Origin of the sequence: Lysinibacillus sp. NPDC093210, assembly GCF_044753985.1 — a bacterium.
Taxonomy (GTDB): domain Bacteria; phylum Bacillota; class Bacilli; order Bacillales_A; family Planococcaceae; genus Lysinibacillus.
On record NZ_JBIVOE010000001.1, the window covers coordinates 89937 to 147607 of the forward strand.

Consider the following 57671-nt stretch of genomic DNA (forward strand, 5'->3'; position numbering starts at 1 on the left):
TGTTGGGGGGGCACATCCTGGTGGTATGGCACTAACAAAGGAACTATTAAGGGCTGAGAATATTAGCAACACTTGTAAAATATTAGATGTAGGCTGTGGTACAGGCCAAACAGCTGCCTTTTTAGCTTCCCAATATAAAGCTGCTGTTACTGGTATTGATCGCAATTCAATCATGGTAGCTAAAGCCCAAAAGCGAATGAAAAAGCATCGCTTACCAGTCACAATCATAGAAGCTTCAATCGAAGAAATTCCTTTACGCAATGAGCAATTTGATTTGATTATTTCTGAATCTGTTCTTTCCTTTGTCAACAAGTCTAAAGCTCTCGATGAAATTTATCGTTTATTGAAATACGGGGGTCGTTTTATTGCAATAGAATTCACTATTAATCAATTGTTAGACGAAAAGAGTAAGAAGGAAATTGAACAATTTTATGGCTTCGATACATTATTAATGAAAAAAGATTGGGTTGCTCTATTTAACAATGCTGGATTTCAAACAATTCATATACGCAAAAATCAATCGCTTTCTTCACCACCTGAATTTCAGCATTCACCAAATATCGAATCTAAATTTTATGAGGTCATGGATCAACACATTGAAATGAATTTAAAATATGATGGAATTCTAGATTATAGAATTTATAGTTGTACGAAATAAAGAATAGCGTATGATTTTCACACTGCATACTTAAATGCCAACTGTGAAAATCATACGCTTCTTTTTAATGATTGTGTAAGCAGCTATTTTGCAGTATTGCTTTTTCATCAGGCTTTGTGCAAATAAATCGTAGTTGGTTTAAACTGTTATTTAATTATTGCTATAAAATGTTTTAAAATTCTAGCAGTTAAACCCCAAATGGTATATTGCTCATAATCATAAAACCATTCTTCCATAGATCGAGTCCTCCAGTTATACTGTGCCCCGTTAACAATTTTATCAAAAGGAAAGTCTAAAGAAGGCACTGGTTCAATAGATACTAAATGCATATAGGGTTCATGATGTAATAACCAATTGATTGGAACTGTAAACACTTCTTCAACCTCATCTTTGTTATAAGCATGAATGATTTGATTGAAATCAACAATTGCCACGAATGGATAGGTAACAAACGAAGAAGATGCGATATATGGACTTAATTGCCCTATTACTTGAACCGTTTTCGGATCGATTCCTAATTCCTCGTACGTTTCTCGTAAAGCGGCTGCCAATGGTGATGCATCTGTGGCGTCAATTCTACCACCTGGAAAACTAATATCGCCAGGCTGTTTTCTCATCGTAAATGAACGCACTTCAAAAAGAATATGCCATTCGCCATTCACTTGGACTAATGGTATTAAAACGGCTGAACGAAAGGCTGTCTCTTCTCCAATAAATAATTGCTGATTTTGCTGTAATTGATGCTTCAATTTATCTAGAAACATGAGATTCTGCTCACCTCAATAATTTATATTCTATTTTATCGTATCATTAATAGGTAGTTGGATAAAGATTATTAGACTAAATCATCCTATTCGAACTAGCAAAAGATTTGGCATAATAAAAATGCAGAGGAGGTGGGCTATCCTCCATCTGCATTGCTTATGGTTGTAATAAAATTTTCCCTACACTTTTACGACTTTCCAACAAAGCATGTGCCTTTGCACCATCTTTAAGGGCAAAAATAGACGGCTCGTGAATTTTTATCATTCCATCTGTAATCCATTCAAATAGTTGTTGTGAACGTATTTTTCTTTCCTCAAAAGAGGTTAAGACATTCCAAAGGTCTCCTCCGGTTAATGTTTTCGAAGTATCCATTAGCATACGTGGATCCACCGCCACCGGATCTCCTCCTGACATACCAAAAAACACGACAGTTCCACCAATTTTTGTTGCCTCTAAACTATCTAGCAAGGTAGAACCTACTGATTCGTACACGACATGAACCCCTTGACCTCCAGTATTCTCCTTCACTTTTTGCACCCACTGCTCTTCATATAAAAAGACATGGTCCGCACCGATGGCAAATGCTACTTCTGCTTTTTCTTTCGAAGATGTGAGACCGATTACGTTAGCCCCTTTTAACTTAGCCATCTGGATTAAGTTCTGACCAACACCCCCTGCTGCTGCGTGAATTAGAACCGTATCACCTGGTTGAATAGCATAGCTATCTGTCACTAAATATTGAGCTGTTAAACCTTGTAATAAAATCGCAGCCGCTGTTTCAAAAGAAATTTCATCTGGTAATAAAATTACCTTATCTAGTGGAGCTGCCACTAACTCTGCATTCGCAAATGGAACATCCGCAAATGCGATACGGTCACCTACTTGGATATTGTGAATATTTGCACCGACCTTTTCTACGATACCTGCACCCTCATACCCTAAAATAAATGGAGGCTGACCGGCTAAATGGTAATTGCCTTTTCTTCGATAAATATCAGCAAAATTTAATCCAACCGCCTTTGTTCTTACTAATATTTCGTTATCTGTAATAATAGGATCTGCTATCTCTTTATATTGTAATACCTCTGGACCGCCAAATGTTTCAAATACCAATGCTTTCATTATCTCTAACCCCTTGCTAAGTGTTTGTAGAACTATCTTACGTTAAAGAAAAAGGTTAATACAACTCTTTAAGCTTAAAATAAACCATCAAAAAAGCCAGTAGCGAGCGAAACGATTCACTACTGGCTTCTCAACTTTTTACTTCGCTGTTAAAGTTACATTATCGGCAGTTGCCCAATTGTTAATTGGTAATACTTTATAAGTACCACCTGACTTTAATGTTGCGTCTTTTACATCAAAAATACCGACAGCCCCTTTACGAGATGAATAACGATATTGTGCTTGTAATTTTGAGCCATCTTCAGCCTGTAATTCTACACTGCGGCCTGCAAATAATTCCATCCCTGGGTCTTTGTCGAGCGTAACCTCGAATGAAGTTGCATCGATTGGTTCGAGCGACTTAATCGTTAAGGGTGCTATTTCAGTTGCCGAAAATGTTGGATTTTTAAGGATTGCCCAGTCAGCTGTTACCGTATATTTCGTTCCTGACTTTAATGCCTTTCCTTCAGGAAGGCGGAATTTTGGTGCCTGTCTTCCATCTGCCGCTTGTGTAAACAGTACATAATTTGCCTGTATTTTCTCACCATTATCCGCCGTCAGTGTAACGACACGATCACGTAAGGAGGAAATGACCTGATACTGCTTGCCTTTTTCGTCCTTATTTTCATCATTCACTTGGAACGAAAGGTCACCTCTAGCCTCTTTATATGCCTCAATAATATTTGAATAATCTGTTACACCTTCATCTTTAAATGATTCAATTTCAAACGTATCATTTGTAACTTGTTTCGCTTGGCTAATATTTATTAATTCATCGCTGGCATCAAAGGCTGTCGTTTCTCCATCTTTGTATCTTAATGTGTAAGTAGTTCCTGCCTTTTGAATAGTGACTGGCACTATATACGTACTTTTAGCCCCTATTTTTAATCGAGGAACATTGACGATACTTAATTCATGATTGAATGAAAAGTCTTTTTTTATTGCTTCTAAATTTTCAACTTTCACATCTTCTTCGGATAATGGTTCAGCAAACGTTACTTGTAATGTCATTATGTTTAATGGCTTTATTTCTGTAATTTGAACTGCTTCTTTCGTATCTTTTTTAGTTTCTTGTTGTGTTTGCCCTTCCTTTTGTTCCGTTTGTTTATTTAGGAAATTACACCCTGATAGCGTTAAAGTGACTGTTAAAAGAATGGGCGCGATAATACTTAATCTTTTCGTCATAATTTTGACTCTCCTTCAAGTGTTTTTTCTCGCTCTTTGTTCTTTTGCGAAATTTGCAAACTTTATCCTTCCTCAATTACCATTCTTGCCCACGCGACACTATTGTTATACGTGCAAACCCTTTTCAAATATTTCATGAGCTACGCAACAATTTCGTCTTAATTTTTTATTTAAAAGATAAAATGCTTAACAAATAAAAAAATAGTATGCTAGGAATAATCCAAGCATACTATCTATCATTTGAGTTTTAGTTCCTATCATTTACTACTGTTTGATTTTTACGCTTTATTTTCATTACTAGTTCAAGCAACACAACAATGATTAAAGAAATGCCAAATAACGGCATAATGACACCTAAAATAATCATAATGACGATAAAAGGAATCGATATTTTTTGAGATAATTGAGGTGGTGCTGACAGTAAACCTTTTTTCTTGCGCAGCAACCACGTACGGAATCCCCAGAAAATAACACCTAAAAATGCTATACAAACAACTAAGTTTAATAACTTATTTGGCCAACCAAATAAGTGACCTTCATGCAACGGAATGCCCCAAGTAAACCATTTAGCCAAAATACCGTAATCATCATAGCTAACCTTAGAAATAAATTCTCCACTGTATTGGTCAAAGTAGATTGTCGTTTCCTCATAAGGACTAACATCGAGTCCTGTTACACCTGTATTACTTGATTTTGCTACTGTAAATACACCATCATCACTTGTCGGATAAATAATAGAATATGGCTTTGTAATACCATTTGCCTCTATTTGTTGTTGTAAACTAGCGACATTAATTTGATTTGGATTTCGACTTACATTTACTGCTCCCATTCCATGATGCGCATGTTTAGAAGAAGTTGGTGCCTCTTCCTTACGTGTTGCCCACGGAATTTCACTCATATCTGAAGTAGGCGGTTGTTGTTGTAATAATGGCGTTCCAATTGACGGGTTTGCTTGTGAAGCTGAATAAATAAAATTCCCCATAAATGCCGACCAAGGTAAGCCTGTAAAAATAAGAACAATCATCGGAATTGTAATAATTGTACCGATAAGAGCATGCCATCTTCTATTGTTTTGTCGTTTATTCTCCTGTTTCGCTTTCTTTAACACTTTACCTTTAAAAGTCATATACAGACCAGATAGTAGTAAAAAGATTGCCCAACATGCAGCCAATTCGACTAAATAATTGACTACAGTTCCACCTAAAAATAAAGAGCTGTGCAAGCTTCTTAACACATTCGAAAATGTGTATGTCGGATCTTGATGACCAACGATTTGATTATTTTCATCTAAAAATAAATATCTTTGATCACCCTTGGCATTTGTCATCGTTAAACGTGTATTGTAAGGTTCTTCTAATTCAATAATTTTAGTCGTCGTATAGCTTGAAAATGCCGCTTCTGCCTGTTGAACACCTTCATCAATTGTTAATGCTTCTGTTTTTTTACTACTACCAAAGAAGTAATCGTCATATAATTGATTTTCTACATCGGTATAAAACAAATAGCCAATGCCACTTAGTGTGAGTGTGATTAGAAGTGGTGTAATAAATAATGCAGCATAAAAATGCATTCGCCAAAAACGTGAATAAGTTGCATTTTTCATCTCTTGTTCCCCAATCTATTATAATAAAAGCAAATTTATTATATAAAATAAAAGTGAAATAAGAATGAAGTCCTAAAGAAATATTGAAAAAGTCTATGTATGACTATCTGGAAATATAAAAAAGGCTACTTAACATCCCAGAAATCAGGTTGCGTTAAGTAGCCATCTGTTATTTTATCCGATTAATTCTTTTCTTACATTGCAATAAGCTGTATATATGTCTGAATGGTGCGCTTCGTCTTGCCCAAAAAAATATTCGACAAGCTCTACTAACGTTTTTCTTGCTCCATCAAACTGTTTTTGCATAATTTCATATTTAAAAAGATTTTCATAATACTCGATAACTTGTGGATTCATGTGGTACACTCCTTCATTTTTAGCATAAAAAAACATCTTTCCCTCTTTAGAAAGATGCCTACTATGACAAATACACGACATAATACGTCGATTGCCATGACGGAAAAAGCTTGCTATTACGCATAGAAGCTACCCTCTTGACGATCGTCGTACTATGAGCATGCAGAAGAAATTCTCTAGTCACACTCAACACCCCCTATCCTCGTAGGTTTTTTGGTTGTACTAGATAAAGGCAGGTCTCCTGGCTTATGTTCATCACACTTTTCACCTTCCCATTACACTAGCGTAACAGTGGTTTTTCTGAAATGTACTCCCATTTACAGTTGCGGGACAGCGTCGGAATTTCACCGATCTTCCCTTTTAAACAAATCGGTATTCCGATTTGTACCTCTATCTTATTATTCCGTTTTTATTATTATACCATAAAGATTTGTGTACATTGACACTATCCTAATAGATTACTAATATTTAAAGTAATGGCGCTATTTTTCCAATAAATCCATTTAAATGAAATATATTCACATTTCCTTTTTTCAAAAAAAAAGAGAGTGATGTCATCCTATCTTTAAATGTTAACGCTTCATTAGGTTGTATCCAGAATGCTTGCTTGCTAATTCAGCTTGAGCACCTTGAATTTCAGGTACATCATTTTTCACGTTTTTTGAAGATGGGAAGACGCTACCTTTCATTGACTGAATCAATTTGTAACAAAATCTATTTTTTTTGCAACAAAACGAAAAATTATCGTAAGTACGGAGAAGTGTTGCTACGATAAAAACAGGAAGGAGAACATATGAAATTCAACTATATTTGGAAAAACAAACAATCAACTTCTGAAATTGACATTATTAGTAATCCATCGAATAAAGAATTACTTTTGACATTTGAACAGCATTTTTCACAACCTATTAAATTAAGCGCAACAGATTTCAAGACAAATCGCCAGGTTATGATTGACCTCAATAATATCGAAGCAATTGAAGCATCTGGTCATTTTACTAAAATCTTTTTAGTAGATGGTACAGAGCTATTGCTAAATAAAATTTTAAAAGAATTAGCTTACTTGGAATCATTCAGATTGGTTAGAATCAACAATTCGATGATTTTAAATTTGAATCAAATACACTCGTTTGCTTCTGGAAGTCATGCAAGATTGGAAGTTATTACAAAACAACAACATAAATATATTGTCAGCAGACATTATGCAAAATCTATTAAGGAGAAATTGATATGATAAAAGACTTAAAAAACAGCTTTTTGTCCACTTCATTTTTGGGGTTAATTTTGATTGTCTTATTAATGACAATTTTTAATCTTCATGAAGAATTGGTCAACTTCCTTTATATGTGGAATTTAATTGGTATTAGCGTGTTAATGGGTATTGTTTTTGGTATTGCGTATCCTTACTTGTGGAACTATTCTACATTAAAAGTAACCTCAAAAATTACAATTAGTACTCTTTTAAATTTTTTCAGTGGCGTAGGAAGTGTATATCTATTTTCGGCGGAAGTAGTTGGATTTATCAAACCTTATTTGTTGCTCATTTTAGCAATAACGTTAATTGGTCATATTATCGGATTTTATTTTTTCTCAAAATATGAAAACAAAAAAATAGCGGATAGTTTAAATAGCTCGCTAGAAAATTAAGGAGACGGAAAATGAACCTCGACACTAGCTTACAAGAACTATTAAATGATATTGCACAGAAACAAAAGAAGGGTCTTCCTTTTATCATGGCCTCCCTATTTATTTGGGGCGTTATTACAACAATCACATTGCTGCCTTTAGATTTAATGATCAAAAACATTGGCATTTTATCTTGCGGTGCCTTGCTATTTCCTGTTTCAATTGTTTGTGCAAAAATATTAAAAGTTGATTTATTTTATAAAGAAAACCCTTTAATTAATGGACTTTTGATAGCAACAAACAATCAAATTTTATATTTAATTATTTGTATTCTTCTATTAATGAAAGCACCGATGTGGGTGTTACCTGTTTATGCAATTATTTACGGTGCTCATTTGTTACCATATTCATTCTTTTATCAATCAAAAAATTATCGATATAGTTCAATTTTTATTTGTCTAGCTATTTTAATAAGTATACTTTTCTTTCATTTGAATATGATTTTTGTCCCGCTCATTGTAGAAATCGGAGTGCTCTTCTTATTTTTCAAGCTGCATAAGGAAATTAAAAAGCTAGTCTAAAAAAATTAGACTAGCTTTTAATTCGAAATATACCTACAATAAATAATTATGTAATTTATCTATTAGGTGAATTCTTATCTGCTCTGGATTCACAAATAATTGTAATTAAACCAATTATAAAAAACATCTTTTTTTCGTGGTTTTTTAGAAGTTGTGCTATATTCAAAGTGTTAGGAGTGAGTTGATGAAAAAGTTTTTAACAATTACCGCAATAATTCTTGTTTTACTCGGAGCAGCTGGCTATGCTGTATGGCATTTTGGGACAAATATCGCTTCCGAAAAAATAATTGAAAAAGTAGAATCTACTTTAGATGACAAAAATCTAGAAGAAGTTAAATCTTATATCGAGAACGATTCGAAGGTTCAAGAAATTGTAAGCGAGGCAGCAACGACAAATCCGGATACTCTTCCCTTTCAAACTAAGGAAGAAGCGACACGCGTGTTAATAAAAAAAGTGGGCGTTAATCGTTTACTTGAAATTCAGGAACAAGCGCAAAACGGTTCAATTAATAAGGATGAAGTATTATCCGAAATTGAAGGTAAACTGTCTGAAGATGAAATTTCTGCTTTAAAATACGTTTTATATAAAGAATTAAATAAATAAAACTAACCATTTAAAGTTTTAAATGAAAATAGCAAAGAGGCTGAGATTCGTATATGGATTTTTAACTACGCGCCAGTCTCTCTATGTGTGGAGTGTATGTGGCACCTATGGGTTTAAATATAAAGGCTCGATTCCTATTTAATGGAATCGAGTCCTTTTTCTTATCATTCTTCTACCGTTAATTATTAAACTACAGCGCACAATAGTTGAAGACTATTATTAAAGAAGAAGCATCTAGTTGCCTTCAAAAGTTAAAACACAAAACATCAACTGTAGGAAGCATACTATTTATTACGTTTTATGTGTTCCCGTGCCGTATTAAAGGAAAATTAGAGGAACATCACTGATTTCGAGGGAGTTTTTTTGTCACATACTTAAGATTACAAGTCTAACGGCTTGCCACCAGTCACCCCATAAATCTGACCAGTGATATAACTTCCTTCATCGGAGGCCAGAAGAACATACACCGGCGCAAGCTCTACTGGCTGTCCCGCACGGCCGAGAGGCGTATTTTGGCCAAAAACAGGAATTTCACCTTCCAACTTTCCATTATCCAACTGCAATGGCGTCCAAATCGGGCCTGGCGCGACACCATTGACACGTACTCCCTTAGAAGCAAAGTACGAAGACAGGGATACCATAAAGTTGCTTATCGCACCTTTTGTAGCGGCATAATCCATTAAGGATGAGGACGGATCGAAAGATTGAACCGATGTAGTGGTGATAATCGCACTTCCTGGTTCCAGGTGTTTTTCGGCAGCTTTTACGGTCTCAAACATGCTAATGACGTTTACTTTGAAAGTGTCATGCACTTGTTTGATTGTTAAGTCACTTAAGGATGGCTGGGCGATTTGTTGCGCAGCATTCAATACTAGCAGGTCCAATCCGCCAAAAGCTTCCACTGTTTTTGTAACAATCTCTGTCGCTGTGCAATCTTTCCGCAAGTCATACGGTAACAGTAATGCTTTTCTGCCGGCTTTTTCAATTAATTCTTTGACCTCGTTGGCATCTTCCTCTTCACCAGGGAAGAATTGGATGGCCACATTTGCTCCTTCGCGTGCATAAGCAATGGCGACGGCACGGCCAATCCCGGAATCGCCTCCGGTAATCAAGGCATTGCGCCCTTCCAGGCGATTGTATCCTTTATATGATTCTTCTCCACAGTCAGGTTTGGGGCTCATTTCATTCTGTAGTGCTGGAGTGTCCTGTTCTTGATCAGGGAATTTTTCCGTATGAAATTTCTTACGTGGATCGGTTAGATGTGGGTTTCCCATCAAAAATCATCTCCTATTTTGATTAATTATTAAATCGTAAAGATAAAAAAGTATCGCAAGGCTTTTTCGAGCTTGCACTATCTATATCCTGTTACATGTTTATGAATACCCTATGATTATTTACTTTAAACAGCTTCAGACCTATTACCTACATCTAACTCACCTATTAATAAGAGCTACTTGTGATTCACGCTATTCCCAAACTCTATAAATATCTCCATTACTATACAATTAATCATAAATATCCAATGTTTTTTTAAGAACTTATTCGACTTTATGACCCTTTAATGAAAACGAGCGCTGATCTTTGTAATCGCGCTCGTTGTTGAATATCAAGTTTGTGATTTCTACCTATAGCTTGCTAACCTGTCTCCATTTAAATATAAAACAACTGTTCCATGACTTAAAAGAAAGCACTTAGTTATTAATTATATTAATAATTTTCTGTTGAGCATCTTTTGCTTCAGGGATTGGCATAACAACAAACACATGAATCATTTGAGGATAAACAAAGGTATTGATTTCAATTCCTTGTTCTGTTAGTTTTTCATCAAGTTTCATAGCATCTGGATATAAAGCTTCGTGTGTTCCAATAAAATGAGTAATCTTCCCAAGTCCTTTAAAGTCACCATAAATTGGACTAATCAATGGGTCAGTTACACTTTTATCAGCTGCCCATATCTTTGTAATTTCTTCCATTCCTTCACGAGCTAACAGAGGATCCTTTTCATCATATTCAGGTATAAGAGGATTGCTCAAACTCATATCAACACATGCAGATAATAAAATAATATCTTTCGGTTGAGGCAGATCTTCCATCTTTAAAAGATGGGCCAGACCAAGTGAGATATTTCCGCCAGCCGAATCTCCCATGATAGTCAATTGATTGATACTTTCAACAGTTCCAAGAATTTCTTTATATAGGTTTAGGATTTTCGGATAGGTATCCTTATAGTTAAAATAAGGGACTTTAGGATAAATAGGAGCAATAATTTTCGCATCTAAAGATTGCGCCATATTATCCATAAACAACCAGTGTAAATCTAAAGGTTGACTCGTCCAAGCACCACCATGTATATAAAGAATAACTTTTTGTTTCGACGACTTTTGGTCATTTATTGTGAAGACTTGCATGCCCTCGAAAGTCAACTCCTGAATATCACTTAAAAATTTAACATCTTCCCCAATAACATAGGGCTTAGTATTTTCAGTTCCCCTTTGCTTAAGGAAGCTTTTGGTGTTTTCAATACTAGCAAAACTCTTTTTATTACCTTGGGAAGTGATCCATTTTTCAAATTGAATACTTTCTTCAGAACGTTCTCCATTATAAATTTCTACACTCATTTTAATTTCTCTCCTTTAAACTTTTTATTGTGTTCATCCTATTTCATCGAAATGATTTGAGATAACCATGTATTTCTTTAGCTGAAGTCTTTGTTGGATCGAAGGTCTTGTGTAGATGGTATTCAATTAAACGGCCTATTAGTTGAAATGTCATTGCCCATCTAGTCAAAGCAATTGTATCACACCTTTTTTTCTAATTATTGGACTTTATTACAAATTATCAGACTTTATTACATTTGATTAATCTTTATTTAAAATCTACAGAAATACCTATAAAAAATAACGTTCCCAATGAAAATTTTGACGCATATGAAAAGCCACGAATGTTGTACCATCAACGTTTCGTGGCTTTCCTTGGGAACATTAATTATACATGTTTTTATGCACATTCTTCAAATGTCAGTCATAGCATTGCTTTATTTGTACTTGAAACATTGTTGCACTATCGACGGTTATGCATATTTCTTAATGTTGTAAGACCGCATTTTTTGACGATACCCCTACTAAAAGTTTTAGTATATAGACTAAACTTAAACCCTTTTCCATAAAGGCTTTAAGTGCCATTTAGTATATATAACCTATAATAAATTAAGTCTCCCTATGTTTTCATTTCTATTATTTTTCTGTTTGTTCTTGCTTCTTTTTCAAATACTCCGCACGTATTTTTTCAATTTGCTGCTTTTTATCAAATTTGGCAGGTTTGTTTTTTTCATGATACTTTGTCACAGCTACCTTACCTTTAGTATCCAATTGATATTTCCCCACTTTGTTCACCTACTTTTCTAATCCTTAAAGAAGAATCTATTCAACAAATATACTATACCTTATTTTACTGACATAAACCTTATTAAGTACCGATAACCTTGCATATATAAAGAAATATTTTATTTTCAATCATAATACTAATAAATTCAGAAAAAATAAAATAACATTTTTTTACTTGATTTTAGCGAAAATATCAAAAATAATTATCAAAAATTTTAATTTCACCTTAATCAATTTCCAAAATATTATTATTTTTTTAATTCCGAAATACTAGGTTTCATAATACTTTTCATTAAATATTTCACATTAAATTCATTGTTTTAAATAAAACAACTATTTTAGTTTTTGATATAAACATGTAACAAGACTATCTTGTCCTAAATACAGACAAAATCCCCTAAGAATTTTCGCCTCTCAGGGGATGTTATTTTTTAGCTTACGCTTGTAATGAAAAGAGCGTTTTCTCTTATTCTAGATAATCAATATGTTGATTGCTGTACTTGTTGTCGTAATGTTTTGGCAGCAGCAACCATATGAGCGAGCGCTGCAACTGTTTCAGGTTCTTTTCTCGTTTTTAGACCACAATCTGGGTTGATCCAAAATTGATTTGTCGATAATACTTGTAGGCTATCCTGCATGATACTTAACATCTCTTTTTCGCTCGGCACCCGAGGACTATGAATATCGTAAACACCTAATCCAATCCCTTTTTCATATGGGTTTATTAGCAGTGATGCAATTAGCTCTCCATGACTGCGTGACGTCTCTATAGAAATAACGTCAGCATCCAATGCACTAATTGGTTCAATAAAATCATTGAACTCACAGTAACACATATGTGTATGAATTTGTGTTTCATCCTTTACACTAGCCGTAGCGAGCTTAAAAGCATTCACTGTCCAATCCAAATATGCGCCCCAATTTTCTTTACGTAGAGGCAAGCCTTCACGTAATGCAGGTTCATCGACTTGAATAATAGCAATGCCAGCCGCTTCTAGTGCCTCAACCTCTTTCCTTAGTGCAAGTGCAATTTGATAGGTTACATCTTTTCTTGCGATATCGTCACGTACAAATGACCAGTTTAAAATCGTAACTGGACCTGTTAACATTCCTTTCACATATCGATTTGTTAAACTTTGTGCATAGGCAGTTTCTTTCACTGTCATCGGTGCTTCCCATGCAACATCACCGTAAATAATCGGTGGTTTCACACAACGAGAGCCGTACGAAACGACCCAAGCTTTTTCTGTAAATGCGAAGCCTGATAGTTTTTCACCAAAGTATTCCACCATATCCGTACGCTCGAATTCACCATGCACTAGTACATCAATATCTAAATCTTCTTGTATCGCAATCCACCGTTTCGTTTCTTGTGCGACAAAGTCAGCATATGCTTCATCTGCAAGCTGTTTTTTACGCCATGCGTTACGTGTGCGCTTCACTTCATCAGATTGAGGGAAACTACCAATCGTAGTCGTTGGGAATAATGGTAGCTGCAGTGACTGTTGTTGAATAATCTGACGCGCATTAAAATCATTTTGACGTTCAAAATCCTCTGTCGACACCGTTTGTACTTCTTGTTGAACTGCCTGATTATTTCGTACGGGATGTTTTTTTAATGCTTCAATTGCTTTCATGCTCTCAGAGATAGTATGGTTTGACGTATGATTTTTTTCTTTTAAATATTTAGCCACCTCTGATATTTCTGCTAATTTTTCATCAGCAAATGCAAGCGCATTTTTTAAGACAGGCTCTAATTTTGTTTCAAGTGCGGTCGAAATCGGCACATGCTGTAAGCTACATGACGATTGAACCCACAGCTCCTGTGCACTAGTCAGCTGTTCAATTGCCCTAACTGTTGTACTTACCTCTGCTAAATTTGCCCTCCAAATATCTCGCCCATTAACAATACCTACTGCCAATACTTTATCATGTGGAAAGCCGAATTGACGTAGCGCCTCCATATTTTTCGTATAGCCATGAACAAAATCCAAGCCAAATCCTTGTACAGGGAGTTCAATTAGTGTGTTATAAGCGGATAACGATTCAAAATAGGTTTGTAACATAATATTAGCCTCTGGTATAGCGGCTGCTAATTGTGTATATATTTCTTGCACAAGTTTGACCTCTGCCTCATCTAATGATGTGACTAATGCAGGCTCCTCTAATTGAACCCAGTCAGCACCGGCTGATACGAGTTCTTGGATAACCTGCGCATACAGTGGTAGTATTGCTAAAATAAACGCAACTTGTGATACTTTATCGTAACCTTTTGTTAGCTTGCAAAATGTATATGGCCCGATTAGCGTTGGCTTCGCAGTAATGCCATATACTTCTTTAATCTCAAGGAAATCTGCAAGTATTTTATTGTCTGTTAGTTGCAGAACTTGTCCTTCATATTCAGGTACAATGTAATGATAATTTGTATTAAACCATTTTGTCATTTCACTAGCAACAGCTTCTTTATTTCCACGCGCTACCGCGTAATACGTTTGTAAATCTACCTTTCCACCCTGCCAGCCGAAGCGCTTTGGCACTAAGCCAAACATCATCGCTGTATCAAGCATTCTGTCATACAGTGTGAAATCCCCAACAGTGACAATATCTATACCGCTACGAAGCTGCTTGTCGATGCGTGCAAGACGAATTTCTTTCATTTTTTGTAAGAAATCTTCTTCTGTAAGTTCATTTCTCCAAAATGCCTCTAATGCCTTTTTCCATTCACGGTCATCCCCTATGTATGGGTAGCCAATTACAGTCGTTGTATACGTCATATTACTTCTCTCCTCTGATTTAAAATAAAAAAAACCATTTTCCTTTTCAGGAAAATGGTAGTTATTGTATATCTAAATTAGCTATGACGAGGCGATACGATAATATATTAATTATCGTATATATTCGTTAGTCGCACAGTGCCGATTCGGTCACATCTCACCACCTATTTCCACGTAGGTTATTTGGTGTGTACTAGACATTGGCAGGTCTCCTGGCTTCTCATCAACACGCCTCACAGCCTTCCCAGTTCCCCAGTGGCATATGTGATTTGCTCCGATTTACAGTTGCGGGACAGCGTCGGATTTACACCGACTTCCCTTTTAAGCCAAACTTTCATTTGGCACCAACTCTTACACAATATTCAATTATGTTTCTTACTATAACATACATTTTTCTGAAAAGTATAACTTTTGTGAAGATATGTATATTATTTCGGTACATAATTCTTTTAATCATTCTAAATTGTACTGATTGCCGACATAATAATTAAACAATCTATCAAAAGGTATTTCAAGGAATTTGTAGAAATATATAGTTATAACAAGAAATAATGAGGAGGATTACTATGATTGTCGGATTACATCACGTACAATTAACAATTCCAAAAGGTACCGAGAAGCAAGGGAAAGCGTTTTATTGCCATGTGTTAGGGCTCAAAGAAATAGAGAAACCAGAATCCCTTAAAGGGCGTGGTGGATTTTGGTTACGAGTTGGTCATCAAGAAGTACATGTTGGCACAGAAGACGGCTTTGATCGACTAACAACGAAAGCGCATATTGCCTATCAAGTAGAGGATGTAGCATATTGGAAAAAAATATTAACAGAGCATCATATCGAAATCCTTGATTCTGTTCCAATTCCTAATTTTGAGCGCTTTGAATTTAGAGACCCTTTTGGTAATCGAGTAGAAATTATTCAGCCCATTTAAATTTTTAAAAAAAGCAGCCATCGATGGCTGCTTTTTTATTTACAGTTTAAAGTGCTGAACCTCTTTGTTTAAATTCTCTGCCATCGATGCTAAATAATCTGTATTCTTAGAGATTTCATCCATTGTTGCAACTGTTTGATCAATTGTTGCAGTCGTTTGCTCTACACCAGCGGCAGACTGCTCTGATATAGCTGCAATTTCATCGATAGAACGATTGATTTGCACAGTTGTTGTTGAAATGCCCTGCAAGTTTTCTGTTATCCCTTGAATACTACTACCCATACTATTTACAGCAGAGGCAATTTGTTCAAAGGTAGTATTAGTATTCGTAATTTGCTCTGTGCCCCTTTTCACTTCTTCATAGCCCGTTTGAAGTGAAGCTGTTACCCCAACTGTTTCGTTTTGAATGCGTGCTACTATAGATGAAATATCCGTCACTGAATATGATACTTGTTCTGCAAGCTTGCGCACTTCATCGGCCACAACAGCAAAACCTTTGCCTTGCTCCCCTGCACGTGCTGCTTCGATTGCAGCATTCAATGCTAATAAGTTGGTTTGATTGGCAATATCATCAATGACAGAAACTAATTTAGATATTTCCTGTGATTGCCTATTTAAGCCTTCTACTTTTGCAACAGCCTCTTGGACAATTTTATCAATAGTAAACATTTGCTGTGTTGAGTCATTCATTAAATGTTGGCCACTTGCAGTAAGTTGCAACACTTCACTCGAATAGCCTTGTAAATCTATGCCTTGTTCATTGGCTTGCTGGACATTTATTTTAAATGTGTCAATCATCTGCGCTAAATCCCCTGCATTTTGTGCTTGTGATTCAGAGCCACCCGCTAGTTCAAGCATTGTTAATGCAATTTGTTCTGCACCCGTTTTCACTTCTAAAGAAGATTGTGCAAGTTGTTCACTGTTGGCAGCAACATTGCCTGAAACAACATTTATAGAACCAATAATTTCATGAAGCTTACTATTCAATGTATTTGTCGATTGCACGAGTAAGCCGATTTCATCCTTCATTCTTCCAGGCAAAGAGGGCTGACTAATATCTCCGTCTGCCATTTGCGATATTTTTTCAATTACTGCTTTTATCGGATTAGCAATCATAAACGCCGATATGTAAGCGATTACAATCGCAACTACAGTTGTGAGTACTCCTATCATTAAACCGACATTCATTGTTTGCTTCGATTGAGCGATCATTTCCTGCCCAAGCTTATTAATAGATGCTTCTCTTGCACTTGCAAGGTCCTCGTATCCTTCTCTAATTTCCACTTCGAGACGATCAACAGAATTAAGGTTTTGAACAGCCAATTCTATATTTCCTTTATCATATTCATCAAATACTTTCGTTTGTACAAAGCTTCTCCATTTTCTTGCTTTTTCAACTGTTTCCGTTAAGCTTTTATCTGTCGACAATTCATTTAATATTGTATTATTTTCTTCTGCAATTTTTATATAATCATCAAATTCCTGTTTATATTTTTGATTTCCTGTTAGGACGTAGCTTTTAGCAGCAGTTGTTCGAACACTAATTGTCGATGATAACTTTTCACTTGCTGTTAACAACTGTAATTCTTTATTAACAATTTCTTCTCCAGCAGCAATAACACGTTTATTGGCGAAAAAGCTATAGGTGTTAAAACAGGCGATGAAAAATACAAAAATGAAAAATGCACTTAAAATTTTAGCTCTAATTGTTTTGAACCTCAGTTTTTGCAACATACCATTTTCCCCTTTCGTTCGTGAAATTATATAAATTACTACTATTGAACAACTAATTTCGCCAATATTTGCGGGCAATGCTTCAATCTATTTCTACCTAAATATAACATATATTACCTTTAATACCCATAACTCGAACTATGTATTTCACACTTAATGATCAACAAAAAAATTCCTATAATACGTGCTTTTATAAGTACTCTTTGACTAATAAAGTTATTTTTATATCATTCCTTACCCTTATTTTGATTTCTCTATTAGCACATTGCCTAGCATTGTTTCTATATGTAACAATGCATAGTTGCTAGGGTTTTTGTATGCACTATTTATCAAACTGAAACATTTGTAATGAAACTGTAAATTCAAGCGATAAAGCCTTATACATCAAGGTTTTTACATAAAGCGATGCTCCCTGTGGAAACATTTACCTCGCAGAACCCTTACTTTTTCATGCTACGATTATTGCAACAGCAAGCAAACAGATATGAATTTACTGCTCGCTTACAGGAGGTAAAAACAGCATGAAAAAACAATTCTTAAAAACTACACTAGCATTATCGATTGGATTTAGCTCATTCGGAATCGTTCAAGCATCCATTGAACCAATCAAAGTTGAGGCTGCAACGACAAATGCACAACATAATGACAAAGCTGTCGCAGCGAAGGCTGAGCAACTTATTCAAACAGGAAAAAGTTTAATTGGTAAGGCTACATATAGTAATTCAGTTTACAAGTCTACATATCCTTACAAGTTTTCTTGTGCTTCATTTATTATGTATATTTTTGAACAGAATGGAGTAGATATTGGGACTTATAATGAAAATTATATGATCCAGCAAGGGACATTTGTTCCTAAAAGCCAATTGCAAAAAGGCGACTTAGTATTCTTTAAAAGTAAAAAAACGGGCACAGATCCCGATCATGTAGGCATGTACATTGGAAATAACAAAATTATTCATATGGCTGATTCCAAGCAAAATATTGTCATTTCGGATATGAGTAGTAAGCCTTATTATACTGATAACTACGTTTCTGCACGAAGAGTATTGCCTACATTACTATCAGCTAACCCTGCAACGAAAGGCGATACAGTTGTTGAAAATGCATTAACTTATAAAAATAAAGTAACAATAAGCTCATTAAATAAAGAGCAAAGCTTACATTTTACAGCCCCTGGTTTCGTAGAATATGTCTATCGTAAGAGCGGTGTAAAACTTGGCACAACAACCTTAAAAGAACAAATGGCTAAAGGAACTACGGTATCACGTGCCAATTTAAAAAAGGGCGACTTAGTGTTCTTTAATAGTGTGAAAGGGTCAAAAAACCCTTCCCTTGTAGGTATCTATGCTGGAGATCAGCGTATCATCATTCCAACTTCAAGTGGTGTTACTACTAGAGTACTCTTTGTTGATTACTATAAAGAGCATTATTTAACAGCAAAACGTGTATTTTAAGTAAATCAGCTGCTATTTGACAGCATGACGTGTTATCTTAACGCTATAAAATGAATAAAACATAGCATACAAGCAGTGTCATTACCACGCTTCGTATGCTATGTTTTTGATATAATCAGCGGAACCTTACATTATCGTAAAGTGGATTTTATCTATGCACATACAGGATTCTTTCGCATAAAGGTAGCTCCTGATGAGTGTTCCAAGGATTGCCTTACAAAAGGCTATTTTTCCTTTAATTGATTAGCGAATTCAATCATGGATCTACTAGACATAGGACCCTTTATTAATACAATTGTATCTTTATCAAGTTTTGGTTTAAGTATTTCTAGTATACCTGTGACATCTTTAAATATATGAACCTCCGCAGTTGTTCCATCTTTTTTTGCTTGAGCTGCTATATCTTCAGCTCTTTTTCCAATCGTAATAAGCATTTGAATATCTCTCTGTGCCACCATAGAACCAATCTCACGATGATACTTTTCTTCGAAAAGACCCAATCGCTTTATATCACCTAATATAAGGATTATTTTTTTATCTTTTCCTATCGTATCTAAAACCTTTAAAGCAGCTTCAACCGATGTTGGATTATTCGTCCATGTATCATCTATAATGGTACTTTCACCGATACCAGTTGAAAATTCCAGGTGCCTTGCCATCGGTTTAAATGTTTTTAAACGCGAGATTGCAGTTTGGATAGACACTCCCATTTCCTTTATAGCTGCGATAGCCGCTAGCGCATTATACACTTGATGTTCTCCGTAACCAGGTACAAAGATAGTATACTTTTCATTAGATACTTGCAGGATAAATTTCATGCCGTTGTTCGTAAATTCAATGTTAGACGCTTTGTAATCTGCATGTTGCTGAACGCCAATAGTGATAATTTTCCCTTTAAACTTATGCAAGGGTACTTTTTTTGTGTTTTCATCATCAACATTGATGATTAACGTGCCATCCTCTGACAACCCTTCTAAAATTTCAGATTTTGCTTTTATATAGCCCTCAAGATTTTTACAGCCATCTAAATGATGCACACCAATATTTGTAATAATTCCAATTGTCGGTTTGTAGATCATACATTGATGTTTAATGTTACCTGTATTCCCTAGACCTAGCTCAAATACAGCTGCTTTCGTTGTTTTATCGATGCCCGTTAAATAGGGTAAAGATTGGCGAGGCTCATTTTTGCTACTAACTGATGCCTGCACATTCCAATCTTTACTTGCAATATGCTTTATCATTTCTTTTGTTGTTGTTTTCCCACATGTTCCGGTTAATGCGACAACTGGTATTTCAAAAAGGCCTCTATAGTATTCAATAAACTTCCAGTATGCCTGCAAAGTACTTTTTACTTGAATAACGGTTGTATTATCGAGTGCGTTTTTAAGTTCACTTAAAGGTTTATCTGAAATGACGAGGGATGGCCCCTTATGATCGATTTCCTTCCAATTAATAGATTCACTTTTATTGATGAACATTAGTGTATTTTTCTGTGTCAAATCATGGCGGTTATAATAAATAGCATGTTTGACAAACCATTGCTCAGAACCGCTTACTAAAACCCCTTGTAGTAACTTTTTAATCACAGTTACACTTATATTTTGCACGTTAACTCCGTCCCCCCTCTCATTATAGTATGAAAAATGATAGCTAGAAGTTTGGGTAAAGGAGCGTATCCTTCCCTATTTCTAGCAACGACTATTATTTGTTGGAATATTTTATGTTTTATTCAGAGCGCTCCTTTCTAGTAGATTACTATACAATATTATTTAATGACCTCATGTGACACAGTATTTATCCTGTTGTCATTGCATCCATCATTACTTTGTATCTCTAAATGATTTTTTTATTTTTAAATCTGCTGCCAAATTGGAAATTTGTTTACTATACATATCTCCTTTTATCAGAACGATTGTATTTTCATCTACTATTTCATGTAATAAATTATAGACGAGTATACTATTTTTAAAAGTATACACAGGGTTTCTAAACCCTAGTTTCACTGCCTGATCAGCCATAATTCGGGCATGCTCTCCTATTGTGATTAGTACATCTACACCAATGCGATTGATTAACTCTCCTGCTTGCTCATGGATGACATAACCCCACGACCCTAAATCGGTGATCGTTCCAATAACGGCTATTTTTTTCCTGCCCTCTCCTATTGAATTTAAGACCTTTAAAGCTGCTTCTAATGAAGTCGTTGTTAAACTCCAAGTATCGTCTATTAACAGTGAATTATTAATGCCTTCAAAAAGTTGTAGCTGCTTTTTCATTTTCTTGAATGACGCTAATTGTTTAATTGCTAAAGCAATCGGTACATTTAATTCATTAATAGCAGCAATCGCGGCTAATGCATTATATACTTGATGCTCTCCAAATCCAGGGACAAAAACGTCATATTTTTTCATATTGTGATGCATTGTAAACTGCATGCCGTTTTCAACATATTGAATATGACTTGCTTTAAAATCACATGATGCATGCTGCCCGATTTTAATAATATCTCCCTTGAATTTCGACAAATCGATTTTTTTAATATTAGCATCTTCCGCATTGAGAATTAATGACCCTGCTGGATTCACAATTTCAACCATTTCACCTTTTGCCTGTATATAACCATCTAACGTTTTACAATAGTTTAAATGGTGTGCTCCAATATTGGTAATAATGCCGATAGTCGGCTTGAAATACTTCCCTGCATTCCTTACATCTCCAGGTGATCCAACCGCTGTTTCAAAAACAGCAACTTCTGTTTCATCATCGATGCTAAGTAAATATTGCAATGAAGCTGTTCTAGAATTACTACTTAAAGTAGTTGCAGCAACTTCTTTTTCGGCAGAAAGAATATGCTTAATCATCTCCTTCGTTGTAGTTTTCCCAGAGGTACCGGTAATTGCAATAACAGGGATTTCAAATTGACTACGATAATAATGTACAAACTTCCAGTATGCCTCATCTGCATTCTCTACTTGAATGATGATTATGTTTTGAGGTATTTCATGCTGACTATACAAACGATCTGTTACAAGTACTAGTGGGGAAAGCGACGCTAGACTTTTCCAGTTGATAATGCGTTTGTTTGTAAAAAGTGCAGTATACGGTTTTTTAACTTGTTTTAGTCGATATGCGCCATACTGGATCAGCACCTCATCCGACCCTTGCAACAATTTACCTGCAGTAATCGCTGTTAAATTCTTCACCGATAGAGGCTTCATATCAATTCACACTCCTTTCATTTCTATTATATGAATGGACACAAAAGTTGCTTGGATGTAAACATGATACATAACTAGAAGAAAACTATTTCACAGCATATATATAAAATGTATATTAATAATCCAAGTGCCAACTGAAGGAGTGATTATACTGAAGGCAATTATATTTATAGGTACAAACAAATCTGGATCTAGTCGTGAAGCGATAAAAGCAGCAGAAAAGTTGGGTTACTTTACGGTACTCTTCACAAACAATACAAAACAATTACAACAGAGAAAAGCCTATCCAGACATTCATAAAATGGTTCTTATCGACACCTCCAATATAGAAGATATGATAGAAGAAATTCACAATTTGTTTGATACCGGATTAGAGATAAAATCAATTGTTAGTTTTGTAGACCCATTTGTTCATATTGCCTCTATTTTATGTGATGAATTTTGTCAAAACTATACGTCATCATCTGCTATTGAAATGATGGAGGATAAAGAAAAAACAAGGAATATCTTAAAGGATCAACCTTATTCCCCTAAGTTTGTTCTAAAAAAACCACACGAATCATTTACAAATAATATGGTATTCCCACTAATCATTAAATCACCTAAATCAACAGGCTCTAAAGACGTACTGTTTGCAACAAATAAAGACCAACTCGATACACATCTCACATTTCTCCAAAACAAAAATCCTGGGGAAACTATCATGATTGAAGAATATATTGATGGCCCTCAATATCTAGTTGAAGCTCTGGTTTATAAGAGCCAAGTTCATACGATTGGCATTATTGAACAAGAGATTACACAAGGAAAGCGATTTATTATTACAGGCTATGGTGTACTTGCAGAAGTACCTCCCCATATTCAAAAAGGAATTGAAGAGGTGCTCCATTCTATCGTTGATGTATTTGATATTGAAAATGGAACATTGCATTTAGAACTTCGTTTAACAGATAACGGTTGGAAGCTCATTGAAATTAATCCTAGAATTTCAGGGGGCGCTATGAATAACATGCTACATGCTGCATTCGGATTTAGTTATGTGGAAGAAACACTTAAGTTATTTTTAGGTGAACAACCTAATGTAAACCCACGTCATAATAAGTTCATTTTCACAAAATATGTGATTGTAGAAAGTAAAGGTGTGTTAGAAAGAGTAATTGGAAGAACAAGGGCTTCAAAATCAACAGGTGTTGTAGATGTCTATGTAAAACCTAGAAAAGGAACAATTTTAACCCCTCCATTATCTATGGGGCATCGCTATGCCTACGTCATTGCTGAGGGCAAATCGTTAGCTCAAGCTAAAAATAATGCCATAACAGCCGCTAAGGAAATCAAATTTCTAATAAAAGCCTTATAAATGTTCCAATACACTTGTTAGGATTACAAATTAAGTAGATTTTGCGGATGTGGCTTCTTCCTGCTACATCCGCTCTAAAATTACACATCCAAGGACAGCATTCAATTAGTACATAGCATTTCAAATACAGCACAAACATAAACAACCCGAGTAGTTGACCTATCAATTTGGCAACTGCTCGGGTTATGTTATTTATGCTTTAAATGTTTTGTCTAAAAATTTAACCGTTTCAAACATATTAGTTTTACTTGCGCCTTTCACGAGAATCGTGTCATCAGGCTTAATAAGTTCCTCCAGCAAGGCATGCAAATGATCTTTGTTCGTGTAATGATATATGTTCTCTTGTTTCATCCCTTTAGCTTTTGCTGCTGCACCAATTTCTTCGGTTCTGAACCCATAAGTAATTAATAGATCAATACTTTGGTCAGCAATATATTCACCCAATTTACGATATTCTTCTTCTCTTAAATCTCCTAGTTCCCGCATCTGACCAATAATTGCAATCCGCCTCTTCTTGCCGACATTTGTCAGTACTTCAAGAGCAGCCCTTACACCTTGAGGATGGGAATGCACAGTGTCATCTATAACCGTTATATTATCACGACAGTTATAGACAGTCAGCCTTCTTGGCGGTTTTTTGAAATGTAAACCAGCTTTTATTTCCTGCGGCGTAAACCCTAAATAATCGGCAACTGCGATTGCATTTAGCGCATTATATACATGATGTTCTCCTAATATTGGAATAAACAATTGGATTTCCTGCCCTTGGAGTTTCATTTTAAAGGACATGCCATTTTCTTTATATTGAATATCGTAAGCTCGATAGTCTGCTTCCGTCTTCACTCCAGTTGTCAGTATCTTCCCTTTAAATTGATCAGTCAATAAATATTTCGAGTTTTCATCATCTTTATTTAAGATAAGTAACCCTTGTTGGTCCATACCTTGAATCAATTCCGATTTAGCTTTTGCAACTAGTCTCACATCACCATCAAAGTTACCCACATGTGCAAGACCAATATTCGTTACGATACTAATATTCGGTTGAATAATGCTACAGTGATTCGTAATAATCCCTGGATAGGCCATTCCGTATTCAAGAACGACGGCTTGGTGGGATTCATTAATTTCTTCAGCATGTTTTTTAGTATGCTCCGTCGTATTCCAATAATCTTTCGATTCGAATACATTCCATTTTTTTGATAATATAGACCCTAAAAATGCCTTCGATGTTGTCTTCCCTGCACTACCAGTAATTGCAATAATCGGTTTATCGGTTTTTGCATCTATATAATTTGGCTTTGGCTCTACCAGCTGAGGCTTTGACTCTACAACCTGAGGCTTTGGCTCTACTGGTTTAGGTTTAGAATCTACGAGTTTTGGTTTTTGTTTAACCCTCGCTTTTTTTGCAGGTTGGTGGTTTTCTGCTAAGTATTTTGCATAGCGAATTGAATGAATCACGACATCTAATTCTAAATAAAATGCGGGTGGACAGCCTGGACGCCAGTTTACTTCATAGACCCAAATTCTTTGTTGCGCATCTAGCCCAACATCAATCCCAATTTCATCAATGACTTCTCCAAACTTCGTCATCTGAATATCATCTAAATGGCGTGCCAAAGATAATGAAAAATGCTCTAACATTCGTCGTATATTATAAGCTTCTTCCTGAAATTCCTGCTCCAAAAATGGATCTAAATAATTTGTATATCCTCCGTTATTTATATTTGGAATAATCGAGCCATGTGGCGCTATTCGTGGATAAACTGTCGTCACTACCCATTTTCCCTCACCATTTTTTTGCACATGTAGACGAAAGTCATATACTTGACCCGATTTCATTTTTGATTGAATATAAGGTTGCATAATAAATGTTCCCGTAGCAAGTAGTTCATTTACTAATGCGTTTAGCTGGGGTTTTGAATACATACGGTTATCGCTATTTTGCCGTACCTCGAAAGTATCCCCTATTTTTATAATGAAATAAATTCCTTTACCTTTCCGACCATCAATCGGTTTAAATACTATTTTTTTATGATGGGCAATATAACTATGAAATACATCGATGTTTTTTACTATTTCTGTAGGAATAATATATTTATCAAATTCTTTGGCTTCTTTTAATCGCTCCATGACATTCCATTTATTCCCAATGGAATGTGTAGTAAACGGTATTTCCTTTTTCAATCTCTCTATAATATCTTTTGACACCGATAATTTTTCTGGACTTCCAGCATTATAAATGACATCTGGAAAGGGCATCACTCTTTCATGCCATTGCCCATCTTCTAATACCTTCCCATCGATAGTACGGTTGTCAAAGTTTACCTTTCTAGGTGTAAAGTAAAAAAAATCTACCCCTTCTGCTTTTGCAACTGCTGCATATGCATATGACTTGAGAACAGTTTTAGGATCTAGACGATGATGCAACATCCCTATAATTGTCATGCGTTAATCTTCCTTTCTATAGATTCTTTCTATTAAATTCAGATTACGCAGCTTGCATATGGACAGATGCTCTAGTTTTTCAATTATTTTAGTAGTTTTACCATTGAACGTTTCTTACCACTTAGGCTCAATGATGAATTTCTTTTTTAATAAATCAGGATTTAATAGCTGTATAGCTGAAATACTTCCTAATTCAATAGACTTTTCTGTAGTTGTTCTTTCTAGTCTTACAACATCAGCAATTGAGTTCGTTTCATTGCCTTCATAATCATAACCACGTAACAGTGAAATGGTTCCTCGGCAACGCTCCTTATCAATTTCTTCTATACGGAAATACTCTGTTTCAAATTGTTTGACAGTATCTATTAATCGTAAATGTGCTCCATTGTGCGTTATTAAAAAAAAGGGAATGGTATCACTACCAACTATTTTCACAAGAAGCTGACCATAATATTTCGAATGAAAATCTGTGATTATATCCTGAAGTGCTTTTATATCGAATAGCGCTTCACTTACAAAGTGGTTTCTTCCTTTTTCAACACCCAATTTCCCCAGCCCCTTCCTATTCCATTTTCGCAATGTATCATTACTCGAACAGTAGCAAAAATTTTATTTGTCCTTTCTCGTTATAATATGTACGTTATCGAAATATGACGACATAATTTATAAGGTGACACTAAAAAATAACGGCATTTTACATAAAAAAAAGAATGCTAGGAGTTTACCTAGCATCCTTCACACTATTGAGATGAAATTTCCACGAAGTATTGCATTAATGCCGCAGTTCAGTGCGGGTTTTCCGCGATGCTTTATTTCCGCGGTTCGCTACGGGTTTTCCGCGAAACTAATGTGCAGGATGTTGATTCCCTTGATTGAGCAGTATTACACCACCGATGATTAATGAAATGCCCAATGCTGTATAGAGATTAAAAATATCTCCCCAAATGACAATGCCTAGAACGACTGTTAGAGCTGTCCCAACCCCTGACCAAATTGCGTAGGCTAAACTTAAAGGTAAAGTTTTTAAACATAAAGACAAGCAGTAAAAAGAAATGCCATAACCAAATGCAACTGCGATTGATGGACCAAGTACTGTAAATCCTTCAGATAGCTTGAGCATTGTTGTCGCAAACACTTCACAGACAATAGATATCGTTAAATATATATATCCTTTCATTTTCAAATCCCCCTAATGGCTTCCGCCGGCGAGGTTTAAAATTACCACACCGATTATAATCAATAAAATGCCCGCAAGCTTTTTGACATTAAAATACTCTTTATAAAAAACAACGCCAACAACAGCCGTTAACGCTGTGCCTAATCCCGCCCATATTGCGTAGGCAGTGCCAATCGGTAAAGATTGCAATGTTAATGATAAAAAATAAAAGGCAGCCCCATACCCTATGGCAACGCCTAGCGAAGGTAATAACCGCTTAAATCCTGCAGTTAGTTTTAACATTGAACTGGCGAAAACCTCCGAAACTATTGCAATGAATAAAAAACCTAATGCACTCATGTTTTATCGCCCTTTCTCGTCATTTGCAATAATTGATCAAATACAGTTTCAGTTACTTGCTTAGATACTGGTGCAATATTTAATAACTTGGAATAATACAAACCATCAATCGTTAAGCGAATCATATGAACGATTGATGAATCAAGGCCATCGTGTAAAAGACTTTCGAGTAATTGCTCATAGGCAATGGAAATCGAATTATCATCATTATAGAGAATTTGAATGGCGATATTAATCCAAGCTCCGTCTTCATAATCTTTTTGTGAAGCTAAGATGAACCCCCTTGTTCTTTTACCAGTACCATGCTCCAGCTTAGTTAGTGCTTCAAAAGAGTCGACAAATTCAGTCATAATGGTTTGTGCAATAGCCGAATAAAGCTCATCCTTGGATTTGAAATGATACAGAAGACCACCCTTACTGATATTTGCCTTTTGGGCAATTTTGTCCAACGTTAAAGTATGTAAATCATGTTCATGTAAATATTGAATCGCCGTTTGGATAATATGGGTACGTTTTAAATCTGCCTTCGATGACATCGTATCCTCCTTAAAAACTTCTAATAAAACCGTCTGGACGGTCTTTTTTTATTATATAATGTCAAATAAAGTATCGTCAACAAATGAAGTCCCAAATAGTATGCGCTATTCGGGACTTCTTCTACATATTCAAATTTACAGCAATCCTGCATTTTCTAAAAATGTCCGTGCTACATCTTCAATATTTTTTCCTTCAACGTTTACTTGATAATTCATTTCACGCATTTCGTCATCCGTTATTTGATTGGCAAGCTTGCCTAATACCTTTTCAAGCTCGGGATACTTTTCGAGTGTCTCCTTTCTTAACAATGGTGCTCCTTGATATGGTGGGAATAGCTGTTGATCATCTATTAAAACAGTCAAATCATATTGTCGTAACTCACTATCAGTTGAATATGCATCTAATAAATCGATACTGCCTGATTGTATAGCTTGATATCGAAGCTTTGGTTCCATCGTTGTAATAGAAGCAATATTAATACCATAGCGCTTTTGAATGCCTAAATAGCCATCTTCACGATCATTAAATTCTAATGTAAAGCCTGCTTTGATTGTGTCTTGAATAGCTTTAATATCTGATATCGTTTGTAATTGATAGGTTTCAGCCATTTGTTTTGAAACGGCCAATGCATATGTGTTGTTATACTGCATTGGATTGAGCATGACCATATCGAATTTTTCCAGCATGCCTTCTTTTGCTTGTTTATAAACATCCTTTTGGTCATTATTTACCGCTTGCTCTTTTAAAAACTCTGCTATTGCTGTACCCGTAAATTCAGGATAAATATCGATGCTTCCTGATTTAAGTGCATTAAAGACAAAGGAGGTTTTACCAAGTCCAGGTTTTAATTGCACATGTAAATCTGTGTCATTTTCAATTAATAATTTGTACATATTAATCAGTATTTCTGGCTCAGATCCAAGTTTCCCCGCAATTACAATGTCCTCTTTGTCATTGAAGTTTAAGAATGGCAACACAATTAACACGATTGCCGCCACACAAATCGCACTTAATGCTGTAACTGTTCTTTTAAAGGACAGTGATTCTAGCTTTTTCAAAAGATAATCAAATACTAATGCTAAAATAGCAGCTGGTACAGCACCTAAGATGATAAGCGAAGTATTATTGCGGTCAATACCAAGTAAAATAATATCTCCTAACCCACCGGCACCAATTAATGCTGCTAGTGTGGCTGTTCCGACTATTAAGACCATCGCTGTCCGTATGCCTGCCATTATGACAGGCATCGCAAGTGGCAGTTCTACCTTCACTAATCTTCTTGTCGTATTCATCCCCATCGCCATTGCCGCTTCCTTTAAGGACGGGTCTACTTCATTTATGCCTGTAAATGTATTGCGTAAAATGGGAAGAAGTGCATAGACAACAAGGGCAATAATAGCAGGTGTTTTCCCAATACCAAGCAACGGAATTAACAAACCTAATAGAGCTAATGAAGGAATTGTTTGTAAAGCTGCACTAATCCCAATAACGCTTTCTGCTATTTTCTTTTTATTCGTTAAATAGATTCCAAGAGGTATAGCAATAATTACTGCAAAAAATAGGGCAATGAAAGAAATTTGGACATGCTCTATTAATGAAGCAATTAGCTGGCCTTTGCGTTCATTCAAAACGTCAAAAAAATTAGTCATTTGCATCACCTCGTTCTGAGGCTAAAAACTGCAACATGGATTGCCTTGTAATGATTCCAATTATTTCAGTATCATCTTTCACTACAACACATTCTTGTAGAGCCAATAGCTGAAGAATGCTCTGTAAGGAATCTTCTACGGCAACACTATATTTATTATAATTTTGATGTTCCTCTTCAACAAATGGGTCCATAACTTGTTGAATGGTAAATACACTGAACGGATCATCCTTTATCCCAATAAATTCTTGTACAAAATCATTAACTGGATTTTGTATAATGTCTTGTGGCGTACCGATTTGGACAATTTCCCCATCCTTCATCACACATATTCGATCCCCTAGCTTCAACGCTTCTTGCATATCATGTGAAACGAATACGATTGTTTTTTGGATCGCTCGTTGAAGCTCTAGAAGATCATCTTGTAATTTTGTACGACTTATTGGGTCTAGTGCACTAAATGGCTCATCCATTAATATAATTTCAGGATCTGCGGCCAATGCACGAATAACACCAACCCGTTGCTGTTCACCACCCGACAGCTCCTTCGGCTTGCGTTCACTATATTTGTCTGGTTCAAGCCCTACCATTTCTAATAATTCACGAACTCGCTGCTGGATTTCTGTCGTTTTCCATTTTTTCATTTCAGGGACAACAGCAATATTTTCTTCTATTGTCATATGCGGAAAAAGAGCAATTTGTTGGAGCACATAACCAATATTCCATCGTAGTTCATGTATGTTATAATCGCTAATTCTTTTACCGTTAATTCGTATTGTTCCTTCAGTTAAATGAATTAATCGATTGATCATTTTTAGTAGTGTCGTTTTTCCACAACCACTAGGGCCTATAATGACAAAAAATTCTCCTTTTTGTATTTCAAGATTGATGGAATTCACTGCAACTTGGTTGTTTTCATATGTTTTCGTAACATTCTCAAATGCGATCATGATCTAAGCTCCTTGTTTATGAAAAGTTCTCACCTTTTTGATAAATCGACTAGCACCGCTCGTCTCTCCAGTATATCTTTCCACATTCTCAAGAAGATAAACTGCAAAAAACGCCGTCCTTCTATCATACATCCTAACCACTCAATTCTCTCTACCTTATTTTACATAATTTTATATTAATACCACAAAAGGGAATATCAACTTTTTATATAATAACAATTACATTTTCTTATATATTTCTTAGATACAAACGCTAACATAACGAAACTTTTTCTTGTTAAAGTTCGTTCTATTAATTATGAATTCTAATGAAAAAACAATGCTTTTTATTATCTAATTGTTTTACAATAATAAGAGAATAATCTATTTTTCGAAAAGAAAGGAGGAAGGTGTTGCAAATATTCAACATCTATAAACTACATGAGATTATTAAAAAAACTATTAATCGGTATGGTTGTTATAGCATCCGTAATCAGTATTTCCACTTATATGTTGATCCAGTTATTCAAGCCTGCAAATAATCCCGTACAAGAATATGTAGATGAAGGTCCGAGTGTTGAAGAATTCATTGGTTCCATTGCAGAAACCGCAAGACAGCTTGGAGCAGAAAATGACCTCTATGCATCTGTGATGATTGCACAAGCCATTTTAGAGAGCAAGCAAGGAGAAAGTGGTCTTGGTTCAGCTCCTAATAACAATTTATTTGGCATGAAAGGCAAATATCGAAACGATTCCGTGACCCTTGAAACATTTGAGGATGATGGCTCTGGAAATCTAACAACTGTGATGGCTGAATTCCGCAAATATCCTTCCTATGAAGAATCCATGAAGGATTATGTCCAATTACTTCGCAACGGTGTATCCTGGAACAAAAATTTTTATACTGGTGTCTTTAAAAGTAATACAAAGTCCTATACAGATGCGACAAAGTTTTTAACTGGCTCCTACGCAACGGATTCAACATACAACGAGAAGCTAAATAACCTAATTGCCAAGTACGACTTACAACAATATGACAGCCCCGTAAAAATTAAAAAAACAATTACAGTTGCAGATGGTGACTCTCTGATGCATATTGCACAGGCTCATAATGTCAAGGTCACATCTCTTAAGCAATGGAACCAGCTTCGCACAGATACTATTGAAGCTGGGCAACAATTAAATATTTATCAATATTAGAAAAAAAGCCAGCTAAAAATCTAGCAACCTATGAGGTATTCAACGTCCCGACCGTTGAATACCTCTTTTTTCTTCCAACATTCATAGTTCTTAATAAAATAAGCTCCCAACTGCTGTAATAGTCGTTGCTAAATCTTTACGATATAACACATGCTGTTCATCTAGACTATTAATATTAACCTCATTGCCACCGAGCGATGAATGTACATAAAGTGTCTGACCAATATACATCGCAACATGGCCAGGGAAAAATAATAAATCCCCTTTTTGCATGCGTTCAAATGTTATTTCTTTAATTGGAAAACCCTCAACAATTTTAGCATCTCGGAAAATCGTCACACCATTTAGCATATAGGCTATCGAACACAGTCCTGAGCAATCAATGCCAAGCGGTGACTTTCCACCCCAGCGATACGGGGTTGCTATATAGCTAAGTGCCGTTTGCACGACATTTTCTCGGAATACAGGCTCCGCAAGGCTATTTTCTGCAACTTTTTGATGCAGCCATTGTTGACGTAAATAAGCTATTTCTCCTGTCGCCAATTGAATTGCTGCCCATTCCTTACTTAACGTCTCATCTGAAACGACATGCACAATTGACCCTTTTACTAAAGTCATTATTATCGAGCTTTGAATTTTCGGTGCTTGTAAAACATCTGCAAAACGCTGGTTTATAACATGTTGGGCTTTTAAAAGCCATGTACTTGTTTTCTTATCATCTATTAGCAAATTCCTTTTCTCACAATAGCCTCCGTAGCGGTAGGCAGTTTGAATACGGACCCAATCGTTCTCTAGCTCCTCTATAACTTGAACAGGCATACCATAAAGGACTTCATCCGTCAGCTCCGAAGCACTATCTGGTTTAGCATGTAAATTCGCAATCATAGCAATGACAATTGCATTCATGTCGCCTCTCCTTTCAGTCCAATCAGATTGTCATAAACGGCCTTTGATAGATGACCTATTATTTGCCGAGCGATATCATTTTCAGTAACTTCTGTAATAAAGACGCCAATACAATAATCTTGAACGTCACTGTAAACAATTCCTACATCGTGGTCAACACTATCAAGACCACCTGTTTTATGGGCTATTTCCACATCATCGGCTATATACCGTCTTAAAGATTCATGAAAACGCTGGCGGCACAAAATATCAATTACAAGCTGACTAAACACAGGATTTAGAAGTTCTTTTGTATAAATTTTGCTAAAAAGATGTGCCATATCACGCGCAGAGGTAATATTGTCAACACCTTTTGCTAGTCGCTCAAAGTCCATCATTTTTCGTTGCACTTGTGTATGTGTTAGGCTAATTTTACGAAAGAACTTATTAAGAGCATCCATACCGATAAAATCAATTAATACATTTGTCGCTGTATTGTCACTTGTCGTAATCATCCATACTAACAGTTCATAGATCGAACTTGTCGTTAATTTTTGTTCGCTAATTACACTATAATCGACCCAGTCCTCACGGCTTATCGTCATAACTTGATCTAATGACACATTGTGTTTTTCTAAATAATCCAATACGGCAATGAGTATTGGCACTTTAATTAAGCTTGCACTAGAGAATGGTTCATCTATGCGTTCTTTAATCATGAACTGATTCGTTTTCAACTCTTTCACAAACATATGCACTTTGTACGGAGCATCATCTATAATATGTTGAATCGTCTGTTGCATAGTTCACCTACCCTATAACTTTAATTTTTTGCGTTTCTGCATGTACGGTAATTGTCCGCCCTAAAGGAAGTGACATCGTCGGTAAACAGTGACCACAGGCAAGGTCCATTAAGATTGGTTTCTTTAACGGTTTTAAAATCTCCTCAAAAATAGTGTTTAGCGATAAGCTACGCTCTGGGTGCTTCGGATTTTCAGGACCACAATTCGTCCATGCACCTAGTAACAACCCTTGCGCTTCATCGAGCTTACCAGCTAATTTTAACTGTGTAAGCATGCGATCTACACGTTGCTCGCTCTCATCTATATCTTCTAAAAATAAAATCTTACCCTTTGTATCAATTTCATACGGCGTGCCTAGTGATGCGGTTATCAATGTTAAATTGCCACCAACAAGTTGACCTGTCGCTTTACCCGTAACAAGTGTTGTCATTGGTTGTTGTGGTGGATTTAGCAGCAAGCAGTTGTTATCTGTTGCCATCACCTGCTTAATAAATGAATCCCACGTAAATTGATCCATGTTTTGTACAATAAATTCCGTCGATGGCATGGGTGTATGATAAGTAACAAAACCACATTTTTGATTAAAGGCGATATGTAATGCAGTCACATCGCTATAACCTGCAAATACCTTTGGATTTTCTTTAATCATGTCGAAATCAAGTCTAGGTAAAATTTTCGTTGCCCCGTACCCTCCTCGTATACAGAAAATCCCATCCACATGGGGATTACGGAACATTTCATTTACATCATGCGCACGAAGTTCATCTGAACCTGCTAAATAACCATGTCTTGCTCGACATGTTTCCCCCACTATTACGTTAAAACCGAGTTTCTCAATACTATCGATTGCGGGGTATAGCTTTTCTGGTGGCGTAGCACCTGAAGCACTGATAAGTCCGATTGTATCCCCTTTTGTCAAAGCTTTAGGTCGAATCATTCGCTTACCTCCACTTTTTTTAATGTACGGTAATTTTCGATTTCCTCTTCGTTTGCTAAAACAAAATGCCCTTGCTCAATTTCCACAAATGAAGGTGGCGTCATATCATATCGATGCTGTAATGGATTATAAACTTCTACTACTTTCGCCCGCTCCTTATATGGATTTGGCTCAGGTACTGCTGATAGCAATGCCCGCGTATATGGATGAATTGGGTTAGTAAATAACTTTTCTGTCTCTGCTAACTCGACAATATTCCCTTTGTAAATGACGGCAGTACGATCTGTAATAAATCGTACGATTGATAGATCGTGGGCAATGAATAAGTATGTTAAGTTATTTTCTTCTTGAATGTTCGATAGCAAATTAAGCACTTGCGCTCGAATGGACACGTCTAGTGCGGAAATAGGCTCATCCGCAATAATAAATTCAGGCTCCATCACTAGTGCACGTGCAATCCCAATGCGTTGACGCTGCCCACCAGAAAATTCATGAGGAAAACGACTAGCGAATTCAGGCAATAGGCCAACATTTAATAACGCATTTTGTACTTTTTGCTGACGGTCATCCTCATCTTTAAAATTTTTCGTATTCATCAGACCTTCAGAAATAATATAGTCCACCTTTGCCCGTTCATTGAGTGATGCCATCGGGTCTTGGAAAATCATTTGAATTTTTTGCGTAATTTCCCGGTCCCAATCTTTTGTGATTTTGCCGTTTATTTTCTTACCATGATACAAAATTTGACCACCCGTTACTTCATTGATTCGCATAATGGCACGGCCAATGGTCGTTTTTCCTGAGCCCGATTCACCTACTAAGCCGAATGTTTCGCCTTTATAAATATCAAAACTAACATTGTCAATTGCCACGAACTTATTTTTCCCTTTACCAAACACAATGTTCAAGTTTTTCACTTCGACTAATACTTCTTTATTGCCCATTGGCATACAGTCTCCCTTCTTCAAAAAATGCTTGTAGCGCTGCAGGAGGCTCTACTTTTGGAGCACGAGAATCTAATAACCATGTACGTGCATAATGTGTCTCACTTACTTGAAAAAACGGAGGACGTATTTCGTAATCAATCTTTAAGGCAAATTGATTGCGCGGGGCAAATGCATCACCTTTAATTTCTTTAAAAAGGTTTGGCGGGGTACCCTTAATGGCGTAGAGCTGTTCCCCTTTCGATCCAAGCTGAGGTAAAGAAGAAATAAGTGCCCATGTATATGGATGCTTACCATTAAAAAATACTTCATGTGTGCCACCAACTTCGATAACATCCCCTGCGTACATCACAGCTACACGATCTGCGACTTTTGCTACAACTCCTAAGTCATGTGTAATAAAAACAGTTGTCAGTCCGTACTTTTGCTGAAGATTTTTTAGAAGCTGTAAAATTTGTGCTTGAATAGTTACGTCCAGTGCTGTCGTTGGTTCATCACATATTAAAATTTTCGGCTTGCATGCGAGTGCAATGGCAATGACAATACGTTGGCGCATTCCTCCTGAAAATTCGTGAGGATATTGCTTATAGCGTTTCTCCACATCATAAATACCGACATCCGTTAATAATTGGAGTGTTTCTGCATATGCGCTTTTGCCTTTTAGCCCTTGGTGTAACACAACACACTCCTCTATTTGCTTGCCGATTGTTTTTAATGGATTCAAAGATGTCATAGGGTCCTGTGTAACAATTGCTATTTCTTTACCTCGGATATTCAACCACTGTTGTTCCGTTTTAAACTGCGCTAAATCCATATCGTTGTATAAAATTTGCCCCTGCTCGATATAACCATTTTTATCGAGTAAGCCCATGATCGATTTCATTAGCACTGATTTACCTGAACCCGATTCTCCAACAATGGCAAGGCTTTCACCTTTATATAAATCAAGGGAAATATCTCGAATTGCTGTGAGAACTTGACCACGAAGTGTAAATTTAATGACTAAGTTTTGAATGGTTAAAATACGGAATTTTGTTTGCTCCACTACCATTTCAATCCCCCCTATACATGATTTTTCGGATCTGCTGCATCTGCAAATGAATTACCAATAATATAAAATGCTATTGTAATAATACTTAGTACAATGCTTGGGAAAATTAACTGATACCTCAAATCTGGTGACATCATCAGAACACGGCCTTCGTTGATTAAATTCCCTAATGAAGGTTCACTAATGGGTAATCCTAAGCCGATATATGTTAAAAATACTTCTGCCCCAATTGCAAATGGAATCGCCAAACTCATCCGAAGCATAATGACAGATATTAAATACGGTAGTAGATTTTTAATAATAATTCGATAGTCCGGCGTCCCCAAACATTTTGATGCTAAATTATATTCTCGATCTCGTAAAATAACAATCTGATTACGGATAAAGCGCGCCATTTCTACCCACCCAGTAATGCACATTGCAATAATAATGGTCGAAATGCTAGGGCGTAATATATATGACATTAATATAAGGACAATCGTTGTTGGAATATTATCTACTACGTTATAAAGCTGAGTAATCGGCAATTCTAATTTACGAGAGAAGCCCCATAGTGTGCCGATTGTAATACCCACAACCGCTTCAACTAGTGCGACAACACAGCCTATCATTAACGATGTCCTTGTCCCAGCCCAAATACGAGACCATAAATCTTGCCCAATCGAGTTAGTACCAAACCAAAATTCAGCGGTCGGTGCAATATTACGTGCCTGTAATCCCGTTTGTTGATCGAGATATATTTCAGTCGGGGATTTTTGTGCGGGTAAATATGGCTGGAAAATAGTGAAAGCTACAATGATACAAACCATTACTAATAAAAAGACAGCTATGCGGTTTTTCAAAAAGGATTTCCAAGTAGAACGCCAATAGGAATAATTGGAGTAGGCTGTTTCTTCCGCCTGACAATCACTAGCTTCAAAAAATTCAAATAGATCTGCGCGAGATTTGTCTGATATATTATCTATCTCTTCTGTATAAATGCTCATTAGCGCACACTCTCCCCTTTCCCTAATTTAATGCGTGGATCAACGAGTGCCATGGCAATATCACCTAAAATCAAACCGATAATACCAAGTGATGAAAAAACAAGTACTAAGCCTTGTACAATCGTATTATCCTGCCGTTGAATAGCATCAACTAGTAATCCTCCCATTCCTGGAATAGAGTACAAAGATTCTATATAAATAGAGCCAGTGATTGTAAAAAGGATTGTTGCTGGCAAATATTGCGCCATCGGGATAAAGGCATTTCGCAGTACATGGCTAAACATCAACGTTCGCTCTTTTACTCCTTTTGCACGTGCTAGCTTAATATAATCTTTGTTTAATTCATCTACCATGTAACGGCGCATCCACATCGCGTAGGAGGCGGTCGGTGCTAACGCCATCGACATAAGCGGTAATAGCCAAGTAATTGGCCTATATTCATCAAAAAGCATCGGCAAATGAAAAATGTCCGTAATATACATTTGAATCACTAAGTAATACACTGCTGCTGGTACTGCTACGACAAAAACAATGTAGCCAGTCCCTAGTCGGTCTAACCAGCGTCCCTTCATTTGAGCCATTAAAATACCGAGTGGCATCCCGATAAGAAGCGATAAAGCAACAGCTCCTAATCCAAATAACAATGAATACGTTATTTTATCTGAAATAATAGTGACTACAGGAACATCCGTACGATATGTAACAGATTTGCCTAAATCACCTTGAAATAAATCTGCATAAAAATTCCCCAATTGCACAGGTAGTGGATCACGTAACCCTAAACTTGTTAAATAAGTTTCCTTTTGAGCTGGTGACATTTTCTCGGCCGCTGCCCCTAAATATCCTTCTTCGGGCATTAATCGTAATAACGAGAACACAATCGTGATAATAATAAACAGTGTGATAACGGATTGTAACAAACGCTTTCCTACATACCACAACATACAAAACCCTCCCCTCCATTTAAATAGTTTTACAAAGCATGAAGGAGATGCCGAATCAGCATTTTCGGTCATCTCCTCTGTATTGAAAAATCACTACTTTTTGCTCACTGATTGAATGTTGGTAATGATTAGTCCACTCTTTTATTTTGTTGCATTCGTTAATGCATTCGCACGTTCCTGCTCCCACTGTGCCAAAGCAGCCTTAAACTCATCATTACTCATTGGTTTTTCTAACACTTTTTGCCCTTTAAACTTCTCTGCTGTCACACCAAATGGTGAGTATTGGGCTTCAAATGGATTTAATTTTGAAGCAACATAACCGCTGCCACCAACGGCGTATGGAATTACAAACGCCTCTTCAATTAGGAAGGCTTCCGCTTTGGCAAATAGGTTATATCGTTCTTCTGTCTCAATTGTCGCCTTCGCTTTATCCAATAAATTCAAGTAGATTGTCTGACCATTTGCTTCTGTATACCCTTCCGCTAATTCCGGCTTATTGTAAGTGCCGTCCACGCTAAATGGTTCTGTATATGTTGACGGATCCGCATAATCTGGACCCCAGTTTGCTTCTATTAATGCAAATTTACCAGGACGGCGAACTTCTGATAAGAAGCCTGTCGATGGACCCGCTTCTACGATAATATCAACGTAGTCCGTTCCTAATAATTTTTCGATTTGTTGCTCAATAACTTGAGTACGATTTGCCCAATCTGGCATCCCAGAGTTATATGGCATCAATACCTTTACTGGAAATGTAGCTTTCCCTTCTAGCGCAGCTATTGCTTTTTCCTTAAACTCTAATGCTAAATCTTTGTTAAAGGAATCATTACTTGTAATCGCAGCTAAAGGTTCAAGTTGTGTATAGTCAACGCCTTCAACATCTACAAAATTTTTCGGTGTGATTGTATTACTTAGTAAATCTTGAGGATTAAACGGTTCGACTGTTAGCATCGCTGATACACGATCAAATGCATGGAATAAAGACTTTCTGAAATCTTTATTATTGACAGCGACCTTCCAGTTATCAGGTTCATATTCCGCATCGAATTGTGGATTAAAGTTTAAAGCATAGAAGTACGAATAAAAATTATTTTGCGTTTGTCGTACTTGCGATTTTTTCTTTTCATCATTGAACCATTCGTCAATTATGGAAGTTGGAATATCTGCTGAATCAATTTCGCCACGTAAAAATAGCTCTGGAGCAACTGTTGCCGCTTCTTTATTATACTTATAGCGAATTCGATCAATCAGAACATTATCCTTATCCCAATACGTGTCATTTTTCACAAGGACACGCTCATTTTGAGGTTCAAATTTGTCTAATATATATGCACCGTTATAAAGGAAGTTCTCACGTGTAGTCCCAAACTTATCACTTTTTTCAGCTAAAAACTTTCCATTTACAGGGAAGAAGCAAACATAGTTCAACATCGAAAGAAAATAAGGAGTAGGCGCCTCTAAAGTATATTCGACCGTCGATTTATCGATCGCCTTGATTCCCACTTTCGAAAAATCAGTTAGCTCACCGTTATAGAACGCTTCACCATTTTTTACAACCGTCGCACTCCATACGGTAGAAGATTCATTTTTTGCATCTAGCACATACTGGAGGCCATCCACAAAGTCTTGGGCCACAACATCGGCATACTCTTTACCTTCATGCGTAACCCATTTCACATCATCACGTAGCTTAAATGTCCAGACAGTTGCATCTTCATTTGATGACCATTCTTTCGCTATGCCTGGTTGAACAACACCATACTTATCGTATTCAATTAGCCCGTCAACTAAATTTGCAGCAACAGCAAATTCATTTGTTTCAGATGTTTTTAAATAGTTTAATGTTTTAATCTCTCCTGAATAAACGACCCGATACTCAGATTTTTTTTCTTCTGAAGAATCATTACTACAGGCCGCACAAAGTAAGGCGACTAGACATACTAAAAGAAACCATTTCCTGTTCATCATAAGCATCCCCCTAAGCTTTTTTTATCATGAAAATCCTATTCCAATTGACTCCGTCATCGTTATTCGATCATTGTGAAAAATGGGACCTCCTGCAATAGGATCTTTCATACATAAACTCGGTCCGTCTAAATCTACCATTGTAATATTTTTCTGTGAGGCGGCGAAATGCGCTGCCGCACTGACACTTATTTTCGTTTCAAGCATGCAACCAATCATACAAGGAATGCCATTGGCTTCTGCAATGTTGCATATCTTTTGCGCCTGAAAAATACCACCTGTTTTCATAAGTTTAATATTGATTAAATCGGCAGCACGTCGTTCGATGATCGTGAAGGCATCTTTTGCTGAAAATACACTTTCATCAGCCAAAATATTAGTTAATGTATTGGCTGTCACATATTGCATGCCGACAAGGTCATCATAGTGAACAGGTTGCTCGACTAATTCGATATTGGTGTCTGCATCTTCAAGTGTACGAATAATTTGCACCGCTTGCTTCGGCGTCCACCCTTGATTCGCATCTACTCGTATCGTTATTGCATGGCCTACAGCATCCCGTATTGCCACCACCCGCTTAGCATCTGTCGCTGGATCCTTTCCAACCTTAATCTTTAGTATTTGAAAGCCACGCTCTACTGCAGCAAGGCTATCTTTTATCATTTCTTCAGTATGATTCACACTGATTGTAATATCCGTTACTAATTCCTTTCGATAGCCCCCTAATAATTTATACAACGGGGTTTTGTAGTACTGTGCATGTAAATCATAAAGCGCCATATCAACCGCTGCCTTAGCACTCGTATTTTGATAAATACTTTTATCTAAACGCTCCATAATGGATGCCATTTCTTCTATATCCATCCCTAAAATTGCTGGTTTAATATGGTGTTCGATAGCATGGCTGATAGAACCAAGTGTCTCACCTGTAATGACTGCAGTTGGTGCTGCTTCACCTGTGCCAATTTGGCCATCCTCTGTATGGACATAAACAGCAATATTTTGAATGCTATGAACCGTACGTAATGCCGTTTTAAATGGTACAATGAGCGGAGCTTCAACCTTCTTTACAACTATATTTTTAATTTTCATCTATTCACCTACAGTCTATTCTTATGTTAAAAACTGTAAAATCCGAAGCACTTCAAAATAATCATCTGTTACATATTCGACTGTGTTATGCGGCTTAAATGTTGCGTTCGGATAAAATGAGTTTCGGTAGGCACGTGTATGGTCGCGATAAATAATTTCCACTACAAATTTGTCAGGCAATGTCACTTGTAAGTCATTCCGTGATACTTTCATTGATGCTTCTACAAGCCGTTTTGTTTCGGCGATTGCCAATTGGGGACTGACACTTATTGTTGCATTGCCTACCCCCTCTTTAGTGGCAAATGTTACGATGTTGCTATTGAATGATTGAATCTCTTCCGTAAGCCCAACATCTCCACTGACAAAAGATACTGGAACGCCATGTAGAGAGGCAGCATACGTATTAATGAGAAATTCACTTGCATATTCGCCGTTTATTTTAATATCTGCAAATACACAAAGCGTGTGTGCTAAAGGATTGCGCTCGCTTCCTCCTTTACTGTGATACCCAATGAAAATCGCACGATCAAAGCTACTATCAAGTCCTGCTACCATGCACATTGGGTCATATGTCCAACCACGAATAACTTTACAATTGATGGGCAAGTTCGCAATATCAAGATTTCGAGCTGAGTCATGGGCATCCTTCAATAAAATTTCAGTTGCACCACCTGCCATCGCTCCTTCAATTGCTGCCTCAACTTCCTTCGTCATCTGTTTCTGAAAAAAATGATAATCTGGTCCATTCAATTCTGTCTCGCTCCACGAGGTTGTTCCTGTAATCCCTTCAATATCTGCACTTATATAAACTTTCATAAATATCGATACTCCTTTATTAAATAATTTTCAATCTTTGCTTCAATAGCACCGTATCTGGCTTCTTTAGCATTTCCCCTTCTCGCCCAAGCAATATTGTGAAAGTCATAATGCCACCATTCCTCTGCATAATTCGTAAATCCTACTGCCGTCATACAGTTATACAGAAGACGGCGATGAACACACGCTTCCCTGTTTTCATCTGAATGTAGTTCAAAATAGCGGGTTGCTGATTTTTCACTAATTTCATCAAATGCTGTACCAAAATCTAATGCATTGCCTTTATCATCCCCGAGAGTTAAATCAATCGCCCCACCTGTTACATGCGGAACTAGATGCTCTTGGCCTTCGCTTGGATAAGCCACATACTTTAACGTCTCTTTAAAAACAGCTTCTTTTGTGAAGTTTGGATGTTGATGTTGGATTCGTTCAGAAAAATGCGAAAATAAAAATTGTTGCACCTGGAATGGACGGTATCCATCATATAAAATAAAGCTATAGTTTTCAGGCAATAGTAATAAAGCTTGCTGTAATCGCTCAAAAGCTTCTTTACGCAAATAAATGGATTGTAAACTGTTAGCAATTTGTTGTAGGTAATAAACAGGTTGAGTAAAAATTCTAGATTGTTGTTTGTCAATTTTAATCAAAGGCTCGAAACTTTTTTGAATGATAGGAGTTGGTTGTTGATTCTTCGGAGTATAATTCACTTCAATCGGCTGATAAATCTTTTCTTGCATCATACCCACCTCTTTGTAGGAAACAAGTAAAATTATTAGATAATTCAGTATTTTCATTGAATATTAACATACCACATAATAGTTGACTAGATAAAAAAAGGATAATGTCAAAATATTAGCTATTCTCTACTGATTACACAAATTATGCTATAAATAGTGAAAAAATTAATACAAGGGGAGAAATTTTAGCTATTTTATAAGTTTTTAGCGAATTTTTATATTGAAGGTTGTATTATCCAGCCGAAAAAAATCAAATACTGGCATCGTGCTCTTTTGCCTAATATTGTAGTTTTAAAAGGAGTTTACAATGGATATAAAAGTGATGGCAGAGGTTTATCGATTAGGAATTACAATAGGATTTTTTACAATAAAGGACGTTATTGATTGGGCAGAGGATATTATCGAAAAACTTGAACATCCGCTAGTTGAATTAATTAATATTTCATTATCATCAAAAGCAAAACCGATCGATATTTGTTCATTATTACATTCGTTATATAGAAGCCCTTATAACGATTCCCCTTTCCAAATCCTGCTTGGCATGCTCAGTAGTGAATATACATCCTCAAAAAATCAAGGTGAAGTGGCATCAATGCTGTTCAGACTAATTGACTTTATACTGTTAGAGGAACGTCCTGCATTTAGCAGATGCTTACTATTTAGCAGAGCAAAAAATATACGGTGATTTACAAGCAATAAAAAACGACTTAAAGGAATTTTTACAGTTATTTATAGTTTAAAATAAAGAAGCTATTGAAACACTATAGTGCTCAATAGCTTTTTGTTTAATTTTTAAATTTATAAGCTTCTACTACATGACCGTTTCGACCAGTAGTTGTTAGCGCCTGTGAAAGTGAATTTAAAATGGCTTCCTCTGTTGCTTCCGCTGCGGCAGTAAATAACAGATTCATAATCGGGTGATCTTCGCGGAGCTGCTGTCGTGTCTCCAAATAATGATCCGTACTATGTGAAATAAGTCTTGCTGTCGTAAAGCCAATCACTATATCGCCACTTCCATGAGAATAATGACTGCCTGTTCGTCCAAGTCCGATCCCACAGCGTTTAATAACACGAGTTAGTTGGCGGCTACTAAGGGGAGCATCCGTAGCCAACACAATGATAATCGAGCCATCTGTTGGAGATAACACTGCAGTACTTTGAGCATTTGGAACATTGTAGTGTTCAGTTAAAAACTCGGAGCTATGGCCAAAATTACTTAGCACCATACAACCAACTGTGTAGTTGATTTCTTCTTCATGTTCTACTGTCACAATGCGCGACGATGATCCGATCCCGCCCTTATAGCCGAAGCAAATCATCCCTTTTCCCGCCCCAACAGCGCCTTCTTCTGCTACATCTTCAGATGCGTTATAAATCGCTTCTAATGCGTGCCCTGGTGTAATCGGACATGCCCGAATAGAATTTAAATAACTATCATTACATTCCCCAACAACAAGATTAATGGTCCCTGTGCTATCGCCAATTTCCTTATTCGTCTCTAACATATATTGCAAAGTTCCTTGTGTCACAGCAGGCACACCAAAAGTATTTGTCAGCATAATTGGCGATTCAATCACACCTAGCTCATTTACTTGAACGAGCCCTGTTGTCTTGCCAAAACCATTTAACACATAACTTGCACCAGTTACTTTTTGTTGAAACAAATTTCCACCATGCGGTAAAATGGCTGTTACGCCTGTACAGGCATATGCCCCGTCTTCGTTTAACCTTTCATCAAGTGTGACATGCCCAACTTGCACGCCTTTTACATCAGTAATACAATTTTTTTCACCTGTTGGTAACATGCCTATAGCAATTCCCATTTCCCTCACTTTTTTTGTCATTTTATCGCTCCTTATCAATGGCTCTTCTCTATTTTAGTGCCTCATCTACAGCGACTAACGCATGAATAATGGTCGTGTCGAAAACAGGGACAGGAACATCTTCTTGCTGAATTAATAATCCGATCTCAGTACAACCTAGAATAATTCCTTGTGCGCCAGATTTCACAAGGCTTTCAATAACCTGTAAATAGGTTTCTTTTGAAGTCCGTTCAATTTTACCTAAACATAACTCTTCATAAATAATTCGATTGATGACTGTTCGTTCTTCATCGTTTGGCACTATTACCTTAATGCCAAACTGTTCGATTCTAGTTTTATAAAAATCTTGCTCCATCGTATATTTTGTACCTAGCAATGCAATTGTTTGTAAACGAGCCTGTTGAATTTGAGTAGCTGTTGCATCCGCAATATGTAAAATTGGAATTGTAATATTCTTCTCAATAACATCTTTTACCTTATGCATTGTGTTTGTACAAATAACAATAAAATCAGCACCTGCTTTTTCTAATGAGAATGCCGCTTCCCCTAATATTTCCCCCGCCTTTTGCCATTGTCCGTTCGCTTGATAATGCTCAATTTCTTGAAAATCTACACTATATAAAATACATTTTGCTGAATGTAAGCCACCCAATTTCTGCTGTACCTTTTCATTAAGAAGACGGTAATACATAGCCGAAGACTCCCAACTCATACCACCAATTAATCCAATCGTCTTCAAATCATCAACTCCTTTTCTATAAAAACCTCTTTTCTCCATTAACATCTACCGTGATTTTATCGTAAATTTTTATTAAAATAGAAGGAAAAAGAATACTTCCTTTGTCAATAACAGCGCTTTCCTTAGTACTTTATACTAAAAACAACCATTCCATCTTTTCTATTTATCTGTATAAAACAAAAACCAAGATCAATACTAAATTGAAAAGAATTAGCCCAACCACTGTTGTCAACACCAGCAAATTTTCTTTACTACTATTTTACCACCATATAAATATTTACAAAATAACAATACATTTCAAAAAACAAAATATCATTTTATTATTATGAATTTTTAAAAATTTGATGTTTTATAAAAAATAAGTGTAAAATAAAAACTTATTGAAAAAAGGAGGAAGACAATATGCAATGGATATCAAATATTGTAGATGACACGAATAATATTTTATGGACGTACCTCTTAATTATATTATTATTAGCAGCTGGATTATATTTTTCAATTGGCTCTAAGTTTGTACAAATACGTCTTTTCCCTGAAATGTTTCGTTTAATAGCTGAGAAAAGAGATGGTGAATCTGGTGTTTCTCCGTTTCAAGCTTTTACGATTAGCGCAGCGTCGCGTGTAGGTACTGGTAATATAACTGGTGTTGCACTTGCCATCGGTGTTGGTGGCCCTGGCGCAGTATTTTGGATGTGGATTATTGCCATCCTCGGTATGGCTACAGCTTTTATTGAAAGTACACTCGCTCAAGTTTATAAAGTAAAAGACGGAGATACTTTTCGTGGTGGTCCCGCCTATTATATAGAAAAGGCATTAGGACAACGTAAGTTAGGAATCGTTTTTAGTATTCTTTTAACGTTGAGCTTTGGCTTTATTTTTAACGCTGTACAGTCAAATACGATTGCTACTTCTGTAGGTGAAGCATTTAATATTAAACCAGTTGTTATTGGCATTCTATTAGTGGTACTAACGGCGATGATTATTTTCGGTGGTGTACATAGAATTGTTAAATTTACACAAGTAATTGTACCTGTAATGGCCGTATTTTATTTACTCGTTGCACTATATGTCGTTGTAACAAATTTAGGTGAAATTCCAGCAGTGTTCAAGCTCATATTCTCTCAAGCTTTTGGACTTCAGGAAGCGGCTGGCGGGGCGATTGGTATTGCCATTATGCAAGGTGTTCGTAGAGGATTATTCTCCAATGAAGCTGGTATGGGTAGTGTGCCAAACGCAGCAGCAACAGCCAATACTTCACACCCTGCTAAACAAGGACTTGTGCAAAGTTTAGGCGTATTTTTTGATACAATTATGATTTGTTCAGCAACTGCTTTTATTATTATTTTGGCAGGCTTATACAAAACAGGTGAAAGTGATGGTATTATCCTTACGCAAAACTCATTAGCTGTACATGTTGGCGATTGGGCACCTTATTTTATCGCGATTAGTATTATTTTCTTCGCATTCAGCTCCGTTATTGGTAATTATTATTACGGCGAATCAAATATTGAGTTTATCAATGCGCACAAAGGCTGGATGACTGTATATCGTATTTTAGTACTTGCCATGGTAATGTTCGGATCAGTAGCTCAAGTGCAACTTGTATGGAACTTAGCTGATTTATTTATGGGACTGATGGCGCTAATCAATATTACGGTTATTATGATCCTAGGTAAAATAGCATTCCGAGTTTTAGATGATTTTACGATGCAACGTAAAAAAGGAAAAAACCCTGTCTTTTACGCAAAATCTATCCCAGGATTGAAAAATACAGATTGCTGGGAAGATGATCGATCATAAAATAAACGCCATCCCTCAAGCTAAACTTGGTGGATGGCGTTTTTGTGCCGTTATATGTGCCAGGCACTCAAACAATTTTGAATTTTGCCAGTTGTGCTAGCCCTTTTTTATCATAGCGTCTGTGAACGCCTGCGATTGCCCTCTTGGAATACTCAATGTATTCCACTCGTCCCCTTTTATTTGCTTACCTACGTAGACAATTTGCCCAACATGCGAAGCATAATGTGCCATCTGTCTTTCAATAGCATCTATCACTGTATGCTGCTGTCCTCTTATTGTGACGTTCGCCAACAAATCTTCTGTTGTTAAACTATGTAAAGCATTAAAAAACACTTGCCAGCCCTTTTCCCAAATAGCTAATAACTCTTCTTTAGTATCAATGCTATCAATAAATTCATCATCACGATTCCTTGTCGTTTTCTCGCCATCCGTTAATAAAAAGTCAGTCCATCTCGAAATCATGTTTCCGCTAACATGTTTGACAATGACCGCAATACTATTTGACTCCTTGTTGGAAGCCCAGTGCAATTGCTCAATGTCTAATTGCGCAATTGTTTTCTCGCCATCCGCTTTGACAGATTTAAATCTCTCTAGTACAACGTTTAAATATGTTTCACCTATGCTCATACAAAACTACCTCCCCTTATTTGAAACCAGAACATTCATATTATAACAAGTGCCAGTCACCCAAACAATTTCGAATTTTGCCAATCTTTTTAGTGTCAGGCACCTCAACTACTCATTCTGCACTCAAAAAAACTGTAGCAAACGTACTCGTTGCTACAGTTTCCCTTTAATGACGCGTCTGTAAATTCAAACGCTTTTCCATTCTATTGAAAATAAACGTAAATGCTAATACTAGTATTAAATAAAAGGCACCTGTGACCATATATGTTTCTAATGGACGATAGTTGGCTCCTGCAATGGCTAATGTAGTACTCCATAAATCTGACATACCAATATAAGCAACAAGCGCAGATTCCTTCAATAATATAATGAATTGATTGCCAAGTGGTGGTATCGCTCTACGCATAGCTTGAGGTAAAATTACGCGGCGCATCCCCAATGTCTGGGACATCCCTAACGAACGAGCCGCCTCCATTTGACCACGATCGATGGACTGAATTGCACCTCGGAAAATTTCGGAAATATACGCTCCGTTATGGACAGCTAATGCTAATACACCCGCCCAAAAAGAAGGGAGCGTTAGGAACGAAGAAATACCAAAATATAAAATAAAAATTTGAACAATCATCGGTGTACCACGGATAATGGCTAAATACACTGCCGCAAAATATTTCAGTACTTTTATTTTTGACATATTAAAAAAAGCGATAATTAACCCGACGATACTACCTAATACTAATGAACAAATCGTTACTGAAAGTGTTACCCATAGTGCATCAAAAAGCATTTTATAATTCGATTGAAAAATTTCTAACATCTATTCACCCACTCTGTTGTCATCATTGTTGTAAAGTAACGGAGGAATGTTTCCTCCGTAGCTCATTTACTAACTCTTTCATCCATCAAGTTAAAACCAAACCATTTTTCACTGATTTTCGCATATGTTCCATCCGCTATTAGTTGTGCTAATGCTATATTTAATTTTTCTTTTAATTCCACATTTTTTTTATTAACTGCAATTGCTTGTTCATTTACTGCTAATAAATCCCCAACAGCTTTAACAGGTATTTTCGCTTCGTCGATAGCAAGCTGCGCGAAAATATTATCTGCCACAACAGCATCTAACCGACCTGTCTTAATATCCATCAATGCTGCAACATCACCTTGCGGATAAGTAATAACGTTTTCCTTAGCCGTTAATTTTAACGCATCAGTTTCATAATTTGTGGCAGGTACAGCACCAATTACTTTGCCCTGTGCATCTGCTCCTGATTTAATAGTCGTATTATTTTCAGCTACAAATAGTTGTGAGCCTGAACGATAGTAAGTATCTGTGAAGCTAACAACCTTTAAGCGCTCCTCAGTGACTGTCATACTCCCTAAAATCGCATCAAATTTATCATCTAAAAGACCTTGAATTATAGATTCAAAGGGGAAAGTCATCGGGACAGGCTTCATGCCCATTTTTTCAGCCAACGCTTCTCCGAGTTCTACGTCAAATCCTACTAACTCACCATTTTCCTTATAGTTAAATGGCTTATAAATTCCACTCATTGCATAAACAAATTCCTCTTGTTCAGTGCCTGACGATGCTGCTTTTTTGGGTTCTTCATTTGAACTACAGCCTACCAAAAGACCTACCCCTAATGTTAAAGTTGCTAATAATGCTTTAAGCTTGAACCGTTTCATGTTTACTACCCCCTATGTGTAAAATTCTGTTTAAAAATTGCTTAGTTCGTTCATTTTTTGGATTATCGAAGAAGGTGTCTGGATGACCTTCTTCTAAAATTTGTCCACCTTCCAAAAAGACGATATGATTCCCTACTTCACGTGCAAAGCCCATTTCATGCGTCACGATAACCATCGTCATACCATCATTAGCAAGCTGTTTCATGACTTGTAGTACCTCTCCAACTAACTCTGGATCTAATGCAGAGGTTGGTTCATCAAATAACATCACTTTTGGCTCCATTGCTAATGCACGAGCAATGGCTACTCGTTGCTTTTGACCGCCTGATAAACTATCAGGATACATTGCCGCTTTATCACGTAACCCTACTTTTTCAAGTAAATCATATGCATAAGCAGTTGCTTTTTCTTTTGACTGCTTTTTCACAAAAATTGGTGCTTCGATTATGTTTTCAAGTACTGTCCGATGAGGGAATAGATTAAAATGCTGGAACACCATACCTACCTCGGCTCGAATTTTATTTAAATCCGTTTTAGTAGCATGTATGGCCTGTCCTTCAATACGTATTTGTCCTTCATCATATAACTCTAAAAAGTTTAAACAACGTAACAATGTGCTTTTTCCTGAACCACTCGCTCCAATTAATACAACAACATCCCCTTGCTGTACTTGTAAATCTATCCCCTTTAAAACTTGTAAGGGGCCAAAGGATTTTTTTAAATTGTTTACTTGAATCATTACTGTCATCCTTCCTGCAAACACTTCGGTCTCATTCGTTATCTCACTGTTTTAATTGGTGTTACTAGAGTTTTTGTCTACCATTATATATATTGACATTTTTCTACTAAATTAAAGACTCCCCCTCGTTCATAATCCCCTTGCACATTTGTTAAATATATCAATTATCTGAAATTACTAAATTGCTAAATAATTAATATACATTTAATTAAACAGTAATAATATTGTTGAAAAAAGGGCTGTTATTAGACAAAATAGTATCTTTTTTTAATATGTTAGTCCCTTATACTTACTAAAAGTATCAATTTTCAACATTTGGGATTCATAAACTTTATAAATAGAGTATGATAAAAAGTAATTATTTTAATATTTCTAATTATTTAAAAGGTGATGATTTGCGATGTATAAACTATTAATTGCTGACGATGAGTTTGAAATTCGTAATGGCCTAAGCAGTTATTTTCCATGGGAAGAAATTGGGTTTGAAATAGTGGGGGCTGTTGAAAATGGTATAGATGCTTTAGATTTTATTAATAACCATCATGTCGACGTGTTACTCACAGATATAAGAATGTCAGAGCTAACAGGAATCGAAATTGCTAAACAGCTCGATGAACAAAAATCACCAATCCATGTCGTTTTTTTAAGTGGTTATAAAGATTTTGACTATGCACAGCAAGCTATCCAATATGGTGTAAAAAACTATATAACTAAACCAACAAAATACAGTGAGCTAGTCACAGTTTTTACAAAGATTAAAGCACAGCTCGACGAAAAATATGTAATCTTTAAAACGGACTTTAATCATGATAAGGTCATTGAAACGATATTAAATTATGTTAACGAGCATTACCAACATGCTTCCCTTGAAGGAGCGTCACAGCTTGTTCATTTAAATCCAGTCTACATCAGTAAATATTTCAAGGAAAAAACGGGTCGCAACTTCTCTGATTTTGTCGTAGAAGTAAAAATGGAAAAGGCAGCGATTTTTCTAAAAAACCCTGACTATAAAATTTATGAAATTAGTGAATTAACGGGTTATAGCAATGCTAAAAATTTCACCCGGACATTCCGTAAATATTATGGTAAAACGCCTCGTGAATATCGAAACGAGGAGTGTGGCCTTCACATTGACTAACCATTACATACGCACCTATTTTTTAAAAAACTTAATTAGCTTATTAATACCAATGCTTATTCCACTCATTGTATTAGGGGCGTTATCTATTTTTTTAATTCAACAATATGTATTACAGGATATTATTGATCGCAATACAGATCTTTTAACGCAAACAAAGGAAAATATCGAGCTTATTTTTTATGAGCTCGATTCGTTAAACAGCTATATTATTTCTAGTACAAATCAATTTGACAACCTGCAGCAGCTGATGGATAAGCCAACACTTACCCACCAAGACTATACGGACCTTGTCACATTAAAAAATTTTATTGATGCACCAAAAGAAGCAAGAGAATATATCCACTCGATATACATCTATGTAAAAAACGATTCTGGAAAGTATTTATCGACGACAACAACGGGTTTAGTCGAATTAAGAAATACACTCGATTTTAATTGGTATCATAGCTTTGTGACCCATCTCGGCTATGAAGAAACATGGGCTGAATCAAGGACCATTAAACGTATGACGAATAACCAATTGGATACACCTTTAAATATTATTACAATGTATCGGACCATTCCTAAAAATAATGGCGTGCTTGTGTTAAATATTAAAGCAGACTATTTACAGCAACAGCTCGCGTCACTGTCAACGACAGTTGGACGCAATTTAGTAATCGTGGACAATAAAAATAATATTATTTTTAACGAGCAAAACTATGAGCTAGGTAACCGAATCATACAAAGGCTGACATCTAATCCTAATGCTTTTTTTGATATGACGATTGATGGCAAGCCATACGTTATTTCTAAAATGGAGTCATCAAAATATGACTGGACATTTTTATCTATCAATCCTAAAACGAGTCTTTACCAAGTACCAAAGAAATTGTTGAAGCTTGTATTATTTCTTTCAGCGATTTGCATTATGGGCAGTGTTATTTATGCCTACTGGGTAACAAGAAAAGCAACTGTTCATATGCGAAAGATATTAGCTATTTTCCAATCTGCTGAACAGGGCGGTGCATTACCTGACATTTCAATCCCTGTTAATGATGTTTATAGTCTAATTACACATAAGGTTTTATTGAATTTTACGGAACAAAATACTTTGAAAAGAAAGCTAGCTGAGAAAAAATACAAGGAGCAAACGTTAGAGCTAGCTGCCCTACAATCCCAATTGAACCCTCATTTCTTATTTAACACACTGGAAACATTGAACTGGCGCGCGATATCGTTAACAGGGAAACCAAATGAATTAAATGACATGATTGATAATTTAGCGACAATTCTCCGCTACTCACTCGATGATGAATCAAGTATGGTACCAATTATGGAGGAGATTAAATATACGAAGCACTATATTGATATTTTGAAAGCGCGTCATCAAAATCAATTTCACGTTCTATGGGAATATGATGATGATATTTTGCCATTCAAAGTGAAAAAGTTGACGATTCAGCCATTAATTGAAAATGCCATCGAACATGGGAAACCACAAAAGCAGCTTTGTCATATTAAAATTAAAATGACCGTTCAAGCCGATTTGATGACCTTAGTCGTTATCGATAATGGAAAAGGCATGGACCGAAGTCAGCTACAAATAGTACGTGAGCGTCTTCAGCAAAATGAGCAATACAGCCATATTGGGTTAAGTAATACACACAAGCGACTCCTTGTCGCCTTTGGTGATCATGGAGGGCTTACGATCTTAAGCAAAAAAGGTTGGGGAACGGTCGTTAAAATGAAAATCCCGTTGAAAATATAAGCGATTACGCAAAAAAGCTAGTGCTATATCCATTTAGCACTAGCTTTCTTTTTATAAGTTTTCGTCTATATATGTTTCTAAATCGCCAACGATTGTATCGATCGGTACATCTGCTGCGTCCTTCGCATAGCCGTCATATTGTTTTACAAGGATACCATCTTTATCGACTAAGAAAAATTGGATACCGTGTATAACTTGATCGGAATTTGGGTCATCTTTTACTAGTAATTTAGTGGATTTCACTGCAAATTGCTCAATATATGACTGAGAGTACCCCGTAAGGAGATTCCATTTTGATTCATCAGGCACTGTGTATCTCGCTAAATAATCAGCTAGCACTTCAGGTGTATCCACTTCAGGATCTACTGAAAAAGCGACAAGGTTGTAATCTTCTATTCCTTTTTTCATGAGCTTTTCTTGTATTTGCGTCATGTTAAACGTCATTGGTGGACAAACTGAATTACAATTCGTGAAAATATACATACCTAACCAAGGTTTGCCTTTTAAACTTTCAAGTGAAACATTTTCTCCACGTTGATTGACATGGTCAAAATCTTGTATTTCATAACTATAATCAGCTTTAAACTTCACATTTCCACATGCACTAAGCACTGTAATTAGCGCTAATAGTAACACGAACCCTATACCCTTATTTTTCATCTACACACACTCCCTACCAACATTACCCTCATCTTATCGAATGGTGTAAGCGTTGACAACTACATGTAGTGACAGCTTTCTTACATCTTTGTGAAATCATCTTTCCTTAATCGACACAAGCACTTCATGGATCGCATCAAGTTTTACTTCTACTCGGTGTAATAAATAAAACGACATGAGGATAGGAAAGCCAATATTAGATACCATGTTCAGCCACTGTTCCACACCGCCCCCTCCTTTCGAATTTTGCTTACGTCTTAAAAATGGTCTTTGCACCTTAGTGCAAAGACCATTTCAATCATTAATGCATGCCTAGTTCAAATTCTGAAACTTGGCGATCAATGATGCGTGCGCCTTTCACGCCAACAAAAGCACCAGCTTGTCCACCAAATACACTGTTCGTAATAATTGTTTGCATTACTTGTTGAATTTCAGCAGGTGTAACATTTGGTTTCGGTGCATCAATCGCAATCGTCGCCGTCTTTCCCGTCTCTGTTTCAAATTGTAACTCTAACACTTTTGCCACTATAATCCCCCCTTGTTTTGACTGAATTTACGATAATTCTGTTGTTTCTTGCTTCATAATACTGTCGAGTGGCTGTGATGAAAGACTCGCAATCGCTTTAGCTACCGCTACTAACCCCGCTGTTGTATGCGTACCATTTAAATTACGGTATGTTTTGATTGCAAACTTCGGCTCATTTTTTTCATTGTGTCCAGCTAAACACTTTAAGCGAAGCGTTGCACCTAAAAAGTTCGTTTTTGGCATCGGTAACACCCCCTTTCTGCACACTATATACAACTGTTTCTTGTGCGAAGGGACCTTAATTTCAAATTTTATTTTGAAAGCAGCAGTTTACCACTACAAAATTAACTAGCGGGAAAAATACACCTATAAAAAAAGCCGCCCGACTATCCGAACGACTTAAAAATATTTTATTTGTTTATTTAGAGTAAGAAGGTTCCTAACTCATGTAGTCATTCAAAGCAAATCGAATAATCCGTCAGGAACTAAAGTTAATTTATTATGTGTAAAATCACTAATTGCCTTCCATAGCAATTTGAACGTTTCGCCATTATCTTCTTTTCCAAGAAAAGAAGGGTTTGCATAAAAGAACATGTCTACAAATTCAGCTTTATATACAAATACTACTTCATGTCCAAGGTCACCGTTATATGTAAATATGTTTTCAATTGTTCCTAAATAGTTTAAATTATGTATATTTGCCTCTATTTCTTCAAGTACTTCTCTCTGTATTGCTTGCGCACTTGTCTCTCCGAATTCAATTTTCCCACCAATCGGCCGATAGTAATATTCCTCTTTCACTTCATCAAAACCTTCAGCGACAAGTATATAATCGTCTTTTTTAAATAGACAAATAGCTTTTGCAATAATTTGCATTTCCCTCATTCTATTCCTCCAAACGCCAATCATCCGTAAATACTTCTTATTAATACCAATTAGGTACTGCTGATTACGAAGTGGACATATTTATTTTCTCAGATATGATATGGCAAATCATAATCGTAACTGTAAATATAAAAGTATGCATCAATGCTTCAAGAAAAGGATATTTACGGTTAAATAGTTGAACAACTAGCATTAAAATAAAAGCTAAACTATAAAAACTATAAAAAAATGTTCTTTTCAAATAAATTTTCCACTCCCTTTATCCGTCATTTTTAACGATAGAGATTTTCTGACTCCCCCTCTTTAAACGTTATTCCGTACTAGTTAAATTTTTCGTTTCTGTAATGTTTAAATTATATTTTTTGAACCGTCTTGCAATATACGCTTGGGTGACGCCTAGTTTAGCAGCTGTTTTTCTTGTACTTTGAAGTTGATTATACGTTTTTTCAATGATCTCTTTTTCAATATGATTAAGGTATTCTGTTAATGATTGACCTTCAGGCAATGTATCCAGCATATTAGCTGTCACTTCATGACGAAAGTCACTCGGAAGGTCCTGTTCATTAATCACTTTTTTAGGAGCTGTAATGACCAATCGTTCTAACAGATTTTCTAATTCTCTAATATTTCCTGGCCAATCATAGTTATATAAGATATTAGTTAGTTTACCTGATAAGTTACGGTCTTTTTGATATTTGTTATTATATTTGTTTAGAAAAAAGTCTAAAAGAGGAACGATATCTTCCCTGCGTTCTCTCAATGGAGGAATCGTTAATGGCAAGATATTTAGTCGGTAATATAAATCAGCGCGAAATTGGCCAGCTTTCGTCATTTCTAATAGATTAGCATTTGAGCCAGCAATGACTCGAACGTCAGCTTGATGGACTTGTGTATCGCCAATCGGTGTATACGTTTTATTTTGAAGGAACAAAAGTAATTTAGACTGTATTTGCAATGGGAGTTCACTAATTTCGTCAAGAAATAAGATGCCATTTTCCGCTGCAGCGATTAGCCCTATTTTTCCGTTATTATTGGCTCCTGTGAATGCACCTTTCTTATAACCGAAAAGCTCTGATTCAATTAAAGACTCCGGAATAGCACCACAATTTAAGTGGACAAAAGGTTTGTCACTGCGGTTACTTAATTGGTGCATTTTTTGGGCAAAAGCGCTCTTCCCTACGCCTGTTTCCCCTGTAATTAAAACAGTTGTATCCACATCTGCCACTTTTTCAAGCCACTCAAGAGCAGCGTGAAAAGCTTTACTTTTTCCAACAAATGTTTCTAGCTCTTGCTCTTTATTTTGAAGCCGGATCATTTCCCGAATTTGGTTTTTATAACGTTGTAAAAGCTCTTCTGCCTTTTCCAATTCCATATTCATATTAAATGCTTCACTTAGCGTGCGAGCATGGGTAACAATAAATTCAATTTCACCGTTTTCGTCGGTAATATAATCACCGGATACTAATAGTTTCTGGTTGTTCTTTGTAACTTGTACTGTGTTGATAAACTGCTTTTTCTCCACTACAAGACGGGCAATCGATGGAGAAAATAAGCCACTTCTTTCCATGTCATATACACTTTGATTAATTAGGTCCACTTCATCAACATCAAAAAGCCCTCGCTTTGCCGCATCATTTACCCAAATGACAGTTCCGTTCTTATCAAGTACCCAAATACCATCCTTAATAGTGTTCATAATATCTAAAAAAAATTGATTCTTTTCATCTTGAAAAAGAGCTAATTTATCCATTCAAATCACCAAATTCTATATTATTTCATTCAATTCTACCAAAGTTTAATAAATAATCTATAATAATGAGCCGTCCTATTATTTGATAATCAATAAAATAATGCCAAGATACAGGTCAATATTAAAGAAAAACAGTATTTTCGATTCGAAAACGACTCATTTTTAAACCCTGATGTAACAAACGATAGCATTTAATATTGGAGAGTTATACAAAACTGAGTCAAAAACGAATCAACGAGTCAAATTTGAACCATTATTTCAATGAGGTATTTATTGAAAACCTTGATTTATCAATGTTTTCAAATTGGCATGCTTTTTGCATATTACTAAACTGTCCCCAAATTAATAGATAGGAGAAGGAGAGCAACGTGAAATATTTACTTAATAAAACGATCAAAGACATTAAAATTTCTGCAATACGTGAAATTGGAAACAAGGTGGCAAATGACCCGTCGATTATTAATCTTACAATTGGACAACCAGATTTCGTCACACCTCATTCTATTTTAGAAGCAGGAAAACAAGCTATTGATGCACATAAAACTGGTTATACACATAACGCAGGTGTACTTGAACTTAGACAGGCAGCTGCTAACTTTGTAAAAAGACGCTATCAACTCCATTATAATCCAGAAGATGAGATTTTAATTACTATGGGCGCAAGCGAAGCGTTAGATATTGCATTCCGTACGATTTTAGAGCCAGGTGATGA

At 36.2% G+C, this 57671-nt stretch carries 56 protein-coding genes and 2 riboswitches (1 of these 58 only partly in view); of the genes, 14 read left to right on the plus strand and 42 right to left on the minus strand.

The genetic code is table 11. The features are described 5' to 3' along the window. Window positions 1-25: 25 nt before the first annotated feature. A complete protein-coding gene (locus tag ACIP9C_RS00435) occupies window positions 26-658 on the plus strand; it encodes a class I SAM-dependent methyltransferase (RefSeq protein ID WP_401007576.1) in 633 nt (210 codons plus the stop codon). A gap of 146 nt (window positions 659-804) precedes the next feature. Here ACIP9C_RS00435 and ACIP9C_RS00440 read toward each other — a convergent pair whose 3' ends face one another. From ACIP9C_RS00440 to ACIP9C_RS00460, 5 genes are all read right to left on the minus strand, one after another. Further along, a complete protein-coding gene (locus ACIP9C_RS00440) occupies window positions 805-1422 on the minus strand; it encodes an NUDIX hydrolase (RefSeq protein WP_401007579.1) in 618 nt (205 codons plus the stop codon). Window positions 1423-1579: 157 nt separating this feature from the next. Then, complete coding sequence (locus tag ACIP9C_RS00445) at window positions 1580-2545, minus strand: quinone oxidoreductase family protein (RefSeq protein ID WP_401007581.1); 966 nt, start codon at window positions 2543-2545, stop codon at window positions 1580-1582. Window positions 2546-2683: 138 nt separating this feature from the next. Next, window positions 2684-3769: a hypothetical protein gene (locus ACIP9C_RS00450; RefSeq protein WP_401007583.1), complete on the minus strand. Its 1086-nt coding sequence runs from the start codon at window positions 3767-3769 to the stop codon at window positions 2684-2686. 247 nt (window positions 3770-4016) lie between these two features. Next, the gene (locus tag ACIP9C_RS00455; protein ID WP_401007585.1) at window positions 4017-5375 is read right to left on the minus strand and encodes a PepSY-associated TM helix domain-containing protein; all 1359 of its coding nucleotides are present in this window, start codon (window positions 5373-5375) and stop codon (window positions 4017-4019) included. A 174-nt stretch (window positions 5376-5549) separates the two neighbouring features. Further along, window positions 5550-5732, minus strand: a complete 183-nt coding sequence (locus tag ACIP9C_RS00460) for a hypothetical protein (RefSeq protein ID WP_401007587.1) — start codon at window positions 5730-5732, stop codon at window positions 5550-5552. Between the two features lie 214 nt (window positions 5733-5946). Continuing rightward, a riboswitch (cobalamin riboswitch) is annotated at window positions 5947-6139 on the minus strand. Window positions 6140-6525: 386 nt separating this feature from the next. On the opposite strand from ACIP9C_RS00460, the gene ACIP9C_RS00465 reads away from it, so the two are divergent. From ACIP9C_RS00465 to ACIP9C_RS00480, 4 genes are all read left to right on the plus strand, one after another. Further along, window positions 6526-6966: a LytTR family DNA-binding domain-containing protein gene (locus ACIP9C_RS00465; RefSeq protein ID WP_401007589.1), complete on the plus strand. Its 441-nt coding sequence runs from the start codon at window positions 6526-6528 to the stop codon at window positions 6964-6966. Further along, window positions 6963-7379: a hypothetical protein gene (locus ACIP9C_RS00470; protein ID WP_401007591.1), complete on the plus strand. Its 417-nt coding sequence runs from the start codon at window positions 6963-6965 to the stop codon at window positions 7377-7379. The genes ACIP9C_RS00465 and ACIP9C_RS00470 overlap by 4 nt, the downstream gene beginning before the upstream one ends. A gap of 11 nt (window positions 7380-7390) precedes the next feature. Beyond that, window positions 7391-7939, plus strand: a complete 549-nt coding sequence (locus ACIP9C_RS00475; protein WP_401007593.1) for a DUF7010 family protein — start codon at window positions 7391-7393, stop codon at window positions 7937-7939. A gap of 184 nt (window positions 7940-8123) precedes the next feature. Further along, entirely contained in the window at window positions 8124-8543 is a 420-nt protein-coding gene (locus ACIP9C_RS00480; protein WP_401007595.1) for a hypothetical protein, read from the plus strand. Between the two features lie 380 nt (window positions 8544-8923). On the opposite strand, the gene ACIP9C_RS00485 is transcribed toward ACIP9C_RS00480, so the two are convergent. From ACIP9C_RS00485 to metE, 4 genes are all read right to left on the minus strand, one after another. Beyond that, a complete protein-coding gene (locus ACIP9C_RS00485) occupies window positions 8924-9817 on the minus strand; it encodes an SDR family oxidoreductase (RefSeq protein WP_401007598.1) in 894 nt (297 codons plus the stop codon). 417 nt (window positions 9818-10234) lie between these two features. Beyond that, window positions 10235-11161, minus strand: coding sequence for an alpha/beta hydrolase fold domain-containing protein (locus tag ACIP9C_RS00490; protein ID WP_401007600.1), 927 nt, complete (start codon window positions 11159-11161; stop codon window positions 10235-10237). A 615-nt stretch (window positions 11162-11776) separates the two neighbouring features. Further along, window positions 11777-11926, minus strand: a complete 150-nt coding sequence (locus ACIP9C_RS00495) for a hypothetical protein (protein WP_401007602.1) — start codon at window positions 11924-11926, stop codon at window positions 11777-11779. A 479-nt stretch (window positions 11927-12405) separates the two neighbouring features. Next, window positions 12406-14700: a 5-methyltetrahydropteroyltriglutamate--homocysteine S-methyltransferase gene (gene metE / locus ACIP9C_RS00500; protein ID WP_401007604.1), complete on the minus strand. Its 2295-nt coding sequence runs from the start codon at window positions 14698-14700 to the stop codon at window positions 12406-12408. A 185-nt stretch (window positions 14701-14885) separates the two neighbouring features. After that, window positions 14886-15064, minus strand: a riboswitch (cobalamin riboswitch). A gap of 202 nt (window positions 15065-15266) precedes the next feature. On the opposite strand from metE, the gene ACIP9C_RS00505 reads away from it, so the two are divergent. After that, window positions 15267-15629, plus strand: a complete 363-nt coding sequence (locus tag ACIP9C_RS00505; RefSeq protein WP_401007606.1) for a VOC family protein — start codon at window positions 15267-15269, stop codon at window positions 15627-15629. A gap of 39 nt (window positions 15630-15668) precedes the next feature. Here the strand turns inward: ACIP9C_RS00505 and ACIP9C_RS00510 are convergent, their stop codons facing one another. Next, on the minus strand, window positions 15669-17363 hold the full coding sequence (locus ACIP9C_RS00510; RefSeq protein WP_401007608.1) for a methyl-accepting chemotaxis protein: 1695 nt from the start codon (window positions 17361-17363) through the stop codon (window positions 15669-15671). Between the two features lie 521 nt (window positions 17364-17884). Here ACIP9C_RS00510 and ACIP9C_RS00515 point away from each other — a divergent pair. Beyond that, window positions 17885-18817, plus strand: coding sequence for a C40 family peptidase (locus ACIP9C_RS00515; RefSeq protein WP_401007609.1), 933 nt, complete (start codon window positions 17885-17887; stop codon window positions 18815-18817). A gap of 224 nt (window positions 18818-19041) precedes the next feature. On the opposite strand, the gene ACIP9C_RS00520 is transcribed toward ACIP9C_RS00515, so the two are convergent. Continuing rightward, complete coding sequence (locus ACIP9C_RS00520) at window positions 19042-20427, minus strand: UDP-N-acetylmuramoyl-tripeptide--D-alanyl-D-alanine ligase (RefSeq protein ID WP_401007611.1); 1386 nt, start codon at window positions 20425-20427, stop codon at window positions 19042-19044. Window positions 20428-20640: 213 nt separating this feature from the next. After that, window positions 20641-22038 carry a Mur ligase family protein gene (locus ACIP9C_RS00525; RefSeq protein WP_401007614.1) on the minus strand — a complete coding sequence of 466 codons (1398 nt, stop codon included), beginning with the start codon at window positions 22036-22038 and terminating at the stop codon, window positions 20641-20643. 151 nt (window positions 22039-22189) lie between these two features. On the opposite strand from ACIP9C_RS00525, the gene ACIP9C_RS00530 reads away from it, so the two are divergent. Beyond that, a complete protein-coding gene (locus tag ACIP9C_RS00530) occupies window positions 22190-23395 on the plus strand; it encodes an ATP-grasp domain-containing protein (RefSeq protein ID WP_401009157.1) in 1206 nt (401 codons plus the stop codon). A gap of 192 nt (window positions 23396-23587) precedes the next feature. Here the strand turns inward: ACIP9C_RS00530 and ACIP9C_RS00535 are convergent, their stop codons facing one another. From ACIP9C_RS00535 to ACIP9C_RS00565, 7 genes are all read right to left on the minus strand, one after another. Continuing rightward, entirely contained in the window at window positions 23588-25840 is a 2253-nt protein-coding gene (locus ACIP9C_RS00535) for a YheC/YheD family protein (protein ID WP_401007615.1), read from the minus strand. 114 nt (window positions 25841-25954) lie between these two features. Further along, a complete protein-coding gene (locus ACIP9C_RS00540) occupies window positions 25955-26386 on the minus strand; it encodes a hypothetical protein (protein WP_401007617.1) in 432 nt (143 codons plus the stop codon). A 298-nt stretch (window positions 26387-26684) separates the two neighbouring features. Next, entirely contained in the window at window positions 26685-27017 is a 333-nt protein-coding gene (locus ACIP9C_RS00545; protein ID WP_401007619.1) for a DMT family transporter, read from the minus strand. 12 nt (window positions 27018-27029) lie between these two features. Continuing rightward, window positions 27030-27356, minus strand: coding sequence for a DMT family transporter (locus tag ACIP9C_RS00550; protein WP_401007622.1), 327 nt, complete (start codon window positions 27354-27356; stop codon window positions 27030-27032). Next, window positions 27353-27892, minus strand: a complete 540-nt coding sequence (locus tag ACIP9C_RS00555; protein WP_401007624.1) for a TetR/AcrR family transcriptional regulator — start codon at window positions 27890-27892, stop codon at window positions 27353-27355. Before ACIP9C_RS00555 ends, ACIP9C_RS00550 begins: the two co-directional genes overlap by 4 nt. Window positions 27893-28027: 135 nt before the next feature. Further along, window positions 28028-29542, minus strand: a complete 1515-nt coding sequence (gene opuFB / locus ACIP9C_RS00560) for an osmoprotectant update ABC transporter permease/substrate-binding subunit OpuFB (protein WP_401007626.1) — start codon at window positions 29540-29542, stop codon at window positions 28028-28030. Next, on the minus strand, window positions 29535-30491 hold the full coding sequence (locus tag ACIP9C_RS00565) for an ABC transporter ATP-binding protein (protein WP_401007629.1): 957 nt from the start codon (window positions 30489-30491) through the stop codon (window positions 29535-29537). Before ACIP9C_RS00565 ends, opuFB begins: the two co-directional genes overlap by 8 nt. Window positions 30492-30911: 420 nt before the next feature. Between ACIP9C_RS00565 and ACIP9C_RS00570 the strand changes: the two genes are divergently transcribed. Next, the gene (locus ACIP9C_RS00570) at window positions 30912-31670 is read left to right on the plus strand and encodes a glucosaminidase domain-containing protein (RefSeq protein ID WP_401007630.1); all 759 of its coding nucleotides are present in this window, start codon (window positions 30912-30914) and stop codon (window positions 31668-31670) included. Window positions 31671-31760: 90 nt separating this feature from the next. Here the strand turns inward: ACIP9C_RS00570 and ACIP9C_RS00575 are convergent, their stop codons facing one another. The 11 genes from ACIP9C_RS00575 to ACIP9C_RS00625 all read right to left on the minus strand — a co-directional run bounded on the left by ACIP9C_RS00575 (window position 31761) and on the right by ACIP9C_RS00625 (window position 42833). Then, window positions 31761-32576: an NlpC/P60 family protein gene (locus ACIP9C_RS00575; RefSeq protein WP_401007633.1), complete on the minus strand. Its 816-nt coding sequence runs from the start codon at window positions 32574-32576 to the stop codon at window positions 31761-31763. Then, window positions 32573-33358, minus strand: coding sequence for a serine hydrolase (locus ACIP9C_RS00580; RefSeq protein ID WP_401007635.1), 786 nt, complete (start codon window positions 33356-33358; stop codon window positions 32573-32575). Before ACIP9C_RS00580 ends, ACIP9C_RS00575 begins: the two co-directional genes overlap by 4 nt. A gap of 7 nt (window positions 33359-33365) precedes the next feature. Continuing rightward, window positions 33366-34295, minus strand: coding sequence for a S66 peptidase family protein (locus tag ACIP9C_RS00585; RefSeq protein ID WP_401007637.1), 930 nt, complete (start codon window positions 34293-34295; stop codon window positions 33366-33368). Beyond that, on the minus strand, window positions 34292-35239 hold the full coding sequence (locus ACIP9C_RS00590) for an ATP-binding cassette domain-containing protein (RefSeq protein ID WP_401009158.1): 948 nt from the start codon (window positions 35237-35239) through the stop codon (window positions 34292-34294). The genes ACIP9C_RS00585 and ACIP9C_RS00590 overlap by 4 nt, the downstream gene beginning before the upstream one ends. Then, entirely contained in the window at window positions 35229-36290 is a 1062-nt protein-coding gene (locus ACIP9C_RS00595) for an ABC transporter ATP-binding protein (RefSeq protein ID WP_401007639.1), read from the minus strand. Before ACIP9C_RS00595 ends, ACIP9C_RS00590 begins: the two co-directional genes overlap by 11 nt. 11 nt (window positions 36291-36301) lie before the next feature. After that, entirely contained in the window at window positions 36302-37276 is a 975-nt protein-coding gene (locus ACIP9C_RS00600) for an ABC transporter permease (protein ID WP_401007641.1), read from the minus strand. Then, window positions 37276-38220: an ABC transporter permease gene (locus ACIP9C_RS00605; protein WP_401007643.1), complete on the minus strand. Its 945-nt coding sequence runs from the start codon at window positions 38218-38220 to the stop codon at window positions 37276-37278. The genes ACIP9C_RS00600 and ACIP9C_RS00605 overlap by 1 nt, the downstream gene beginning before the upstream one ends. A gap of 141 nt (window positions 38221-38361) precedes the next feature. Beyond that, window positions 38362-40185: a peptide ABC transporter substrate-binding protein gene (locus tag ACIP9C_RS00610; RefSeq protein WP_401009159.1), complete on the minus strand. Its 1824-nt coding sequence runs from the start codon at window positions 40183-40185 to the stop codon at window positions 38362-38364. Window positions 40186-40212: 27 nt separating this feature from the next. Beyond that, window positions 40213-41277, minus strand: coding sequence for a dipeptide epimerase (locus ACIP9C_RS00615; protein WP_401007645.1), 1065 nt, complete (start codon window positions 41275-41277; stop codon window positions 40213-40215). Between the two features lie 21 nt (window positions 41278-41298). Then, window positions 41299-42093, minus strand: coding sequence for a M55 family metallopeptidase (locus ACIP9C_RS00620; protein WP_401007647.1), 795 nt, complete (start codon window positions 42091-42093; stop codon window positions 41299-41301). Next, complete coding sequence (locus tag ACIP9C_RS00625) at window positions 42090-42833, minus strand: M15 family metallopeptidase (protein WP_401007648.1); 744 nt, start codon at window positions 42831-42833, stop codon at window positions 42090-42092. The genes ACIP9C_RS00620 and ACIP9C_RS00625 overlap by 4 nt, the downstream gene beginning before the upstream one ends. Window positions 42834-43137: 304 nt before the next feature. Between ACIP9C_RS00625 and ACIP9C_RS00630 the strand changes: the two genes are divergently transcribed. Then, the gene (locus ACIP9C_RS00630) at window positions 43138-43515 is read left to right on the plus strand and encodes a hypothetical protein (protein WP_401007650.1); all 378 of its coding nucleotides are present in this window, start codon (window positions 43138-43140) and stop codon (window positions 43513-43515) included. Between the two features lie 100 nt (window positions 43516-43615). Here ACIP9C_RS00630 and ACIP9C_RS00635 read toward each other — a convergent pair whose 3' ends face one another. Continuing rightward, window positions 43616-44674 carry a DmpA family aminopeptidase gene (locus ACIP9C_RS00635; protein WP_401007652.1) on the minus strand — a complete coding sequence of 353 codons (1059 nt, stop codon included), beginning with the start codon at window positions 44672-44674 and terminating at the stop codon, window positions 43616-43618. Between the two features lie 28 nt (window positions 44675-44702). Further along, complete coding sequence (locus ACIP9C_RS00640; RefSeq protein ID WP_401007654.1) at window positions 44703-45392, minus strand: aspartate/glutamate racemase family protein; 690 nt, start codon at window positions 45390-45392, stop codon at window positions 44703-44705. A 402-nt stretch (window positions 45393-45794) separates the two neighbouring features. Between ACIP9C_RS00640 and ACIP9C_RS00645 the strand changes: the two genes are divergently transcribed. Then, window positions 45795-47192: an alanine/glycine:cation symporter family protein gene (locus tag ACIP9C_RS00645; RefSeq protein WP_401007656.1), complete on the plus strand. Its 1398-nt coding sequence runs from the start codon at window positions 45795-45797 to the stop codon at window positions 47190-47192. Window positions 47193-47288: 96 nt separating this feature from the next. Here the strand turns inward: ACIP9C_RS00645 and ACIP9C_RS00650 are convergent, their stop codons facing one another. From ACIP9C_RS00650 to ACIP9C_RS00665, 4 genes are all read right to left on the minus strand, one after another. After that, window positions 47289-47819: a DUF1572 family protein gene (locus tag ACIP9C_RS00650; RefSeq protein ID WP_401007659.1), complete on the minus strand. Its 531-nt coding sequence runs from the start codon at window positions 47817-47819 to the stop codon at window positions 47289-47291. 166 nt (window positions 47820-47985) lie between these two features. Further along, window positions 47986-48636, minus strand: coding sequence for an amino acid ABC transporter permease (locus ACIP9C_RS00655; RefSeq protein WP_340824729.1), 651 nt, complete (start codon window positions 48634-48636; stop codon window positions 47986-47988). Window positions 48637-48698: 62 nt separating this feature from the next. Then, entirely contained in the window at window positions 48699-49508 is an 810-nt protein-coding gene (locus ACIP9C_RS00660; protein ID WP_401007662.1) for a transporter substrate-binding domain-containing protein, read from the minus strand. Continuing rightward, complete coding sequence (locus ACIP9C_RS00665) at window positions 49489-50247, minus strand: amino acid ABC transporter ATP-binding protein (RefSeq protein ID WP_401007665.1); 759 nt, start codon at window positions 50245-50247, stop codon at window positions 49489-49491. The genes ACIP9C_RS00660 and ACIP9C_RS00665 overlap by 20 nt, the downstream gene beginning before the upstream one ends. A gap of 400 nt (window positions 50248-50647) precedes the next feature. Between ACIP9C_RS00665 and ACIP9C_RS00670 the strand changes: the two genes are divergently transcribed. Together ACIP9C_RS00670 and ACIP9C_RS00675 are read left to right on the plus strand one after the other, a co-directional pair. Next, complete coding sequence (locus ACIP9C_RS00670) at window positions 50648-51385, plus strand: response regulator transcription factor (protein WP_401007667.1); 738 nt, start codon at window positions 50648-50650, stop codon at window positions 51383-51385. Then, the gene (locus ACIP9C_RS00675) at window positions 51378-53138 is read left to right on the plus strand and encodes a cache domain-containing sensor histidine kinase (protein WP_401007669.1); all 1761 of its coding nucleotides are present in this window, start codon (window positions 51378-51380) and stop codon (window positions 53136-53138) included. The genes ACIP9C_RS00670 and ACIP9C_RS00675 overlap by 8 nt, the downstream gene beginning before the upstream one ends. 51 nt (window positions 53139-53189) lie before the next feature. Here the strand turns inward: ACIP9C_RS00675 and ACIP9C_RS00680 are convergent, their stop codons facing one another. The 6 genes from ACIP9C_RS00680 to ACIP9C_RS00705 form a co-directional block, all read right to left on the minus strand. Next, window positions 53190-53798 carry an SCO family protein gene (locus ACIP9C_RS00680; protein ID WP_401007672.1) on the minus strand — a complete coding sequence of 203 codons (609 nt, stop codon included), beginning with the start codon at window positions 53796-53798 and terminating at the stop codon, window positions 53190-53192. A gap of 96 nt (window positions 53799-53894) precedes the next feature. Further along, on the minus strand, window positions 53895-54023 hold the full coding sequence (locus ACIP9C_RS00685; RefSeq protein ID WP_401007675.1) for a YvrJ family protein: 129 nt from the start codon (window positions 54021-54023) through the stop codon (window positions 53895-53897). 76 nt (window positions 54024-54099) lie between these two features. Next, a complete protein-coding gene (locus ACIP9C_RS00690; protein ID WP_401007677.1) occupies window positions 54100-54324 on the minus strand; it encodes a DUF2922 domain-containing protein in 225 nt (74 codons plus the stop codon). Between the two features lie 27 nt (window positions 54325-54351). Beyond that, entirely contained in the window at window positions 54352-54567 is a 216-nt protein-coding gene (locus tag ACIP9C_RS00695) for a DUF1659 domain-containing protein (protein WP_401007679.1), read from the minus strand. Window positions 54568-54780: 213 nt separating this feature from the next. After that, window positions 54781-55209 (minus strand): NUDIX hydrolase, encoded by a 429-nt coding sequence (locus ACIP9C_RS00700; RefSeq protein ID WP_401007681.1) that lies wholly within the window; start codon window positions 55207-55209, stop codon window positions 54781-54783. A gap of 310 nt (window positions 55210-55519) precedes the next feature. Then, complete coding sequence (locus tag ACIP9C_RS00705; protein ID WP_401007683.1) at window positions 55520-56959, minus strand: sigma-54 interaction domain-containing protein; 1440 nt, start codon at window positions 56957-56959, stop codon at window positions 55520-55522. 368 nt (window positions 56960-57327) lie between these two features. Between ACIP9C_RS00705 and ACIP9C_RS00710 the strand changes: the two genes are divergently transcribed. Beyond that, on the plus strand, window positions 57328-57671 hold the beginning of the coding sequence (locus tag ACIP9C_RS00710) for an aminotransferase A (RefSeq protein ID WP_401007685.1). It continues 838 nt past the right edge of the window; the window shows 344 of its 1182 coding nt (coding positions 1-344); it begins with the start codon at window positions 57328-57330; the stop codon falls past the right edge of the window.

Excerpts from the sequence above, each read along its gene's own strand:
- ACIP9C_RS00610 (WP_401009159.1), bottom strand. The coding sequence starts at position 40,185 with ATGAACAGGAAATGGTTTCTTTTAGTATGTCTAGTCGCCTTACTTTGT.
- ACIP9C_RS00490 (WP_401007600.1), bottom strand. The coding sequence starts at position 11,161 with ATGAGTGTAGAAATTTATAATGGAGAACGTTCTGAAGAAAGTATTCAA.
- ACIP9C_RS00440 (WP_401007579.1), bottom strand. The coding sequence starts at position 1,422 with ATGTTTCTAGATAAATTGAAGCATCAATTACAGCAAAATCAGCAATTA.
- ACIP9C_RS00515 (WP_401007609.1), top strand. The coding sequence starts at position 17,885 with ATGAAAAAACAATTCTTAAAAACTACACTAGCATTATCGATTGGATTT.
- ACIP9C_RS00460 (WP_401007587.1), bottom strand. The coding sequence starts at position 5,732 with ATGAATCCACAAGTTATCGAGTATTATGAAAATCTTTTTAAATATGAA.
- ACIP9C_RS00480 (WP_401007595.1), top strand. The coding sequence starts at position 8,124 with ATGAAAAAGTTTTTAACAATTACCGCAATAATTCTTGTTTTACTCGGA.
- ACIP9C_RS00665 (WP_401007665.1), bottom strand. The coding sequence starts at position 50,247 with ATGATTCAAGTAAACAATTTAAAAAAATCCTTTGGCCCCTTACAAGTT.
- ACIP9C_RS00565 (WP_401007629.1), bottom strand. The coding sequence starts at position 30,491 with ATGATCGCATTTGAGAATGTTACGAAAACATATGAAAACAACCAAGTT.
- ACIP9C_RS00630 (WP_401007650.1), top strand. The coding sequence starts at position 43,138 with ATGGATATAAAAGTGATGGCAGAGGTTTATCGATTAGGAATTACAATA.
- ACIP9C_RS00525 (WP_401007614.1), bottom strand. The coding sequence starts at position 22,038 with ATGAAGCCTCTATCGGTGAAGAATTTAACAGCGATTACTGCAGGTAAA.
- ACIP9C_RS00595 (WP_401007639.1), bottom strand. The coding sequence starts at position 36,290 with ATGGTAGTGGAGCAAACAAAATTCCGTATTTTAACCATTCAAAACTTA.
- ACIP9C_RS00545 (WP_401007619.1), bottom strand. The coding sequence starts at position 27,017 with ATGAAAGGATATATATATTTAACGATATCTATTGTCTGTGAAGTGTTT.
- ACIP9C_RS00555 (WP_401007624.1), bottom strand. The coding sequence starts at position 27,892 with ATGTCATCGAAGGCAGATTTAAAACGTACCCATATTATCCAAACGGCG.
- ACIP9C_RS00575 (WP_401007633.1), bottom strand. The coding sequence starts at position 32,576 with ATGAATGCAATTGTCATTGCTATGATTGCGAATTTACATGCTAAACCA.
- ACIP9C_RS00620 (WP_401007647.1), bottom strand. The coding sequence starts at position 42,093 with ATGAAAGTTTATATAAGTGCAGATATTGAAGGGATTACAGGAACAACC.
- ACIP9C_RS00635 (WP_401007652.1), bottom strand. The coding sequence starts at position 44,674 with ATGACAAAAAAAGTGAGGGAAATGGGAATTGCTATAGGCATGTTACCA.
- ACIP9C_RS00470 (WP_401007591.1), top strand. The coding sequence starts at position 6,963 with ATGATAAAAGACTTAAAAAACAGCTTTTTGTCCACTTCATTTTTGGGG.
- ACIP9C_RS00485 (WP_401007598.1), bottom strand. The coding sequence starts at position 9,817 with ATGGGAAACCCACATCTAACCGATCCACGTAAGAAATTTCATACGGAA.
- ACIP9C_RS00475 (WP_401007593.1), top strand. The coding sequence starts at position 7,391 with ATGAACCTCGACACTAGCTTACAAGAACTATTAAATGATATTGCACAG.
- ACIP9C_RS00700 (WP_401007681.1), bottom strand. The coding sequence starts at position 55,209 with ATGAGGGAAATGCAAATTATTGCAAAAGCTATTTGTCTATTTAAAAAA.
- ACIP9C_RS00655 (WP_340824729.1), bottom strand. The coding sequence starts at position 48,636 with ATGTTAGAAATTTTTCAATCGAATTATAAAATGCTTTTTGATGCACTA.
- ACIP9C_RS00435 (WP_401007576.1), top strand. The coding sequence starts at position 26 with ATGGCACTAACAAAGGAACTATTAAGGGCTGAGAATATTAGCAACACT.
- ACIP9C_RS00670 (WP_401007667.1), top strand. The coding sequence starts at position 50,648 with ATGTATAAACTATTAATTGCTGACGATGAGTTTGAAATTCGTAATGGC.
- metE (WP_401007604.1), bottom strand. The coding sequence starts at position 14,700 with ATGACGTATACAACGACTGTAATTGGCTACCCATACATAGGGGATGAC.
- ACIP9C_RS00550 (WP_401007622.1), bottom strand. The coding sequence starts at position 27,356 with ATGAGTGCATTAGGTTTTTTATTCATTGCAATAGTTTCGGAGGTTTTC.
- ACIP9C_RS00465 (WP_401007589.1), top strand. The coding sequence starts at position 6,526 with ATGAAATTCAACTATATTTGGAAAAACAAACAATCAACTTCTGAAATT.
- ACIP9C_RS00600 (WP_401007641.1), bottom strand. The coding sequence starts at position 37,276 with ATGAGCATTTATACAGAAGAGATAGATAATATATCAGACAAATCTCGC.
- ACIP9C_RS00605 (WP_401007643.1), bottom strand. The coding sequence starts at position 38,220 with ATGTTGTGGTATGTAGGAAAGCGTTTGTTACAATCCGTTATCACACTG.
- ACIP9C_RS00505 (WP_401007606.1), top strand. The coding sequence starts at position 15,267 with ATGATTGTCGGATTACATCACGTACAATTAACAATTCCAAAAGGTACC.
- ACIP9C_RS00580 (WP_401007635.1), bottom strand. The coding sequence starts at position 33,358 with ATGCAACAGACGATTCAACATATTATAGATGATGCTCCGTACAAAGTG.
- ACIP9C_RS00680 (WP_401007672.1), bottom strand. The coding sequence starts at position 53,798 with ATGAAAAATAAGGGTATAGGGTTCGTGTTACTATTAGCGCTAATTACA.
- ACIP9C_RS00510 (WP_401007608.1), bottom strand. The coding sequence starts at position 17,363 with ATGTTGCAAAAACTGAGGTTCAAAACAATTAGAGCTAAAATTTTAAGT.
- ACIP9C_RS00585 (WP_401007637.1), bottom strand. The coding sequence starts at position 34,295 with ATGATTCGACCTAAAGCTTTGACAAAAGGGGATACAATCGGACTTATC.
- ACIP9C_RS00535 (WP_401007615.1), bottom strand. The coding sequence starts at position 25,840 with ATGACAATTATAGGGATGTTGCATCATCGTCTAGATCCTAAAACTGTT.
- ACIP9C_RS00705 (WP_401007683.1), bottom strand. The coding sequence starts at position 56,959 with ATGGATAAATTAGCTCTTTTTCAAGATGAAAAGAATCAATTTTTTTTA.
- opuFB (WP_401007626.1), bottom strand. The coding sequence starts at position 29,542 with ATGACTAATTTTTTTGACGTTTTGAATGAACGCAAAGGCCAGCTAATT.
- ACIP9C_RS00650 (WP_401007659.1), bottom strand. The coding sequence starts at position 47,819 with ATGAGCATAGGTGAAACATATTTAAACGTTGTACTAGAGAGATTTAAA.
- ACIP9C_RS00445 (WP_401007581.1), bottom strand. The coding sequence starts at position 2,545 with ATGAAAGCATTGGTATTTGAAACATTTGGCGGTCCAGAGGTATTACAA.
- ACIP9C_RS00455 (WP_401007585.1), bottom strand. The coding sequence starts at position 5,375 with ATGAAAAATGCAACTTATTCACGTTTTTGGCGAATGCATTTTTATGCT.
- ACIP9C_RS00625 (WP_401007648.1), bottom strand. The coding sequence starts at position 42,833 with ATGATGCAAGAAAAGATTTATCAGCCGATTGAAGTGAATTATACTCCG.
- ACIP9C_RS00695 (WP_401007679.1), bottom strand. The coding sequence starts at position 54,567 with ATGCCAAAAACGAACTTTTTAGGTGCAACGCTTCGCTTAAAGTGTTTA.
- ACIP9C_RS00615 (WP_401007645.1), bottom strand. The coding sequence starts at position 41,277 with ATGAAAATTAAAAATATAGTTGTAAAGAAGGTTGAAGCTCCGCTCATT.
- ACIP9C_RS00450 (WP_401007583.1), bottom strand. The coding sequence starts at position 3,769 with ATGACGAAAAGATTAAGTATTATCGCGCCCATTCTTTTAACAGTCACT.
- ACIP9C_RS00645 (WP_401007656.1), top strand. The coding sequence starts at position 45,795 with ATGCAATGGATATCAAATATTGTAGATGACACGAATAATATTTTATGG.
- ACIP9C_RS00660 (WP_401007662.1), bottom strand. The coding sequence starts at position 49,508 with ATGAAACGGTTCAAGCTTAAAGCATTATTAGCAACTTTAACATTAGGG.
- ACIP9C_RS00590 (WP_401009158.1), bottom strand. The coding sequence starts at position 35,239 with ATGGGCAATAAAGAAGTATTAGTCGAAGTGAAAAACTTGAACATTGTG.
- ACIP9C_RS00570 (WP_401007630.1), top strand. The coding sequence starts at position 30,912 with ATGAGATTATTAAAAAAACTATTAATCGGTATGGTTGTTATAGCATCC.